Source organism: Halococcus agarilyticus (assembly GCF_000334895.1).
GTDB classification, from domain to species: domain Archaea; phylum Halobacteriota; class Halobacteria; order Halobacteriales; family Halococcaceae; genus Halococcus; species Halococcus agarilyticus.
In genome coordinates, this window is the sequence record NZ_BAFM01000021.1 from 1 (window position 1) to 47,230 (window position 47,230).

The 47,230-nt window shown below is 65.9% G+C and carries 45 protein-coding genes and 3 pseudogenes; 23 read left to right on the forward strand and 25 right to left on the reverse strand.

The window, feature by feature from the left end; translation table 11 throughout:
• Positions 1–588 precede the first annotated feature (588 nt).
• The 3 genes from TX76_RS14410 to pdhA all read right to left on the reverse strand — a co-directional run bounded on the left by TX76_RS14410 (position 589) and on the right by pdhA (position 3,107).
• Positions 589–825, reverse strand: coding sequence for a hypothetical protein (locus TX76_RS14410; protein WP_049903352.1), 237 nt, complete (start codon positions 823–825; stop codon positions 589–591).
• A gap of 120 nt (positions 826–945) precedes the next feature.
• Positions 946–1,962 (reverse strand): alpha-ketoacid dehydrogenase subunit beta, encoded by a 1,017-nt coding sequence (locus TX76_RS14415; RefSeq protein ID WP_049903354.1) that lies wholly within the window; start codon positions 1,960–1,962, stop codon positions 946–948.
• Positions 1,959–3,107 carry a pyruvate dehydrogenase (acetyl-transferring) E1 component subunit alpha gene (pdhA, locus tag TX76_RS14420; RefSeq protein ID WP_049903356.1) on the reverse strand — a complete coding sequence of 383 codons (1,149 nt, stop codon included), beginning with the start codon at positions 3,105–3,107 and terminating at the stop codon, positions 1,959–1,961. The genes TX76_RS14415 and pdhA overlap by 4 nt, the downstream gene beginning before the upstream one ends.
• 611 nt (positions 3,108–3,718) lie before the next feature.
• Between pdhA and TX76_RS17210 the strand changes: the two are divergent.
• Positions 3,719–4,399 (forward strand): annotated as a pseudogene (locus TX76_RS17210) (MBL fold metallo-hydrolase); the annotation flags it as partial.
• 171 nt (positions 4,400–4,570) lie between these two features.
• Here the strand turns inward: TX76_RS17210 and TX76_RS14430 are convergent.
• On the reverse strand, positions 4,571–5,932 hold the full coding sequence (locus TX76_RS14430; RefSeq protein WP_049903360.1) for an Nramp family divalent metal transporter: 1,362 nt from the start codon (positions 5,930–5,932) through the stop codon (positions 4,571–4,573).
• A 260-nt stretch (positions 5,933–6,192) separates the two neighbouring features.
• Between TX76_RS14430 and TX76_RS14435 the strand changes: the two genes are divergently transcribed.
• A complete protein-coding gene (locus tag TX76_RS14435; protein ID WP_049903362.1) occupies positions 6,193–7,893 on the forward strand; it encodes a thiamine pyrophosphate-binding protein in 1,701 nt (566 codons plus the stop codon).
• 71 nt (positions 7,894–7,964) lie between these two features.
• Positions 7,965–8,939 (forward strand): NAD-dependent epimerase/dehydratase family protein, encoded by a 975-nt coding sequence (locus tag TX76_RS14440; protein WP_049903364.1) that lies wholly within the window; start codon positions 7,965–7,967, stop codon positions 8,937–8,939.
• A 24-nt stretch (positions 8,940–8,963) separates the two neighbouring features.
• Here the strand turns inward: TX76_RS14440 and TX76_RS14445 are convergent, their stop codons facing one another.
• Complete coding sequence (locus tag TX76_RS14445; protein ID WP_049903366.1) at positions 8,964–9,563, reverse strand: HD domain-containing protein; 600 nt, start codon at positions 9,561–9,563, stop codon at positions 8,964–8,966.
• Between the two features lies 1 nt (position 9,564).
• Positions 9,565–10,299, reverse strand: a complete 735-nt coding sequence (locus TX76_RS14450) for an EthD domain-containing protein (RefSeq protein WP_049903367.1) — start codon at positions 10,297–10,299, stop codon at positions 9,565–9,567.
• A 152-nt stretch (positions 10,300–10,451) separates the two neighbouring features.
• Here TX76_RS14450 and TX76_RS14455 point away from each other — a divergent pair, with 152 nt between their 5' ends.
• Together TX76_RS14455 and TX76_RS14460 are read left to right on the forward strand one after the other, a co-directional pair.
• The gene (locus TX76_RS14455; protein WP_049903368.1) at positions 10,452–11,720 is read left to right on the forward strand and encodes a M24 family metallopeptidase; all 1,269 of its coding nucleotides are present in this window, start codon (positions 10,452–10,454) and stop codon (positions 11,718–11,720) included.
• Positions 11,721–12,004: 284 nt separating this feature from the next.
• Positions 12,005–13,009, forward strand: coding sequence for an LLM class flavin-dependent oxidoreductase (locus TX76_RS14460; RefSeq protein ID WP_049903369.1), 1,005 nt, complete (start codon positions 12,005–12,007; stop codon positions 13,007–13,009).
• Between the two features lie 27 nt (positions 13,010–13,036).
• Here the strand turns inward: TX76_RS14460 and TX76_RS14465 are convergent, their stop codons facing one another.
• The 5 genes and pseudogenes from TX76_RS14465 to TX76_RS14485 all read right to left on the reverse strand — a co-directional run bounded on the left by TX76_RS14465 (position 13,037) and on the right by TX76_RS14485 (position 18,377).
• A complete protein-coding gene (locus TX76_RS14465) occupies positions 13,037–13,834 on the reverse strand; it encodes an IclR family transcriptional regulator (protein ID WP_049903370.1) in 798 nt (265 codons plus the stop codon).
• 93 nt (positions 13,835–13,927) lie between these two features.
• Positions 13,928–15,354 (reverse strand): annotated as a pseudogene (locus TX76_RS18685) (sodium-dependent transporter).
• Positions 15,355–15,669: 315 nt separating this feature from the next.
• Positions 15,670–15,963 (reverse strand): annotated as a pseudogene (locus TX76_RS18690) (ABC transporter ATP-binding protein); the annotation flags it as partial.
• 226 nt (positions 15,964–16,189) lie between these two features.
• Entirely contained in the window at positions 16,190–16,573 is a 384-nt protein-coding gene (locus tag TX76_RS14480) for a PaaI family thioesterase (protein WP_049903372.1), read from the reverse strand.
• Between the two features lie 541 nt (positions 16,574–17,114).
• The gene (locus TX76_RS14485) at positions 17,115–18,377 is read right to left on the reverse strand and encodes an NUDIX domain-containing protein (protein ID WP_049903374.1); all 1,263 of its coding nucleotides are present in this window, start codon (positions 18,375–18,377) and stop codon (positions 17,115–17,117) included.
• A 70-nt stretch (positions 18,378–18,447) separates the two neighbouring features.
• On the opposite strand from TX76_RS14485, the gene TX76_RS14490 reads away from it, so the two are divergent.
• From TX76_RS14490 to TX76_RS14505, 4 genes are all read left to right on the forward strand, one after another.
• Positions 18,448–18,945, forward strand: coding sequence for a metallophosphoesterase family protein (locus tag TX76_RS14490; protein ID WP_049903375.1), 498 nt, complete (start codon positions 18,448–18,450; stop codon positions 18,943–18,945).
• 104 nt (positions 18,946–19,049) lie between these two features.
• The gene (locus TX76_RS14495) at positions 19,050–20,273 is read left to right on the forward strand and encodes a Tm-1-like ATP-binding domain-containing protein (RefSeq protein WP_049903376.1); all 1,224 of its coding nucleotides are present in this window, start codon (positions 19,050–19,052) and stop codon (positions 20,271–20,273) included.
• 85 nt (positions 20,274–20,358) lie between these two features.
• Positions 20,359–21,186, forward strand: coding sequence for a phosphoenolpyruvate hydrolase family protein (locus TX76_RS14500; RefSeq protein ID WP_049903423.1), 828 nt, complete (start codon positions 20,359–20,361; stop codon positions 21,184–21,186).
• Complete coding sequence (locus TX76_RS14505) at positions 21,183–21,584, forward strand: cupin domain-containing protein (protein ID WP_049903377.1); 402 nt, start codon at positions 21,183–21,185, stop codon at positions 21,582–21,584. The genes TX76_RS14500 and TX76_RS14505 overlap by 4 nt, the downstream gene beginning before the upstream one ends.
• Positions 21,585–21,757: 173 nt before the next feature.
• On the opposite strand, the gene TX76_RS14510 is transcribed toward TX76_RS14505, so the two are convergent.
• The 4 genes from TX76_RS14510 to TX76_RS14525 form a co-directional block, all read right to left on the reverse strand.
• Positions 21,758–22,093, reverse strand: coding sequence for a hypothetical protein (locus tag TX76_RS14510; RefSeq protein ID WP_049903379.1), 336 nt, complete (start codon positions 22,091–22,093; stop codon positions 21,758–21,760).
• Between the two features lie 53 nt (positions 22,094–22,146).
• The gene (locus tag TX76_RS14515; protein WP_049903381.1) at positions 22,147–23,889 is read right to left on the reverse strand and encodes an ABC transporter permease; all 1,743 of its coding nucleotides are present in this window, start codon (positions 23,887–23,889) and stop codon (positions 22,147–22,149) included.
• Between the two features lie 144 nt (positions 23,890–24,033).
• Positions 24,034–24,897 carry an ATP-binding cassette domain-containing protein gene (locus TX76_RS14520; RefSeq protein ID WP_049903383.1) on the reverse strand — a complete coding sequence of 288 codons (864 nt, stop codon included), beginning with the start codon at positions 24,895–24,897 and terminating at the stop codon, positions 24,034–24,036.
• 6 nt (positions 24,898–24,903) lie between these two features.
• A complete protein-coding gene (locus tag TX76_RS14525; protein WP_049903385.1) occupies positions 24,904–26,241 on the reverse strand; it encodes a substrate-binding domain-containing protein in 1,338 nt (445 codons plus the stop codon).
• 159 nt (positions 26,242–26,400) lie between these two features.
• Here TX76_RS14525 and TX76_RS14530 point away from each other — a divergent pair, with 159 nt between their 5' ends.
• From TX76_RS14530 to TX76_RS14545, 4 genes are all read left to right on the forward strand, one after another.
• On the forward strand, positions 26,401–27,249 hold the full coding sequence (locus TX76_RS14530; protein ID WP_049903424.1) for a sugar phosphate isomerase/epimerase family protein: 849 nt from the start codon (positions 26,401–26,403) through the stop codon (positions 27,247–27,249).
• 331 nt (positions 27,250–27,580) lie between these two features.
• Complete coding sequence (locus TX76_RS14535) at positions 27,581–28,345, forward strand: IclR family transcriptional regulator (protein ID WP_049903386.1); 765 nt, start codon at positions 27,581–27,583, stop codon at positions 28,343–28,345.
• Positions 28,346–29,210: 865 nt separating this feature from the next.
• The gene (locus TX76_RS14540; protein ID WP_049903388.1) at positions 29,211–29,966 is read left to right on the forward strand and encodes a coenzyme F420-0:L-glutamate ligase; all 756 of its coding nucleotides are present in this window, start codon (positions 29,211–29,213) and stop codon (positions 29,964–29,966) included.
• A complete protein-coding gene (locus TX76_RS14545) occupies positions 29,953–30,933 on the forward strand; it encodes a 5,10-methylenetetrahydromethanopterin reductase (protein WP_049903389.1) in 981 nt (326 codons plus the stop codon). Before TX76_RS14540 ends, TX76_RS14545 begins: the two co-directional genes overlap by 14 nt.
• Here TX76_RS14545 and TX76_RS14550 read toward each other — a convergent pair.
• Positions 30,887–31,108, reverse strand: a complete 222-nt coding sequence (locus TX76_RS14550) for a hypothetical protein (RefSeq protein WP_049903390.1) — start codon at positions 31,106–31,108, stop codon at positions 30,887–30,889. The genes TX76_RS14545 and TX76_RS14550 overlap by 47 nt on opposite strands.
• Positions 31,109–31,183: 75 nt before the next feature.
• Here TX76_RS14550 and TX76_RS18185 point away from each other — a divergent pair, with 75 nt between their 5' ends.
• Positions 31,184–31,339, forward strand: coding sequence for a DUF7573 domain-containing protein (locus tag TX76_RS18185; RefSeq protein ID WP_195156075.1), 156 nt, complete (start codon positions 31,184–31,186; stop codon positions 31,337–31,339).
• A gap of 69 nt (positions 31,340–31,408) precedes the next feature.
• On the opposite strand, the gene TX76_RS14560 is transcribed toward TX76_RS18185, so the two are convergent.
• Positions 31,409–31,804: a MaoC/PaaZ C-terminal domain-containing protein gene (locus TX76_RS14560; RefSeq protein WP_049903393.1), complete on the reverse strand. Its 396-nt coding sequence runs from the start codon at positions 31,802–31,804 to the stop codon at positions 31,409–31,411.
• Positions 31,805–31,896: 92 nt separating this feature from the next.
• On the opposite strand from TX76_RS14560, the gene TX76_RS14565 reads away from it, so the two are divergent.
• Positions 31,897–32,760, forward strand: a complete 864-nt coding sequence (locus TX76_RS14565; protein ID WP_049903395.1) for a hypothetical protein — start codon at positions 31,897–31,899, stop codon at positions 32,758–32,760.
• A gap of 60 nt (positions 32,761–32,820) precedes the next feature.
• On the opposite strand, the gene TX76_RS14570 is transcribed toward TX76_RS14565, so the two are convergent.
• Both TX76_RS14570 and TX76_RS14575 read right to left on the reverse strand, forming a co-directional pair.
• A complete protein-coding gene (locus TX76_RS14570; RefSeq protein ID WP_049903427.1) occupies positions 32,821–33,948 on the reverse strand; it encodes a methyltransferase in 1,128 nt (375 codons plus the stop codon).
• A gap of 480 nt (positions 33,949–34,428) precedes the next feature.
• A complete protein-coding gene (locus tag TX76_RS14575) occupies positions 34,429–34,710 on the reverse strand; it encodes a GYD domain-containing protein (RefSeq protein WP_049903429.1) in 282 nt (93 codons plus the stop codon).
• 146 nt (positions 34,711–34,856) lie between these two features.
• On the opposite strand from TX76_RS14575, the gene TX76_RS14580 reads away from it, so the two are divergent.
• Entirely contained in the window at positions 34,857–35,624 is a 768-nt protein-coding gene (locus TX76_RS14580; RefSeq protein ID WP_049903398.1) for an enoyl-CoA hydratase/isomerase family protein, read from the forward strand.
• A gap of 290 nt (positions 35,625–35,914) precedes the next feature.
• On the opposite strand, the gene TX76_RS14585 is transcribed toward TX76_RS14580, so the two are convergent.
• Positions 35,915–37,264 (reverse strand): MFS transporter, encoded by a 1,350-nt coding sequence (locus TX76_RS14585; protein ID WP_049903400.1) that lies wholly within the window; start codon positions 37,262–37,264, stop codon positions 35,915–35,917.
• Positions 37,265–37,380: 116 nt separating this feature from the next.
• On the opposite strand from TX76_RS14585, the gene TX76_RS14590 reads away from it, so the two are divergent.
• Together TX76_RS14590 and TX76_RS14595 are read left to right on the forward strand one after the other, a co-directional pair.
• The gene (locus TX76_RS14590) at positions 37,381–37,641 is read left to right on the forward strand and encodes an RPA12/RPB9/RPC11 RNA polymerase family protein (RefSeq protein ID WP_049903402.1); all 261 of its coding nucleotides are present in this window, start codon (positions 37,381–37,383) and stop codon (positions 37,639–37,641) included.
• A gap of 331 nt (positions 37,642–37,972) precedes the next feature.
• Positions 37,973–38,575: a hypothetical protein gene (locus TX76_RS14595; RefSeq protein ID WP_049903404.1), complete on the forward strand. Its 603-nt coding sequence runs from the start codon at positions 37,973–37,975 to the stop codon at positions 38,573–38,575.
• A gap of 29 nt (positions 38,576–38,604) precedes the next feature.
• Here the strand turns inward: TX76_RS14595 and TX76_RS14600 are convergent, their stop codons facing one another.
• The 4 genes from TX76_RS14600 to TX76_RS14615 all read right to left on the reverse strand — a co-directional run bounded on the left by TX76_RS14600 (position 38,605) and on the right by TX76_RS14615 (position 40,427).
• Complete coding sequence (locus tag TX76_RS14600) at positions 38,605–38,982, reverse strand: hypothetical protein (protein ID WP_049903406.1); 378 nt, start codon at positions 38,980–38,982, stop codon at positions 38,605–38,607.
• Positions 38,983–38,984: 2 nt separating this feature from the next.
• Positions 38,985–39,200, reverse strand: coding sequence for a hypothetical protein (locus TX76_RS14605; protein ID WP_049903408.1), 216 nt, complete (start codon positions 39,198–39,200; stop codon positions 38,985–38,987).
• 61 nt (positions 39,201–39,261) lie between these two features.
• Positions 39,262–40,023, reverse strand: a complete 762-nt coding sequence (locus TX76_RS14610) for a methyltransferase domain-containing protein (RefSeq protein WP_049903410.1) — start codon at positions 40,021–40,023, stop codon at positions 39,262–39,264.
• Positions 40,020–40,427, reverse strand: a complete 408-nt coding sequence (locus TX76_RS14615; protein WP_049903411.1) for a nascent polypeptide-associated complex protein — start codon at positions 40,425–40,427, stop codon at positions 40,020–40,022. The genes TX76_RS14610 and TX76_RS14615 overlap by 4 nt, the downstream gene beginning before the upstream one ends.
• Before the next feature lie 328 nt (positions 40,428–40,755).
• Between TX76_RS14615 and TX76_RS14620 the strand changes: the two genes are divergently transcribed.
• The 4 genes from TX76_RS14620 (at position 40,756) to TX76_RS14635 (ending at position 43,893) form a co-directional block, all read left to right on the forward strand.
• Positions 40,756–41,595 (forward strand): DUF2182 domain-containing protein, encoded by an 840-nt coding sequence (locus tag TX76_RS14620; protein ID WP_049903412.1) that lies wholly within the window; start codon positions 40,756–40,758, stop codon positions 41,593–41,595.
• Between the two features lie 317 nt (positions 41,596–41,912).
• Entirely contained in the window at positions 41,913–42,470 is a 558-nt protein-coding gene (locus TX76_RS14625) for a hypothetical protein (RefSeq protein ID WP_049903413.1), read from the forward strand.
• A gap of 120 nt (positions 42,471–42,590) precedes the next feature.
• The gene (locus TX76_RS14630) at positions 42,591–42,848 is read left to right on the forward strand and encodes a hypothetical protein (protein ID WP_049903414.1); all 258 of its coding nucleotides are present in this window, start codon (positions 42,591–42,593) and stop codon (positions 42,846–42,848) included.
• A 562-nt stretch (positions 42,849–43,410) separates the two neighbouring features.
• On the forward strand, positions 43,411–43,893 hold the full coding sequence (locus TX76_RS14635) for a hypothetical protein (RefSeq protein ID WP_228842394.1): 483 nt from the start codon (positions 43,411–43,413) through the stop codon (positions 43,891–43,893).
• 623 nt (positions 43,894–44,516) lie between these two features.
• Here the strand turns inward: TX76_RS14635 and TX76_RS14640 are convergent.
• Positions 44,517–45,092, reverse strand: a complete 576-nt coding sequence (locus TX76_RS14640; RefSeq protein WP_049903418.1) for a hypothetical protein — start codon at positions 45,090–45,092, stop codon at positions 44,517–44,519.
• A 540-nt stretch (positions 45,093–45,632) separates the two neighbouring features.
• Between TX76_RS14640 and TX76_RS14645 the strand changes: the two genes are divergently transcribed.
• Positions 45,633–46,049, forward strand: a complete 417-nt coding sequence (locus TX76_RS14645) for a hypothetical protein (RefSeq protein ID WP_049903421.1) — start codon at positions 45,633–45,635, stop codon at positions 46,047–46,049.
• The last annotated feature ends 1,181 nt before the right edge of the window (positions 46,050–47,230 follow it).

The following is a 47,230-nucleotide window of genomic DNA, read 5'->3' on the forward strand; positions in this document are numbered from 1 at the left end:
CTAAATTCCTCTTGCATAGTGCGCTATGATGGCACAAAGAAGGTGTGCAAATCATTCTAAATCAGACCTGCTCGAAGCTCGGTTCGTTCAGTCCTGTAACAATCGTAGTGCTGTTCTAGAAACGCCGCCGCCGAGATCGAACGGTCCGAGTTATTCGGATAGGAGGTTCCACTGAGAACCCTCAAACAACTGGAGCACCGATCCGGCGTTCTCCTCCACGGCCGCACCGTGATCTCGGTTGGCCGAAACACCGGCACTCACGCCTCACTCTTCACCGAAACATCCCGTGGGTTGTTCGAAAACATACACGACCCGAAGCGGGAGAGGAATCGAATACCTCTGATTTTAGCCGAAGTAACGGCCGAAAATCGAAATCGTTGCCGCAACACCGGCCGAAGTGGCTGTCCGAGATGCTTGGACGTGCTGGGTGACTCATCGGTCGGAGGGGACTCTCGACACGGAGTGGCGTCGCTCGCAATACGATCGCCACTCGATCTCGCCCCTTCTGATCGAACGACGTCCGAACCGGGCCGGTCGTCCGACGCTCTTCGCCTCGGATGGGGCGCTGTGGTGCTTCGCCGTGAACGTTCACCAGGCAGCCACGAACGAGTCGAGACAGGCTGCATCACACGCGGCGAACTCCTCGAAGGACGACGCTGTGTCGGTCCCCATCCGAAACAGCAGCCGCTTGTGACGGCTTCCGGTTTCGATCTCGTCGCCGCAGTTCGCGCACGTGGCCGGGCTCCCCACCAAGACGACCCGCGTCGAGACCTGTTCGATGCGTGGATGGTCCGTGGGGAGTCGGCGTTCCGACGCTACTGCCATCGATACGAACTCCGTTCCCTGGCCGCTTAAACCGTGCTGTTCGTCCCGTTCGCCATCGAACGGTGGAGAATTTCGAAAACCGTCTTCGTCGTGTGTCCGGCACGCTGCACCGCGATCGTTTCAGAACTCGACCGTCTCGAGGATGCCGTCCTGGATGCGCACCGCCTGCGGCAGGTAGTAGTCTTCGAGCGCGTGCAGCGGCATCGGCGCGTCGAAGCCTGCGATCCGCTTGATGGGTGCCTCTTGGTAGCACAGCGCCTCCTCCTGGATCGTCGTGGCGATCTCCGCGCCGACGCCCGCGGTCTTCGGCGCTTCGTGAACCACGGCCGCACGGCCGGTCTTTTCGAACGACGCCACTACGGTCCCGGCGTCGAGCGGCGAGAGCGTCCGGAGGTCGACAACCTCGCAGTCGACGCCGTGTTCGTCAGCGAGGTTGTCGGCGGCGATCAGCGTCGGGCGGGTCATCGCACCCCACGTGAACACCGAGATGTCCGATCCCTCGCGGCGGACGGCGGCCTCGCCGAGCGACACCTCGTAGGATTTCTGGGGAACCTCCTCGCGGAACGCGCGATAGATGAGCTTTGGTTCGAGGAACACGACGGGATCGGGGTCCCGGATCGCCGCGGTCAGCAGTCCCTTGGCGTCTGCTGGCGTGCTCGGCACGACCACCTTGAGGCCTGGTTCGTGGACGAAGAACGCCTCCTTCGACTCGGAGTGGTGTTCTGGCGCGCGAATCCCGCCACCGTAGGGCGCGCGGACCACCATCGGGCAGGTGTACTGGCCGTGGCTCCGGCTCCGGAGCCGGGCGGCGTGACTCACGAGCTGGTCGAACGCGGGGTACATGAATCCCATGAACTGCATCTCCGCGACCGGCCGCAGCCCCGAGAGCGCGAGCCCGATCGCCGACCCCACGATCCCCGACTCCGCGAGCGGCGTGTCGACGACGCGCTCCTCGCCGAACTCCTCGATGAGCCCCTCGGTCGCGCGGAACACGCCGCCGTTTTTGCCGACGTCCTCGCCGAGCACCATCACCCGGTCGTCGCACTCCATCTCGGTGTGGAGTCCCTCTCGAACGCCCTCGACCAGCGTCAGGCGCTCGGTCGCCGATTCCGCCTCCATGGCTGCCGCCGAACTCATCCGAGGACCTCCGCGAACGCGTCGTCGCCGTACTTCTCACGGAGCGCGTTCAGCTCGTCGAGCTGTTCTTGGAGTCGATCGGGGGTCTCCTCGTAGACGTGCTCGATCATCCGTTCGGGTGCGGTCTCGGCCGTCTCGGCAGTCTCGATCGCCGCGGCGACCTCTGCTTCGACCCGGGTCTCGATCTCCGCTTCGCGCTCCGCATCGAGGACGTCCGTCTGGTACAGGTAGGTTTCGAGGCGGTCGAGCGGGTCACGGTCGCGCCACGCCTCGCTCTCGGCTTCGTCGCGGTAGACCGACGGATCGTCGGAGGTCGTGTGGGCACCGTAGCGGTACTGGACCGACTCGATGAGCGTCGGTCGGCGCTCGTCGTCGGTCGGCGCTTTCGCCTTCTTGATCGCCGCACGGGTGACCGCATACACCGCGAGCGGGTCCATCCCGTCGACGCGGACGCCCTCGACACCGTATGCATGAGCCTTCTCCGCGATGGTCTCGCTCGCGGTCTGGCGCTCCCGGGGGACCGAGATCGCCCACTGGTTGTTGTTGCAGACGAACACCGCCGGGACGTCGAACACGCCGGCGAAGTTGAGTCCCTCGTGGAAGTCGCCCTCGCTGGTCGCACCGTCGCCGAGGTGACACAACACGGCCGTATCGTCGTTGCCCTGCAACATCTGTCCCCACGCCATCCCCATCGCCTGGGGGACCTGGGTCGCGATCGGGATGTACTCCGGCATGAGGTTGACGTCCGCCGGGACGGAGTACCCCTCTCGATAGCCCCGGAGCGTCTTCAACAGCGCCGCGAGATCGGCCCCGTGGACGTACTTCGCGGCGTGGTCCCGGTAGGTCGGAAACAGCCAGTCCTCGTCGTCGAGCGCGTGGCTGGTGGCGACCTGCGAGCCCTCCTGGCCGGTCATCGGTGCGTAGGTCGCGATCCGGCCCTGGCGCTGGAGGCTGATCGTTCGCTGATCGAAGTGGCGCGCGAGCTTGATGTCGGCGTACATCCCGAGGAGTTCCGCCTCGGACAGCGCCGGCGGCTCGGCGCTCGACAGGAGGGTGCCGTCGTCGTCGAGGACACGGATGGGCTCGTCGCCGGACTGGGCGGCTCCGGTGCTGTGCTGGTAGTCGGCGTCGTCTTGGGCGCTCATGGGTGGTGTGGGTCGGTCGGCTGGCTGCTGGCTGGCCGGTCGGTGCGATACTGTCTGGAACGGTCGAGCGATCGTGGCATCGTCATCGATGCCCGTCGACGACCGTCACGGTGAGCCCGATCCGCCCGGCCGCGACCGGCGGACCGACGCCGTGTCGTGGCCACGATTGACGGGGATGGCTCGCGTTCGGCAGTCCGCCAGCATAAATGTAAATGTGCCAATCGCGCGAAGAGCGGCGCTGGAGCGCCAGGATGGCTGAACAGCCGCGCGAGTCGATGGTTCGCTGGCGGAAACCATACACTCCAGTCAAAGGCGATAGAACATAATAGTTTCGTGACTCCGGTTCACACGCCGATACCACCGGCGAATCGCCGGTCGGGACACCTACGCCACCGCATGCAGCGTTCGTGACCCTGTTCACCACACTGATCGTTCGTCGCCCGCGAGGTGTTCCGCGGTCGCTGGGGAGACGACTCTCGACGCGACCTCCGTTCGAGAGTACCACGAGAACGGTTCTCCCCGCCTGCCGTGTCGGCCAAAGCACGCGCCGACGACCGCGGATCGACGGGTTCGCCGGAACGGTTTTGTGTGATTGCCGGAACAGTATCGACATGGAGATCACGGTTCTCGGCACCGGCAGCCCGGTCCCGACCCTCGAACGCGCGGGCACGAGCATCGCGCTCGCGGTCGGCGACGAGACGCTGTTGATCGACTGTGGGCCAGGCACCACCCACCGCTGTATCGAGTACGGCGTCCATCCAGGCGAGATCGAGACGCTGTTTTTCACCCACCAGCACATGGACCACAACGCCGATTTCTTCCACTTCGTCATCGCGAGCTGGTCGCTCGGCCGAGAATCGCTCACGGTGTACGGCCCACCGGGAACCGACCGGCTGCTCGCGGCGCTCACCGACGTCTATCGGGAGGACATCGCCTACCGAGAACGGTTCTACGACGGCGCGGGTATCGAGGACATCGAGTGGGTCGAGACCCACGGCGATCTCGCCGTCGAAGGCGAGGCCTGGCGCGCAAGCGCGCTCCGGGTCGACCATTCGATCGAGACCTACGCGTATCGGTTCGACACCGACGCGGGCTCGTTCGTGTTCTCCGCCGACACGACGCCGATCGAATCGCTCCCGGAGTTCGCGGCCGGTGCGGATGTCCTCTTGCAGGATGCCTGCGTCGCCCGCGAGACCACGCCGCCGGGGGATCGGTGTGGCCTGGTCTGGGATCGCCTGACCGAGCCAATGTCGGATACACAGGCCGACCGACTCTCGCGGACCCATTGCAGTCCCGCCGAGGCCGGCGAGATCGCGGCCGAAGCCGGCGTCGAAACGCTCGTCCTGACCCATCTGCTCCCCTATCGGAATACGGAGGCGATGGTCGAGGAAGCGAAATCGACGTTCGGGGCGAGGTCGTCGTCGCCGAGGACGGAACGACGTTTTCGATATGATCCGAGTTCCTCAGCCCACGAGCCCGAGCTGGGCACCCGCGCCGAGCAGCCCGAAGACGATCACGAGCAGCGTGGCGACGGCGTAGTACGCCTTCGCGCCCGTCCCGGGCTGGAACCGGGCGGGGAGATGCTCGCGAACGATGTAGTAGTTGGCGACGTAGTAGAAAAACTGAAAGACCGAGACCATGATCGCCGCCCCCACGACGAGCGTGACCGGCAGCGAGCCGATGACGAGCAGCGGAACGAAGCTGATCGCGGCCATCAGCACGACGAGTGTCTTGCGGACCCGCTCGGTGTCCATCTCGCGTTCGAGTACCAACGGAAGGATGTCGCTCGCAACCCGGGGTGCACCGTCGAGGAGGGTGATGACCGTCGAGTAGAGCGCGGCGAACGCGCCGACGATCATCGCCCAGTACGCCCACGGCCCGAACGACGCCTCCAGAATGGAGCCGAGCGCGATGGCGAGGTTCTGGTCGGTCGGCGGGTTGGGGTAGAGCACGTTCGCTCCGAGCAGGATCATCGCGACGATGAGGACGAACGTGAACGCGTACGCGAGGTTGAAGTCGCGCCGACCGGTCTTGATCCACGCCGCGATGTAGTCGTGAAACTGCTCGTCGTGGGGATCAAGCTCCCGCTCGCGGAGTGCGCGTGCGCCCTGCTCTTTCGCCATCGACCAGCTCGCGAGGTTGATCGTCGTGCCGAGGCCGGTCGGGGCGAACCCCGCCATCGAGGCGAACAGCCCGAGGAACACCGCCGACCGGAGCTCGGGCACGGCGAACGCGGTCTCGGCGATCACCTCGGCCGAGGGCGGCGCGACGAAGATGCCGAGCACCAATAGGACGCCGAGCGCGACGACGAACAGTTTGAGAACGGTTTCGAGCAGGCTGTACCGCGAGGCGATCACGAGAGCGGTCGCGACCACGATGAGGATGGCGTACGCGAGAAGCCGCCCGAGACCGGGGACGACCGCCGACAGGAAGCTGGCCGCCGCGACCCCGACCGAGCCGGCGATGATCGTCTGCGGAACGACGACGATGAGCAGCGTCACCCACTGCGCCCAGTGGTTCGGGCCTGGCAAGTCGCCGTACCCCTCGACGGGGTTGCGACCGACGCCGTAGTTGTACCTGACCCCCAGCTCCCAGCCGCCGTACTTCACGAGGAACACCGCGACCGCGATCCAGACAGCAAAAACGCCGTAGAGGCCGCTGAGCGTCGGCGCGAGCACGATGTGGCTCGACCCGATCGCGGTCAGCGCCCACAGCAACGAGGGCCCGAAATGGTTCCGGAGGAACCCGCCCCAGCTCTCGGCGGGGTAGTTCAGCTCCTCGCCGACCCGTTCTCCGTCCGTCGTGGTATCGGTGCTTGTTGCCATACGCCAGCCGAACGAGCGCCGCCACAAGTATCTACTGGTCACGACGGCGAACCCACGCCGCGAGGACCGTCCATCCCGCGAGAACGTCCGGTTTGTCGCCGTGTTCCCGAACCGACCGACAGAACGAAGTTCTCCGGATCGAAACGCAGGTGTATTGCCACACACGAATCCGATCTCGATCCCGATGCTGAGAACGCGATCCGCCACAGTCGGCCCTGTCTCCGCCCGTCGTGTGCGGCCAACCGGTTCACCACACAACCATGACGAAAGTTAGCACGGAAATCGTTCGGACCCTAGAGTGCCTCGACGTCGAGTACCTGTTCGGCTACCCCGGCGGGCGAGCCATCGAACTCCTCGAAGCACTCGCCGGATCGGACATCGAGGTCGTCAGGCCGCGCGACGAGCGCGAGGCGAGCGTGATGGCCGAGATGTACGGTCGCCTCCACCGGAAGCCTGGCGTACTCACCGGCCAAGGACCGTGGATCGGCTCCATCGGCGCGATCGGTCAGATGGAGGCGCGGCTCGGCTCGTCGCCGATGGTGGCCATCACCGAAGCCTCCGAACGCGGCGATTACTCGACGCTCGCGCCCTACCAGCAGGCCCGGGGCGACTATGGAGGGTTCGCGCTCCCGAAGATCCTCGACGGGATCACCAAGGAGTGGTGGTTCCCACGGACACCGAACGAGACTCTTCGTTCCACGCAGCTCGCGTTCAAACACGCCACCGCCGGCCGTCCCGGCCCGACGGCAGTCGTTCTCGACGGCGACGCCGTCACCGCCGAGATCCCCGAGACCGACGAGCCGCCCACACTCTGGTCGCCCGAGGAGCAGACGCAAAACTGGGAATCGAGCCCCACGGCGACCGACGTCGAGCGAGCAGCCGACCACCTCGCAAACGCGGAGCGCCCGGTGATCGTGGCGGGCAACGGTGTCCACGCTGCGGGGGCCTACGACGAACTCGAAGCGGTCGCCGAGACCTACGACGCCGTGGTGACGACCTCCTACCTCGGGAAGTCGACCATCGCCGAGACCCACGACCTCGCGGCGGGCGTCATCGGCTCTTTCGGTCACGAGGGCGCGAATCAGGCGGTGAGCGAGGCCGACGTCCTGTTGGTCGTGGGCTGCCGGCTGAACCCGATGGACACCAACTGGGGGGCCACGTCGTTCATCCGCCCCGACGAGCAGACCATCCTCCACGCCGACGTCGACACCCGGAACGCGGGCTGGGTCTACCCTGCCGATGTCGGGCTGATCGGCGACGCGAAACAGAGCCTCGCTTTGCTCGGGCAGGCTGCCGAGGCGTTCGCACCGGGCAACGATTGGGCGCGCGAGCGAGCCAGCGACGCGCGCGAGTCGTTCCGCGCTCCCGAATGTGACGCCGACGACGAGCCCATCCTCCCCCAGCGCGCGGTCGCAGCGATCGACGAGATCGTGGACGAGAACACCCTCGTCACCGCGGACTCCGGCAACAATCGGTTTTGGTTGCTGAACTACCTTCAGACGCCCGCTCGGCGCACCTACTTCGGCAGCGGCGGCGTCGGCGGGATGGGGTGGGCCGGCCCCGCGGCGGTCTCGGCGGCGATCACCACCGACAGGGACGTGGTCGCGGTCGCGGGCGACGGCGGGTTCACGATGACGATGACCTGCATCGAGACCGCGGTCGAGTACGGCGTCGCGCCGACGTTCGTGGTGCTCAACGACACCAGTCTCGGGATGGTGCGCCAGATGGACGACGAGATTCCGGGGGTGGATTTCCACGACACGGACTTCGTGCAGGTGGCCGAGGGGTTCGGGGCCGAGGGGATGCGGGTCCGCTCGCCCGAGAACCTCGCCGAGCGGCTCGAAAGCGCGAAAGCGGCCGACGTCCCCACCGTGGTCGACGTCCGGATCGACCGCGACGAGGAGATGGTCGACACGCTCCAGTCGTCCTTCTACGAAGAGGTCGGCGGGCTCCACGAATAGCAGTAGAACGCTTTGCCGGCTTCGACGGGACAGCACAACCTTTTTGCCGATTTCCGCCGATCCACGAACCGATGGCAACCAACGACACCGTGCTCGTGACGGGCGGCACCGGGTTCATCGGCTCCTACGTCGCGAAGGATCTCGTCGACGCCGGCCACGATGTGGTCGCGTACGACCTCTCGACCGACGACCGCATCCTCTCGAAGCTCGGCGTTGCAGAGGAGGTCGCGATCCGGCGCGGCGACGTGAGCGAGGCGACCGACGTCGTGAACGCGGTCGCCGAGACCGGGGCGACGCACATCGTCCACCTCGCCGCGCTGTTGACGAACTCGGCCGAGTCGAACCCCCGCGCTGCCCTCGACGTCAACGTTCAGGGGACGAGCAACGTCTTCGAGGCGGCGCGCACCCTCGACGATCAGGTCGAGCGGGTCGCGTGGGCGTCCTCGGCGGCGATCTACGCCCCGCCGCACAACTACGACGACGGCGGCGACTGGTGGGTCACCGAGGACGATCTCGTCTATCCCGATACGCTCTACGGCGCGACGAAGGGGTACAACGAGCACCAGGCGCGCGTCTACAACGAGGAGTACGGCGTCGACCACGTCGCCATTCGGCCGACCGTCGCGTACGGCCCCTACCGCGAGACCGGCGGGAGCGCGTTTCTCGCCAATATCATCGAGAAACCCGCACTCGGCGAGTCGTTCGCCGTGGAGTACGGCGACCAGGAGATCGACTGGCAGCACGTCGAGGACATCGCCCAGGCGTTCCGCCTCGTGGCGTTCACCCCCGAAGAGGACCTCTCCCAGCGGATCTACAACGTCCGGGGCGAACTCGCAACCATCCAGGAGGCCGCCGAAACAGTCCGCGGAATCGTGCCCGACGCCGACCTCGAAGTGAGCGACGAGGGCGAACTGCCGTGGACCCAGCGCCTCGACATGACCGCGTTTCAGGAGGACACGGGCTACGAAATCGAATACGACCTCGAAACCGGCTTCCGGAAGTACATCGACGTGCTCCGCGAGGAAGAAGGGCTCGACCCGCTCTGAGACGGTTTCATTGCGACGGTCCGGCTATCCGGTCGTCTGGCTGTACTCGTCGACCCACTCGTTCAGGGTGATCCCCATCGCGGACTGGGTGATGGCGTTCGACGACGCCGAGTTGGCGCTCTTGACGAGTTCCGCCTCCAGCGTGCGCTTCGGTACCTCGCCGAGGAAGTGGGGGATCGCACGCTGCACAGTAAGGGGAACGCCGACCTCGTGGGCGAGCGCGTAGCCCGAGAGCGAGTGGGGGATCTCCTCGGAAGCGTAGCGTTCGCGGTCGGTTCCCGCAAGCCGTTCGGCGTCGACGTGATCGACGTACTCGTAGCATTTCCCGACGTCGTGGAGCAGACAGGCCGCGACGAGAACGTCGATATCGGGGTCGGCGTCGTGGAACTCGCGCTGCACGCGGGCGGATTCGAGCGCGATCTTCGTCACGCCGCGGACGTGCTCGACGTTCGTGATCTCGTGGATGTTCCACGCGTACGGAATGTCCTCGATGTCCTGCCAGCCACCACGTTCGAGTCCTAGCACCCACGCCTCGACGACCGCCTCCCTCAGTGCGTCGCTCTCGATACGATCGAGTTCGGAGTAGACCTCCCGGACCTGACTCTCGTAGTCCGGTGTGCCCATCTCAGTACCCCTCGACGTCCTCGGCCTCGTTCTTCCAGACCTTCTCTTCGCCGATGAAGCGGGGTCGGCGTTCGACGTCGAGGAAGTTGTTCACGTCCTCGCGGGCCTCCGCAGCCACTTCCCGAGTCGGATCGTAATCCCGACTGCCCTCGCTGCCGAGGGCTTCGTGAAGATCGTCGAGCGTCTCGAAGTACAGTTCAGCGACGCCGTCGAACTCGGCGTTTTCGGGATCAGTGGGATAGACGGTCTGATAGCGAACGACGCCCTCGATGTCCTTCGCGAGCGGGGAGTGGTTTCCCTCCCAGTACTCGCGGAACTCCTCGTGGCTCATTCCCTCCTGCCGAACGAGGAACGCCGAGTGCTTGTAGAGGCCGTCGGTGTCGCCGTCGACTTCGTCCTTCCAGATCTTCTCCTCACCGATGAAGCGGGGCCGGCGTTCGACGTCGAGGAAGTTGTTCACGTCCTCGCGGGCTTTTGCAGCGACCTCGCGTGTGGGATCGTAATCCCGACTACCCTCGCTGCCGAGAGCCTCGTGGAGATCGTCGAGCGTCTCGAAATACAGCTCCGCGAGCCCATCGAACTCGGCGTTGTCGGGGTCGTTCGGATAGACGGTTTGATAGCGAACGACGCCCTCGATGTCCTTCGCGAGCGGGGAGTGGTTTCCCTCCCAGTACTCGCGGAACTCCTCGTAGCTCATTCCCTCCTGGCGGACGAGCAGCGCGACGTGCTTGTACATACTCGCTCGGGCGTTCGGCGGCTCGTGTGATAAAATCACCGGGGTTCACCGAACACGAGGGCGACCGACCGTCCGGCCGTCCGAATCGATCCATCCCGGTTTGCCGAGGCAGTGGGATTTATGTGCGATCTGGCGGACTTTCCGAACGAACCATGTACGAGCGAAGCTTCATGGAGGGAACGCGGGGGACCCAGGCCGTCGACTGGGAGGAGCGCATCGACGTCAAGCGCCTCCGCGAGGAACGCTACGAAAAGACCCTGGAGCGGCTCCAGGACTCCGAGCTCGGCTCGATGCTCCTCGTATCGGATCCCAACATCCGGTACGTCACCGGGCTCGCCATGACCGGCGGGAGCGGGGCGGACCACTACACGCTGCTCACCGAGAACGGCGACGTGGTCCACTGGGACACCGCGGATCACGCCTCGAATCAGCGGTTCAACTGCCCGTGGCTCGACGATATTCGCTATGCGTGCCCCGGCCTCGGGAACGTCCCGCGCGCGTCGGGCCGCGACTCCGCGCGTGACTTCCTGACCGGGAAGATGGCCGAACTCGTCGAGGAGGCGATGGCGGAGTACGGCGTCGCCAAGGAGCCGATGGGACTCGACGTCGGGAGCACGGGATTGATCGACGCCTTCGAGTCGGATGGCGTCGAGGTCCGCACGAAGGAGTGCGTCGACCTGATGCACGACGCCCGGAAGGTGAAGACCACAGACGAGATCGAATGTCTCCGAATGGTCGCGGCGATCTGTGAGGCAGGATTCCAGAAAATCACCGAATCCGCCAGGCCAGGCAAACGTGAATCGGAGGTCTGGGGCGACGCGGTGGGCGAGCTCTGGCGACACGGGGCGATGGCCCAGGGTGGGTACGTCACCAGCGGGCCGAACACGTGGCCCAAGCATCAAGCGAACACCACCGACCGGATGATGCGGCCTGGCGACATCGTCTACGCCGACTTCTACAACATCGGCTATCTGGGCTACCGGTCGTGTTACTATCGGACGTTCTCGATGGGCGAACCCACGCAAGCTCAAAAGGACGCCTACGAGACTGCGCGCGACAACCTCTACGACGTGCTCGAACGTATCGAGCCGGGCGCGACCACCGACGAGATCGCGCAGGGATTCCCGGACATGGAGGGCGAGCACGCCGACTGGTACGACGCCGACGAACACTGGCAGATGACCACCAATCACTGGGCGCACGGCCTCGGACTCCAGCTCTACGAAGTCCCGCTGATCTGGCGCGGACTCTCGCCGGAGCACCCGATCGAGATCGAGGAGGGGATGACGATGGCGGTCGAGACGATGGAGCCGGCGGAGCGCCAGGGCGTCCGGGTCGAGGAGATGGTCGTCGTCCGCGAGAACGGCGTCGAGATCCTCTCGCAGTGGCCGGTCGAGGAGATCACTCAAATCGACTACTGAGAACGGCTTTAGGGTTTAAGACAGGGCACATTTTTGACGGCATTGTTGTGAGATCCAACGTCGATAACCGATGTGTTCGAACTAATCCCGACGCAAATGAGAGACCGCAGGCCACGCCCTCCCCAACCGATTCGCTTCGCTCCCGCTGGTCGCTCGCTCATCCCTCGCGCGAGTCGCGCCTTCGGCGCTCCCGCGCGCCACCGCTTTTAGTGTGTTCGGCACGAGCGGATTTCTCCTCGACGGCATAGAAACGTTTAGCAGGCTGCGCCCGACACCTATGGCAAATGCAACTCGGTACTGGACTGTTCACCGGCCAGCGCCGCCCCGACGACGACCGATCGATGAGCGAGCTCTACGACGAGATCCTCACGCTCGGGCGCGCGATCGACGACGCCGGACTCGACAGCGCGTGGATCTCCGAGCACCACTTCGCCGAGGACGGCTATCTCTCGGGCACGATGCCAACCCTCGGTGCGCTCGCGGCCGCCACCTCGGACATCGAGATCGGGACGTGTATCGCGCTCGCACCGCTGTACGACGGCGTCCGTCTCGCCGAGGACGCCGCGACGGTCGATCTCCTCTCGGATGGTCGGCTCACCCTCGGGCTCGCCATCGGCTCGAACCCCGACGAGTTCGAGCAGTTCGGCGTGCCGATCGAGGAGCGCGCCGAGCGGCTCGCGGACCAAGTCGACCTCCTCCGGGCGGCGTGGTCCGAGGGCCCGCTCGACTACGATGCCGAGTTCCACGATGTCGCGCCCGACGTCACCGTGACTCCGAAACCCGATCGCGATGTCCCGCTAATGCTCGGCGGCGCGGCGAAACCCGCAGTGCGGCGGGCCGCCCGGACCGCCGACGCGTGGTGTGCGCCCTCGAAGCTCTCGCTCACCGGGATCGAAAAGCGCGTGGAGGACATCCGGCAGGTTCGCGCCGAGGAGGACATCGACGGCGAGTTCACAGTCTATGCGCTCCAGCACGGCTGGGTCGGCGACTCGCGCGAGGAGGCGTGGGAGACGATGAAACCCGGATATTTCTACATCCAGCGCCGCTACGCCGAAATCTTCTCGGGCGAGCCGGTCGACGAACTCCCCAAGGAGCGCAAACAGGAGCTGAAGGACCAGGCGATTTTCGGCACGCCGGAGCAGGTCGCCGACGAGCTCGACCGCTACCGCGAGGCTGCCGGTGATGACGTTCACTGCGTGTTCCGTACTTACCATCCTGGTGTCGGCACCGACGCGATGGCCGAGTGTATCGAACGGCTCGGCACCGAGGTCGCGCCGAAGCTTCGCTGAAACGAGGCCAGCGGCCGTCACACAGAGCTACTCGGGCCGACCGCCCTCCCCGTTCGAGGCGTACCGGAGGTGGATGTGGATCTCGTCGATCGCGGCGAGCAGTTTGTCCGGCAGTTCTTCTCGAAGGAGGTCGCCTTTCACCCGGTTCGCGGGGCCGGAGATGCTGATCGCACCGACCGGATAGCCGTCGGCGTCGCGGATCGGCGCGCCGACCGCGTTCAGGCCAGTGATCGACTCGCCACGGTTGAAGGCGTAGCCACGGTCCCTGATCCCGTCGAGTTCGTCGAGCAGCTCGTCGCGCTCGGTGATCGTGTGCTCTGTCTGCTCGGGGAGGCCACAGTGATCGAGCACGTCCCGAACCTCCTCGTCGGGGAGCTGTGAGAGGATCGCCTTCCCGGCGGCGAGCTGGTGGAGATACCGTCGCTGGCCGACCCGTGCGGAGGTTTCGAGCGGGTTGTCGCCGTAGGCCTTGTAGAGGTGGACGCTGAAGCGACCGTCCTTCGCCACGAGCCAGACCTTCTCGTCGGTCTCGGCCGCGAGGCGGTCGACGAGCGGGCGGGCGGCATGGTAGAAATCGATCCGGTCGCGGGCGCGCATCCCGAAATCGAGCAGCCGGAGCCCGAGGTGGTACTCGCCGTCCGCACGGCCGATGAGGTCGTTGTTTTCGAGGGTCAGGAGGTGGCGGTGGATGGTGCTCCGGGCCATGTCGAGTTCGTCGGCGAGCTCGGCAAGGCTCATCCCTCCGTTGGACTTCAGAAGTTCGAGGATCCGGATAGAGGTCTCGGTGGTGGTTACCGGACGATTCGACCGTTCGTTGCCGGACATGTCCGGCGATATGTCGGTCCCTGTATTGGGTTTTGTGGACCACGACGGGACGATACGCCCGAACCGCAGTCGCGGAACGAGATGGTGATGATGTCAGTCGGCCGCTTCAGCCGTCCCGGTTCGACCGCTTCCCTCGATCCAGCGCACCACGCCGACGAACGGGATCCCGGTGAGGAGCGCGAGCCCCGCGATCACCGCCGTCGAAAGTGAGAGACCGGCGAAGTCGACGATCGACGAGTAGAACGTGAAGAGGAGGAAGAGCGGGAACACCGTGCCGATCGCGTAGCGCCACGGGGTGGCGAGGACGCGTGCGATCGACCCCGCACCCTTCGTGAACTCCGCCACGGCCTCGTCGCCGAGCGCCCACGCGGCGTAGATCATGAACCCGATCAGGCCGAGCGTCATGAGCTGGCTCACGAGCGGGCCGGCGACGAACGCGAACACGCCTCCGTCGAACGCGTTGATCGCGCCGGTCCCGAGGACGAGCACGAACAGACCGAGGGTGACCGGAGCACGGTCGTACCCGAACTCGTCGACGACGTACGACACCGGGATCTCGAGCATGCTGATCGAACTCGACAGCGCCGCGAACAGGACGACGAGGAAGAACGTCGCGCCGATGAACCGTCCCGCCGGGAGATCGGCGAACGCCCCGGCGATACTCACGAACAGCGCGCCCGTGCCGCCGCCGGTCGGGCCGCCGACGACCGAGAACAGCAGCGGGAACACCACGAGCCCGGCGAGCACGCCGATCCCGAGGTTCAAGATCGCGATGATCGAGCCGTCCGCCGGGAGCGAGCGGTCCTCGCCGAGATACGACGCGTACGTCAGCATCGTCCCGCCGCCGATCGAGAGGGTAAAGAGCGCCTGGCCCGCCGCCGCGCCGAGCACCGCCACGAAGTTGTCGGCGAGATACCCGCCGTCGAAGGAGAGATAGAACTCGTAGCCTGCAGCCGCGTTCGGCTGCTGGGACGCCCACACCGCAAGCCCAGCCAACAACACCACGACCGCGGGCATCATGACCTCGTGGTTGCCTCGATCCCCCCGCGGATGCCGGCGACGACGATCAGTGCAGTCAGGACGAGGAACGCGGCCTGAAAGAGAAACGCCCCGAGACCGAAGTCGACGCTGCCGAAGTGGGCCTCCGGCTGGACGAAGTACGCGCCCGTGAAGCTCTCGAGGAAGTACCGGAGCACCCACCCGCCGACGACGCTGTAAAAGGAGATCAGCACGAGCGAGGTGAGGACACAGAGGCCGCCGAGTGCGGTCCAGCCGCGACCGCCCGTGAGCGATTCGAACGCACCGACCGGGTTGCGGTTCGCACGACGACCGATGACGAACGCCGCGAGCAGCCCGGGAACGCCGACTCCGAGAACGATGAATAGATACGTGACCAGAAACGCGCTTCCGCCGTTTTCGGCCGTCAGCCACGGGAATCGCCAGATGTTACCGAGCCCCACGGCGCTGCCGACCGCCGCGAGAATGAAGCCGGCCCGTGTCGCCCAGGTGTCGCGTGTCATGTTGCCTCAAGCGAGAGGTACTGTCAGCAAAAGCCTTCTCGTTCCCCGATCCGGTGGTGGATCGGAGCCCACCGCGACGGCGCGATGTGGCAGCGTGGGCCGGTGCACTGATCACGGAGTGGAGTCGGCCGGAGCCGTTGCCCCGACCGCTCGACTCACTCGTTCGACTCGAACGCCGGCCACGCCGCCTCGACCCGACGACCCGCCGACGAACGATCGATCGGGGTCGTAGCGCTCCTCGTAGGTGTCGTGGTACTCCATCAGCTGGAACAGAGTACCGGTGGGGTTGCGCGGCGAGACGAACAGCTCGGTGTAGATCTCGTGTTCCACCGCGAGCACGATCCCGATCCCCAGTCGGCGCTGGTCGCCGTACGCGGGCGTCTCGACGCGCTCGTCGGCGTGACTCGCGAGGCCGATCCGATCGAGCACCTCGTCGGTGTGCGCCGAAACGTCCCCGAACGAGTTCTTGTCGCGGAACATCGCATCGCGTCCGGAGATGTCGTCGTCGAAGATCGACTGGGCAGCGAGCCGGACGTTCTCTCTGACTGCGAGACCGCCGAAGACGTTCGTGATCTGGAACGACCGGCCGAGGCCGCGGGACTGATTCTCACTACGCAATAAACCCTTCGACCATGAGGAAGTCACACGGGAACCGACAGCGACGACGAGTCGGCGACTGAGAGTGTTGTCGCGGTGTCCCGCAACTCCGTCTACGTCCTCGAAGGCCGTGTTCGTCAGCCGACGGCGGCGGTAGCTCTCACACCGTGAATCCGGGACCGATCGAGACGAAGGCGAAGGGTCGGTCGTCCCGGTTTCGAGAGGGACGCGAGAACGGCTATCCCGTCTTGTACACACCCCGAACGTCGGCCACGGGCGTTTCGTCCGCCGCCGTCACGGCCACGTCGACCACGCCGACGTCGCCACCCTCGCGAACCACGTCCGCCTCGGCGTGGAGATCGCCGGTGCCGGCTTCGAGGTAGTCGATCCGCATGTCGATCGTCGGCACGGGTTGATCGACGAGCGAGACCAGCGCCGCACCGCCGACCGTGTCGGCGAGCGTGAACGTGACGCCGCCGTGGGCCATCATTCGGTCCTGGTTCCACGACAGCTCCTCGCGCATCGGGATGTGGCCTTCGGCGTGACCGTCCGCCGCCGCGGTCACCTCGACGCCGAGCAGATCGGCGAACGGCATCCCCTCGAAGAACGCTTCGATGTCCATCTCTGATCGCCGGTTCGGCGGTCGGCTATTAAAGAATACCGGAGACCACGCCGCCCGATTCGAATCGGCGCGTCGGTCGCGTGCGGTCGTCTCGGCGCTCGGGCGAACTCCGAGCCGGTTCCGGTCGAAGAACGATCACAAGATCAAAATAATCTGCCGATCTTACGCATCGACCGCTCCCGAACGGCGAGGTTCAGGAGTCACGACCGAAACGGACCCGCGGCTCCTGGAGAGGCTTCGATTTGGGGCCTGATTCGGCTCTCGACGACCGATTGAACCCGAACGACATCAGCGGCTGCCGTCGGTCGGGTCGAGATACCGTCGACCGAGCGGGGATCGCGATCGTCAATCGAACGGATCGACGCGAAAGGTGGCTGAAAGGCAGTTTCACCGACGTTCTCGGGTGAAATTGGCGATCGGCCGATCGGGCGACGTTCAGTAACGATTCCCTGACATGACTGGCGAAGGTTTGGGCAATCACTTCTCAATCAAATCGGGGTGGCTGCTGTCGTCGATCTCGTCCCGCTCGGTGGCTCGTGGTTCACGACCACGCCGCGAACTCGCGCAACTCCGCCGCCATCTCGGCGACGTCGTTCCGTCCGAGATGCCCGTTCTCGGTGACGACGGTCACGTGCTCGGCCGGCGTTCGGTCGAACGTCGGGTTCGTTACGGTGAGATCGGCGTCGCCGTCGTAGACCTGATCCCGATCGCCATCCGCGAACTCGGGCTCTGGCTCTGGATCGGTGCTGATCTTGTCGCTCGCGGCGACGACGTACACCGGCACGTTCTCGTGGGCGGCGGCGACAGCGACGGCCCGCGTTCCGACCTTGTTCAGCACGCTGCCGTCGGCGAACACGGTGTCAGCACCGGCGACCACGGCGTCGACTGCGCGCTCCGCGAGGAGGTGGGCGGCCGCCGCGTCGATCGCGAGCGTCACAGGACGGTCGTCCGCGAGTTCCTCCGCGACGCCGACTCCCTCGCATGCGGGTCGCGACTCACAGACGAGCACTTCGTCGATCGTCGCCCGGTGGAGCGCGTCGAGTGCCGTCCCCGAGCGTGAGAGCGTCAGTACCGTGCCGTCGAGTCGCGCGGCCGCCTCGCGTGCGGCCGCCTCGTCAGCCTCGAACGCGCGGTCGATCCCCGCAGTTGCGGTGCGCTCGACTGCTTCAGGGTTCCGGTCGTCGTTCGCCACGGCCATCGTGCGGTTGATCCGGTTCGCGACGACCGTCATGCTCGCTCGCGCCGTGCGAAGGGTCTCGGCGAGAGTCACCAGATCGCTCCAGTCACCGTCCTCATCCTCGCCGGCGGCCGATGCCGCGAGCACGCCGGCACGATCCCGGAGCACCTCCAGCGCGCGCACCGAGAGCCACGCCGAGCCGTGGTCGGTGTCTGCCTCGATCGTTTCGACCGTCGGCGCGACGCGCTCGTAGGCCGTCCAGAGGTCGGGAACCGTCTCGCGCCGACCGATTTCCGTCGGCGGGACCCACTCGAAGGCAGCCGTCTCGTAGTTCGGTTCGACTGCGCGCGACTCGCAGTCGAACAGGTACGGGTGAATCTTCCACCGTGTATCGAGGTCGTCGTCCGTCACCGTGAACGACTTGCCCGCGCGGACGAACGAGATAGCATCGTCGAGCCCCGTCTCCTCCGCGATCTCCTCGCGCGCGGCCCCGTCGGGATCACCCTCGGCGTGACCCGCGACCGCGCCCCACCGACCGGCGTACGAGCCGACCTCGTCGCTGCGGTGGAGCAGGAGAACTTCGCCACGATTCCGGAGAAAACAGGTAACGACGTGGGTTTCGTTCATGGGTCTCCTACTCGTCGGCGGCGTTTGAACCTGGTGTAGGATTCTTGGGGCCAGGCAACGAAGCGGTGGCATGGTTCGAATCGCGATCATCGCCGACACCCATATCCCCTCGCGCGCCGAGGCGATCCCCGAGTGGATTCGGGAGGAAGTCGAACGGGCGGATCACACCATCCACGCCGGCGACTTCGATGCGGCCGAGACGCTCGACGAGGTGCGTGCCCTCGCCGGCGGGGAACTGACTGCCGTCACCGGGAACATGGACCCGCAGTTCGATCTGCCGTCGGTGACGACGGTCGAGCGCGGCGGATGGGAGTTCGTCGTGACCCACGGCACCGGCGACATCGACGGCTACGAGGAGCGCGTGGCCGGCGTCGTCCGCGAGACGGCTGGCGACGGACCGGCCGTCGGCGTAGCTGGCCACACCCACCAGGTGCTCGATACCGAGGTCGACGGCGTCCGCCTGCTGAACCCTGGCAGCGCGACGGGGGCCGAACCGGCCGGGACGGCGACGATGATGGTTGCCGAGGTCGACGATGGTGACATCGACGTGGCGGTACACGACGAGTAGCGTCGAGCCCTGCCGAGAACACCGGTGCCATACGGCGCGATCGACGAGTAGGGTGGGAAGTACACCAACGATTAAGAGGGTGCCACACGATAGCACCCTCAGCCATGGGCGTCGTCGTCATCGGAACCCTCGATACGAAGGCCGAAGAGATCGATTTCGCGCGCAGCGTCGTCGAGGCACAGGGCGTGGACGTTCACGTCGTGGACGCGGGCGTGCTGGGTGAGCCGGGGTTCGAGCCGGATACGTCCGCGGCGGCGGTGGCCGAGGCCGCCGACACGAGCCTCGACGCGCTCCGCGAGGCGGGCGATCGCGGCGAGGCCATGACCGCGATGGGCGAGGGGGCCGCCGCAGTCGCGACCCGACTGCACGAGGAGAGCGTCCTCGACGGCGTGCTCGGGCTCGGCGGATCGGGCAACACGTCGGTGGCGACGGCGGCGATGCGAGCACTCCCGTACGGCGTCCCGAAGCTCATGGTCTCGACGATGGCCTCCGGCGACGTCCGGCCGTACGTCGAGTCGAAGGACGTGATGATGCTGTACTCCGTCGCCGACGTCGAGGGGCTGAACCAGGTCTCTAGGACTGTGATCGCCAACGCGGCGCTGGCGATGGTGGGGATGGTCGCAAACGAGCCCGACGTCGGAGTCGAGGACCGTCCGACCATCGGGATCACGATGTTCGGCGTCACGACGCCCTGCGTCCAGACCGCTCGCGAGTGGCTGGAGGGCGAGGGCTACGAGACGATCGTGTTCCACGCCACCGGCACGGGGGGAGAGGCGATGGAGGGCCTCGTCGAACAGGGAGTGATCGACGGCGTGCTCGACGTCACGACGACCGAACTCGCCGACGAGCTGGTGGGGGGCGTGCTCTCGGCCGGCCCCGACCGCCTGGAGGCGGCCGGGCGCGTCGGGGTTCCACAGGTGGTCTCGACCGGGGCGCTCGACATGGTGAACTTCGGGCCGAAAGACGACGTCCCCACCGAATTCGAGGATCGCCACCTCCACGTCCACAACCCCCAGGTGACACTGATGCGAACCACACCCGAGGAGAACGCCGAACTCGGCCGGATCCTCGCCGAGAAGTTGAACGACGCGACCGGGCCGACAGAGCTCGTGCTGCCGCTCGGCGGGGTGTCGATGCTCGATGTCGAGGGCGAGGACTTCCACGACCCGGAGGCCGATGCAGCGCTGTTCGACGCCCTCCGCGAGACGCTTGACGACGACACTGTCGAACTCACCGAAGCCGAGACCGACATCAACGACGAGGAGTTCGCGCTGACGCTGGCGCGCCACCTCGACGAACGGCTGCGCGACGCGGGACACGACCCGTAGCCTCGGAGGGCTCGTAGTCCGGGCGGCGGCAGCGACTCACCCGAACGTTCATGATGGCTGTCGACGAACCACACAGGTGAATCCGATGAAACACACCAGATCGGAATCCATCGACGATCTCCGTGCGAGCGTCGACGCGGGTGAGGCGATCATCGGTGCCGGCGCGGGCACGGGCATCTCGGCGAAGTTCGCCGAGCGCGGCGGCGTCGACCTCGTCATCATCTACAACTCCGGGCGCTACCGGATGAACGGTCGGGGATCGCTCGCGGGCCTGCTGCCGTACGGCGACGCGAACGAGATCGTCGTCGAGATGGCCCGGGAGGTCATCCCCATCGTGGAAGACACTCCTGTGCTCGCCGGCGTCAACGGCACCGACCCGTTCCGCGAGATGGACACGTTCCTCGATCGACTCGCCGGCATGGGGTTCTCGGGCGTCCAGAACTTTCCGACCGTTGGTCTCATCGACGGAACCTTCCGCCAGCATCTGGAGGAGACGGGGATGGGCTACGAGAAGGAAGTGGAGATGATCGCGACCGCCGCCGAGAAGGACATGCTGACGTGCCCGTACGTGTTCGACGAGGATCAGGCGCGCGCGATGACCGAGGCGGGCGCGGATGTCGTGGTCGCGCACATGGGCCTCACCACGTCGGGCGACATCGGCGCGGAGACCGTCCTCGATCTCGACGGGGCGGCAAAGCGCGTTCAAGCCATTCACGACGCCGCGACCGGGGTCGACGACGACGTCATGGTGATCTGCCACGGCGGGCCGATCGCGTGGCCCGACGACGCGAGGTACGTCCTCGACAACACCGAGGGCGTGGTGGGGTTCTTCGGCGCGTCGAGCATCGAACGCCTGCCGACCGAGGAGGCGATCGAACAGCAGACCCGCGAGTTCACGGAGATCACGCTATGAGCGACCACCACATCGAACCGGACGAGGTAGAGACGCTCGAATTCGACTGGGGCACGCTGAAGTGGCCCTGTACGCCCGACGAAACCGACAGCGAGGCGTTCAGCATGGGCGTCGTCCAGCTGAACCCGGGCAAGGGCCACGAGCGCCACGACCACCCCGACAGCGAGGAGATCCTCTACGTCGTGAGCGGCGAGGGGATTCAAACTGTTGGCGACGAGGAGTTCGCCATCACCCCCGACGACACGGTGTACATCCCGGCTGGCGTCGAACACAGCACGGAGAACACCGGTTGGGAACAGCTCAGACTCGTCGCCGTCTACGGCCCACCGGGTCCCGAGGACGTGCTCCGGGACGCACCCGACAGCACGATCCTGCCGCCCGGCGACCTCCCGGAGTGAGAGCCACACCGCTCGCGTTCACCGGACGACTCTCGCCGGCATACGAGCGGAGTCCACGAACCCGGGGTGCGATCGTCGCGCGAGATCGCCCGTCGCCCTCCGTTCTCGACTCCCGCCGCGACGGGCGGACTCCAGTGATACGCCCCGACTACGACACGATATCGGTCGCGGGCTCACTCGTGGATCGCGCGGATGCGGAGCCGTCGGTAGTCCGCGTACCACGTCCCGTCGTCGCGTAGCGCGGGTTCGACACGGCGCTCGATTCCCGAGAGGACGGCGTCGAGGTCGTCGTCGGGAACGCCCGAGAGGAGGCTGTCGCCGAACATGGCGAGCCAGTCGCGGAGCCCGTCGTCGCCGTCGAGCCGGGTCGGCCGATCGAACAGCACGGCGTACCGCACCGCGAAGCCGTGAGCTTCGAGACGCGTCGCGTACTCGCCGAGGCTCGGGAAGTACCACGGGTTCGTTCCTTCATATCCCCACTCGTCGAGTTCGGCCTCGACGGCGGCCACGATCGTCCCGACGTTTCCCCGGCCGAGGAGCCGAGAGCCCGGAGCGGGCCCGGCTAGACGAGATTGCTCCCGAAGTAGAGCGCGACGACGAGCCACGTGACGTACGTGGCCGCGACCGTCAGCACGGCGTCACGCCGGGAGAGATGCTGGAAGTTCACGAGCCCCTGTGTCAGCATCCACCCGACGACGAGCAGGACGACGGCGAGCGCACCGAAGACGAGGACCGTGATGAACCCGAACCCGAGCAACAACAGCGGCACGGCGAGGAGCGGCAGGGGAGCCAGCCCGTAGCTGACGACGACGATGGTGTCGTCGAGGTTGCTCAGCCGGCCGAGCCGCGAGCCGGCGACCTGGATCGCCACGAGCGCGAGCACGCCGAGCAGGAGCACGACGAGATACAGCTGGAGGAGCAGCATGACGACGCCCTCGATGTTGGCCTCCGCGATGTAGATCGAGAAGCGATCGGTGAACGTCGTCCCGAGCTCCTGGAGGGAGGGGTTGTTCAGGAACTCGCCCACGGCCCCGACGATCGCCGGCAGGAACATCCCGATCGCGACGATCGCCGTCGTGACCAGCACGGACACGAAGAGGAAGGCGAGCGCCTGGTCCGCGCTCTTGTCGCTCGCCCGATCGGCGAAGAACGCGCGCGGCCCACGGAGGATCCCCCCGAGCGGCTTCGTGTACCACTCGGCGAGGAGCTGTCGGCTGAACCCGGTGAAGACGGTGTCGAGACCGATGGCGACGATGATGAACAGCCCGGTGATGAGCCGCGAAAATCGTGGGCCGAACCCGCCGAGCGTGAGGACGTTCTGTGCGAGGCCGAGCACGAGCGCGCCCATCAGTACGCCGGTCATCGAGCCGTCGCCGCCGGTGAGCCTCGTCCCGCCCAAAACGACGGCCGCGATGACGATCAGCGCCTGGCCGTCGCCCGTCCCCGGCGAGACGCTCCCGATGTACGCGAGCTGGGAGAGGCCGGCGAAGGCGGTGACGGCGGCGACGATGCCGAAGCACGCGATCTTGACCCGGTCGGGGTCGATGCCGGTCGTCTCCACCGAGTTGATGTTGTCACCCGTCGCGCGGACGTGCTGGCCGAACGTCGTCCGGAAGAGGAGGTGGTGGAAGATCACGAGGAAGACGAACACCCATACGATCTGGGCCGGGAAGGACTGGAACACCTGAGTACTCTCGTGGACGCCCGGAATGCTGTACCGTATCGCGGGGATCGAAAACAGTTCGATGTCGGTGAAGGGGATCGTGACCAGGAACGGCAGGCCGTAGGTGCCGCCCATCGCTCTGAGTATCGGCCCGACCTCCGCCGAGGAGACCGTGACGGCCTGGCCGCCGAGCAGGAGGAAGTGAGCGCCCCGCAGGAGCGTCAGCGTCCCGATCGTGACGATGAGCGAGGGCAGCCCGAACTTCGTGACGAGAAAGCCCTGGGTGATACCGTAGAGGACCGCCAGCGTGAGGGTGAGCAGGATGGTGAACACCGGGCTGGCACCACCGGAGATCAACACCGCACCGAGGCCCGCGGTGATCCCGAGGACCGACCCCACCGAGAGGTCGAACTCCCCCGCGATCATCAGCAGCGAGACGCCGTAGCCGATCATGGCGACGACGGCAGCCCCGCGAAGCACGCGAATCAGGTTGTTGAGCGTCAGGAAGTTCTCGGCGTTCACCACGATCCCGAGCACCAACATCGCGACGAGCGCGACGAACACGCTCGATTCGCGGCGTTCGAGGATCGAGGCCGTCGCGTCCGTGATGCGGCGGGAGGTCGGAGCCGACTCGGTTGACAACGTGTAACACCCATGCGTCACCACTTGGAGGAGACACAAATATCTTGCCTCCGTCGGGGCGGTTCACCGCCGCCGGCCGACACTACCGAGCCACGCGCTGGACAGACACGAGCACGCATCGAGTCGACAGCATCGATCGACGGATCAGATCTCGCGTTCCTTGTGCATCCGCGAGACGATGTCCATCCGATCGATGTCGCCGGACACGTCGAGCGTGTCGACCAGTTCGCCGTCGCGCATGACGGCGATCCGGTCGGCGACGTCGACGAGCACGTCGATCTTGTGCGAGATGAGGACGACGGCCTTGTCGTCTTCCGGGATCTGTTTCACGAGCTCGATGATCTTGTCCGTCCCGGTGGTCGACACCTCCGAGGTCGGCTCGTCGAGGATGATGATCGGCGGGTCCCTGATCAGCGCCCGGGCGACGGCGACCGCCTGTTTCTGCCCGCCGGAGAGCTCCTCGATCGGCGATCGCGGATCGAAGTCGAACCCGATCTCGTTGAGTAGTCGGGAGCTCTCCTCGACCATGCGCTCCTTGTCGACGTTGCGGAGGAGCGTGCCCCTGAGTCCCTCCTGTCGGGGCTCGAACCCGAGGAAGATGTTGCTCGCGGCGTCGTTCGTCGGCGTCAGGTGCTGTTCCTGATAGACCGTCGCGACGCCGGCCTCCTCGGCGTCCCGCGAGGAGGTGAAGTGGCGCTGTCTGAACGTCCCGTTCTCGCGGACGAGGATCTCGCCGGCGGTCGGCCGGAGCACCCCCGAGAGCATCTTCACGTACGTCGACTTCCCGGCCCCGTTGTCGCCCGCGATGGCGAGGATCTCGCCGCGCCGGACGTCGAGGCTGACGTCCTTGACGGCCTCGATGGCACCGAAGTGCTTGGTGAGCCCGCGCGTCTTCAGCACCGTTCGGCGCTCGGCGTCCTCGACATCCTCGGCGTCCGCCACGTCCTCGACGGCGCTCGCTTCGGGGCCGGCGTCCTCGGTCGGGACCTCCGATTCGGTATCACTCATGCGGCATCAGAGGTTCTGTTCCTGCCAATCACGGAGTTCGCTCCACGTGTTCCGCTGGAGCGCGTAGTCGACGTTCTCCTCGTCGACGTACGTGACGCCGAACTCGAGGTGTTTCATCTCGATCCCACGGTCCAGATACATCCACGCGAGCGGGACGTTCAGGAACCCCTGGCCGTAGGGGTCCTGTCCCATCGTGAAGTCGATGCTGCCGTCCCGGATGCTCGTCAGGACGGCTTCGGTGAAGTCGAACCCGCAGATGACCATGTCGCGGCTGATGTTGCCGCTCTCGACGGCCTGTGACGCACCGACGGGCGTCCAGAACCCGGCACCCATGACGACGTTGATGTCCTGGTTGGTCGATAGTCGGCTCTCGACGCGGCTCTGGGCCTCGGCGAACTCGGTGGTGACGTCGAGCGTCTCGTCGATCACGGTCACGTCGTCTTTCGTCTGGAAGAACGATCGTGCACCGGGATCGACGCGCCGGGTGACGGCGGGATTACCCGGAAGACCGTTGCCGATCAGGACCGTGTACTGATCGGCGTCGAGCTGGTTCTGCATGCGATCGTAGGCTTCGGCGGCCATCGCGATCCCGCCCCGTCGATCCCTGATCCCGACGTGGGGGATGATGATGGGCGAGTCCTTGTAGCTGAACGTCTCCCGCATCAGCTCGTTGTTCCAGTCCTCCTCGGACGGCGTCGAGTGGCCGTTGATGACCGCGATGTCGTTGTCGAGAGCGCGCTGGATCGGATCGATGTAGGCCTGGTTGTCGAGGATCGTGGTCACGAGGACGTCCCGCCCACCCTGAAGCTGGTCGATCGTCGTGTTGATGATCTCGATCTGCTGACTCTGGCTCTGGGTTCCCCCCGACGGACCGTTGACGCCACCGTTCCAGCCGAACTGGTTGAGCGCGTCGTTGAACCCGGCGATCAGCGGCGTGAAAAAGGGGTTCGCCACGTTCTGGATCACGAACTCGGCCCGTCGCTCCGGGCCGGTCTCCGGGTTGGCGTTGTCGATCGGTGCCGTCGGCGGGGGCACCATCGGGATCCGCGAGTACTCGAAGTCGGTCGCGAACTCGGCCTGGCCCCCACCGCCTTGGCCACCCCCGCTCTGGTTCCCACCGCTTTGGTTCCCGCTGCTCTGATTGCCGCTGCTCTGGTTCCCGCTGCCGTCGGTTCCGTCGCCGCTGTCGGTTCCGTTGCCGGTGTCCTGAAGCACCGACGAGCAGCCGGCCAGCGCGCCCGCCGTCCCGAGCGCTCCCAGCTGTTTGAGTAGCTCTCGCCGTGGTATTCCCAGCTCTATCGAGAACGCACCCTTCTCTCTGATCTTCTCCCGATCGATCGCCATGTGTTACTCCGTGTCTTTCACCCACATAATTGTTTCCCTGTCACATACCCACGCGAGACGACGATCGCCGTGGCTCGGGATCTCTCCGACGTCCTCCCGAGCGACCGCTCCATCACACCGCGAACGTTTATGTCGGTCGTCGTCGAACCGCGTGATGTCATGCGAGTCGGTGTCAACCTGTGGGTGTGGGGTGCGCCCATGACGGACGAGCGCGTCGATCGACTGCTCCCTCGCGCCGCCGAGATGGGGTTCGATGTCGTCGAGTTCCCGATCGAGGAGCGCGGCGGATTCGACTACGAGCGGGCAGGGACGGCGCTCGCCGACCACGATCTGGCGGGGAGCGTCGTGGTGGCGATGAACGAGGAGCGCGATCTGCTCCACGACGACGGGGCCGTCCGCGAGAACGGCCGGGAGTACGTCCGCCACTGCGTCGACGCGGCCGCGACGCTCGGGGCGGATCGCGTCGTGGGACCGCTCTACTCCGCGGTCGGGCGGACGTGGCGGATGAGCGACGCGGAGCGGGCCGCTGCCGTCGAGGACGTCGTCGCCCAGCTCCACGACCTCTCGTCGTACGCGGCCGACCACGGGGTAACGCTGTGTGTCGAGCCGCTGAATCGGTTCGAGACCAGCGTCCTCAACACCGTCGAGCAGGGCGTCGAGGTGATCGATCGCGTCGACCACCCGAACTGCGATCTCCTGCTCGACACGTTCCACATGAACATCGAGGAGTCGTCGCTGTCGGCCGCGATCGAGGCCGCCGGCGACCGGATCGGGCACTTCCACGCCTGTGGCAACGATCGGGGGCCACCGGGGAGCGGCCACATCGACTGGCCGGCGGTCGACGCCGCGCTGGCTGACGCCGGGTACGACGATCAGGTCGTCATCGAGTCGTTCACCCCCGAGGTCGAGTCGATCGCGCGCGCGGCCGCCATCTGGCGGCCGCTGGCCGAGAGCCAGAACGCCCTCGCGCGCGACGGCCTGGCGTTCCTCCGGAACCGCTTCGACTGAGTCGCCATCGCTTCGCCGGTCGCCGGTCTCCCACCGCCGGTGGCACACCGCGTTCCCCCTATCGAGACAGTCGGTTCGGCCCCGACGGGAGATCCGAAGCCACGCTCCGAGGGGACGCCGCATCGACTCGCCCAACACCGTTCCCGCATGGGAAACCGGGAGTCGAACCCTGCCGGAGGTCGCATCCCGCTCCCGGAACTGTCGTCGAAGGCGAGCACGCGCGAGCCACCCGTATGGGTCGTCGTCAAGCAACCTCCCGACCGATCCGTTCGGTGTGTGGCATTCCCTATTTCAGAACAAGCTTTTAGTGAGGGCGATGACAACTGTCACCATGGCAAAAAAGGCGAAACACCCGGTCCGGACGACCGAGAAGACCCTCGCCATCGTCGAGGAGCTCAAGGAGCGGGACAGCGGGCGTCTCACCGAGCTGGCGGACGCACTCGACATGGGGAAGAGCGCCGTTCACAACCATCTCAGTACGCTCGAAGAGCACGGGTACGTGACCAAACACGGGACGGAGTATCGACTCGGGCTGAAGTTCCTCGAGATCGGTGGCCACGCGAGGAACCGGAACGCCCTGTACGAGATCGCCGAGCCCGAAATCGACCAGATCGCCGAGGAGACGGGCGAGCGCGCCAATTTGATGACCGACGAACACGGGATGGGGATCTACCTGTACCGATCGAACGGGAACCAGGCGATCGATCTCGACACCCACACGGGGCTGCGCGCGCACCTCCACAGCACCGCGCTCGGCAAGGCGATCCTCGCCCACCGCCCGCCCGAGCGCGTCGACGAGATCATCGATCGGCACGGGCTCCCACCGGTGAACGAGAACACCGTGACGGATCGGGAGGAACTCTTCGATCAACTCGATCGGATCCGCGAGCGCGGGTTCGCACTCGACGACGAGGAACGCCTCCAGGGGCTGCGCTGCGTCGCGGCACCGATCAAACCGGCGAACGGGGAGGTGCTCGGCTCGATCAGCGTCTCCGCACCCACGAGCCGGATGAGCGACGATCGATTCACCGAGGAGATCCCGGACGTCGTCCGCAGCGCCGCGAACGTGATGGAGCTCCGGATCAGGTACGCGTAGGTGCGGCTCTCGTGTATGTTCTGCGATTCGTGGCGAACCGAATACCGGTTCGGATCGCTACTGGAACACTCTGTCGGTGTATTCGATCGAACTATCTGCTTGCGACCGGTTCTGACATATGGAACGCCGTGTTCCGATCGGTCGTCCGGTTCACCCGATCGCTCTCGGAGCCTCTGGATGCGGACCTCCATCACCGACACCTTGGCATCACCTGGCACAGCAGTCCGATGCAGAGGGTGTCACATACGTAGTTTCGTTACGGAGGTGGGACGAGTCGGCGCACTCGTACCGGGAACCCCTCCAACGAGCCAGCACCCCTCCGGTGCAGGGCCGACTCCACCCGACAGTTCCTTCACGGTACTGGAATCGAGGAGTGTGATCTGCTGTACGACTGTACGAGGTTTGGACATTAATAGCTAAATTTCCGAGCGTACTCGACTCTTCGTCGAGCGTGTCGCCCCACGTCGTCTCTCGCCCGTGGACTCTCCGCGGCCGTTTCGTGGGTTCTGACTGCCGGGCGACGGTCGGTTGCGCTCGAACGGATTTCCGATCTTCAGAACCGAGATCCACGAGCATGGACGTGCTCGTTCGATCGACCCACTGCTCTCTCGACGTTCGGGCCCGTACCGCCTGCCAGCACGACACTACGACCGCTCCATCGCCACGGCAGAGTCTCGGTTCCTTCCGATGGTTTGTTTAGATATTTCTGTCTCCCGTTTCCGACGGCGACAGGCACGAGCCGCTTTCGTTCGACCGCTGAATCGCCTCCCAGTCGCCCGACCGCACCGCCGCACGGGGCTGAAACGAGCAGTCGATCGGGGCGGCGACCCGAAGTACGGAAGTGTCCCCCCACCGGAGGCCGGTCATGAACGTCACTCCCGTCCCCGATCTCCCCGAGATACACGAGGGCGACGACCTCGGCGCGCTGATCGCCGAGCGCGCGGACCTCGCTGCCGCCGACGTGGTCTGCGTGGCGAGCACGGTGGTCTCGAAGGCCGAGGGCCGGGCGCACGACCTCGACGAGTTCCCGGCGGGCCCGCGTGCGACCGAGATCGCCGACCGGCTCGCCGACATCGCTGGCGAGGAGAAGGATCCCCGATTCGCCCAGGCGGTCCTGGAGGAGAGCACCGATCTCGTGATGGAGGCTCCGTTCTTGCTGACCGAGACGCGGTTCGGTCACGTCGGCGTCAACGCGGGGATCGACCGTTCGAACGTGCCGGGCAGCGACATCCTGCTCCTGCCGAAACGCCCGGACGAGAGCGCGCGCCGGCTCCACGACGCGCTCTCCGTGCCGGTGGTCGTGACCGACACCTGCGGGCGGCCGTTCCGCCACGGCCAGCGCGGGGTCGCGATCGGCCGGGCGGGGCTGCCGGCGAGTCACGACTGGCGCGGCGAGCACGACCGCGACGGCCGCGAGCTCGGCGTCACGGTCGAGTCGATCGTCGACGAGCTCGCGGCGGCGGCGAACCTCGTGCTCGGCGAGGGCGGCGGCGGCGAGCCGGTCGCCGTCGTTCGGGGGTTCGACCTCGACGGGTTCGCGGGGAGCGACGAGCTGTTCCGCAGCGTGGACACCGACTTCGTCCGCCAGGCGCTCCGGGAGTGGTCGTATGCGCGCGATTGAGCTCACGCCCGAACACCCGACCGAGCACCTCGTCGAGTTGGGTCTCGAAGCCGATCGGGCGGGGTTCGACACGGTGTTCGCGAGCCACCACTACAACAACCGCGACCCGTTCGCCGCATTAGCGGTGCTCGCCGAGCGTACGGACGAACTCCGGCTCGGACCAGGCGTCACGAACCCCTACGAGACTCATCCGGTGACGCTCGCCTCGCGGGTGGCGACCCTCGACGAACTCGCGGACGGCCGCGCGGTGTTCGGCGTCGGGCCTGGCGATCCCTCGACCCTCAGAAATCTCGGTCTCGACGACGAGCGTGGGCTCCGATCGGTGCTCGAATCCTTTCAGATCGCCCGCCGACTCTGGGACGGCGAGCGGGTCGACCACGACGGCACGTTCGTCGCGCGGGACGCCGGCCTGAACTACGCGGTCGGCGATATTCCGGTGTACGTCGGCGGCGAGGGTCCTGAAATGTGCCGAATGGCCGCGAAACACGCCGACGGACTCCTCTACAATGGCTCGCATCCGGACGATCTCGAATGGGCTGCCGAACGGGTCGCCGAAGGGCTCGACGACCGCCCGGTCGAACGTGGAGAGTTCGATCTCACGGCGTACGCGAGCGTCAGCATCGCCGAGGACGCCGCAGCGGCCCGCGAGGCTGCCCGCCCGCCGGTGGCGTTCATCGCTGCGGGCGCGCCACCGCCCGTCGTCGAGCGCCACGGACTCGATCCCGACCGTGCGGACGCGATCGGCGACGCGATCGCGGCGGGCGAGTTCGACGCGGCGTTCGACCGCGTGAGCGACGCGATGATCGACGCGTTTTCGATGGCCGGCACGCCCGACACGGTCGAATCACAGCTCGGCGCGGTGTTGGAACACGCCGACAGCATCGTCATCGGTGCGCCGCTCGGTCCCGATCCCGAGACGGCTATTCGCCTTGCTGGGGCGGTGTGCGACCGATGCTTTCGGGCATGATCCCCGAGACGAGCGCGCCGGCGGCGAGATAGCCGAGCACGGCAACCGCGAACAGCACGAACACCGCACCGAACAGCAACAGGATCGCCGAAAGCGGGTCGGTGGTCGCGACCTCGAAGAAATCGTTTGCGAGTGCGAAGACGTTGTTGAACAGCCGAACGGCGATGTTCGCCATACCGACCGTCCGATCGGGAGGTACTTGTGTGTATCCGTCCGCCACGGTCAAGTGACGGTGCTGCGAAACGAGTGTATGACCGACGATATCGAGGCAGGCGACGACCGAACAGCGGTGGTGACGACGTATGCGTGGACGCCGATCGGGGAGTGCGAGGCGTGCGGCGGGACGGCCGCGACACGGTGGCGCGACGGCGAGGCCCTCGTCTGTGGGTCGTGCAAGTCGTGGTGATCGAACGCCGCCGTGGAGGCACGGGATCGCTCTCGGGCCGTCCGCGAGGCCGAGGCGCGCCGGACGGAGCTACCGCTCGTCCTTCCAGATCAGCCCCTCGAACCCCGATCGCATCACGGTGGTGCCGTCCTCGTCGCGGCAGTCGACCGAGCACGCGATCTCGTAGCGGTCGTCGCGCTCGGTGACCCCCGTGACCGTCACCTCGCAGGTGATCGTCTCGCCGGTGTACACCGGCTTGCGGAACTCGTACTCCATCGTGCGCGCGAGCACGCCGAGATCGCCCCCGATCTTGGTCGGGAGGGTCGCGGTGAGCAGTCCCTGGACCACCAGCCGCCCCTCGTCGTCGGGCTCGGTGTGGATCGCCTGGCGGTCGCCGGAGACCTCGCCGAAGCGCTCGACGTCCTCGTGGGTGAACGTCCGCTCGAAGGTGTGGACGTCGCCCTCCTCGGGTTCGGTCGCTGGCATGGCCGAAAGATGGCGATGCACCGGGATAGTTCTACGGGGGTCCGCGACCGCAGCACAGTTGTCCGTGCCCCGCGAAGCGGCGTTTCGAGAGCATGGGTTCCCGCGAGCCGATCGATGTCGCCGACCGAACGCATACCGTCGTCACGCGCACGTCGAGCAGTTCGGACGACGTGGTGACGAACTGGATCGAGGTCGAAAACTCGGTCGTCGAACTCGTGATGCAGTACGGCACGGCGGTACATCTGTCTATCGACGGGCCGATGCTCGAAGAGCACAGCCCCGAGACGCTCGCTACCGTTCGTCGACTCGCTCGCCTTCGAAAGGACGAACAACTCCTGACACACGGGAATCTCGCCGAGTATCGCGCCTCGTTGCCGGACGAATCACAGCTCGTCCGCGAGTGTCTGACTGTCGATCACGAAACGGACGCCGGACCCGGTTCGTGGCGAGTGTTCGGCATCCACGAACTCGCCGTCGTTCGCGAGGACGCCTGGCTTTATCACTCCGTTCCACATCACAGGCGCAACCGAGACGTCAACGCGGTGGTCGACGGGCTCGTCGACGAACTGAACGAAATGCTCGATACGATGTTCGGTTCCGGATCGTTCCCCGTCGGTCCACTCCTCTCGTGGGAAACAGACGGCCGACGGTACGAGATCGAATCGGACCATCTGCGCGTCGACACCCCGACGTGGCAGGAGTGGGCCGCGTTTACGCTGAGTGGACTCACCGACGTCTATCCCGAACCGGAACGACTCGAACTCGTCTGTCGATGGGGTGGGACGCCCAAAACAGACTCGGTGGTGCTCCGTGGGCTTGGACACGTGTTCGACCGACTCACCGCCGATCCGCCGACGCGCATCGGCGTTCCCGACCGCGAGACGCTCGACGAGGTCGTCGCGGCGCTCGGGACAGTCGCCGAAAAGCTCGACTACGACCTCACGATTCACGACTGAGAACCGTGACGGAATCTCCAACTGCAATCGCCAGGCGCGCTGGCGTTGCCCTGGCTCCCGCTACTTGATCGCGGACAGCACGACGTGCTCGGCCCCCGTCCGGCGTGTCTCGATCCGATCGAACTCCGAGAGGTGGTTCCGGAGATCGAGGTCGCGATGGTGGACCGTCGTGAGTTCGCCGCCCCGCGCGAGAACGTCGGCGATGCCGGCGAACAGCTCGGCAAGCACGCCGTCGCTGGCGTGGGTCGGCGGGTTACAGAGAACTCGATCGAACGTCCGGTCGGCGACGCCCGCGGTGCAGTCGGCCGTCACCACGATGGCGTCCACACCCGACGCCCGCAAACTCCGCTCCGCACACGCCGTCGCGACGCGATCGTCGTCGGTGAGCCAGACCTCACAGTCCGCGGCCAGGCCCGCGTACGCGCCGATCGCGCCGTAGCCACAGCAGGGGTCGAGGACGCGCTCGCCGTCCTCGACGGTCGCGGTTTCGAGGAGCAGGCGCGTCCCGTCGTCGAGTGCGGTCGGCGAGAACAGTCCCGGCACGGTGACGAGTTCGAGCGTCGCGCCATCGATCTCCGGCCGGATCGTTCGCGGGGAGACGTACGTCGGCGGGTCGAACGAGTCGGGACGGGTCGCCACGAGGAGCCGCCAGTCCCCGCGCGTGGCGCGTCGCTCGACCCCGGCCGCCATCTCGTCGAGGTGGGTCTCGTAGCGCGCGAGCCCGGTCCGCGGCGCGGCCGCGAGGAAGAGTTCGTCGCCAGGCCCCAGCACGGAGAGTGCGTCCGCGATGCGCTGGGTGCCGACCGCGAGCGGCGTGTAGGGTTTCGGCGCGTAGGCGACCGTCTCGAACGTCCCGCCGAGAGTGGTGAGGTCCGCGACGGTCGAGATTTCGACGTCGGCGTCGTTCCGCCGCGCGTTTCGCTCACAGAGCCGCGCCGCACGGGCGCTCGATTCGGTCAGGTGAGCACTCGAAGCGCGCGCGGCGAGAACGGTGCCGACGACGCCGTAGTTCGCTTCCGGAACGAGGAGTCGACCGGGGTCGGCGTCCCAGAGCGACTCCACGAGCAGGAGTTCGGCGGTTCGGAACGAGCGCTCCGAGCAGACGCCGTCCGCGGTGGCGAAGCGATACTCCGGACGAGCCCCCGATACTCGTGATTCGAGGGCTAGCTCGTCGGTTGAGCGGTTCATCGGCAGCGTCCCTCGATCGGTACCGGCGCGTGACGGCGACGGTCTTCGGCGGGGCGTTCGGAGGATCGGCGGTGCTGTGGGTCGTGACGCGGTCGCGTCGACGGTGATGGCATTGACGTGGGGTGGGGTCGTGACGATCGGCGAGCGGGACAGCCCACGCCCTGCGCTCTCGGCGAGAGTCCGTGGAAAACGGTTCGCGCGTGGCTCCACGCAGGACGCGAACCAGGTGCCGATCAGCGTGACCGCCCGACAGGGACTCCGACCGATCGCGTTCCGGTCGGTCCGTCGGGCCGCCCACAGCCGGCGAGCCGGTCGATCCGTCCGCACGCGCGGCGACCGCGCGATCTCAGCGGAACGGCGTCGACCGAGAGCGCTTTTTCACTACACGCGGTCTTCCGTCACCAGCGCGCAAAAACGTTGTCCCGCGTCGGCGGGGTCCGTCGTCGGCGAGACCACCGACGCCGCCGAGCCCGATTCCGCCTACTCGTCGACGATCGACGCGAGCTCGTCGATCGGGATGATCTCCATGGTCTGCATGTCGAGCCCGTAGTTCTCGACGACGAACGCGGCCTTGAACAGCTCGTCCCGACTGGGGGCGTCGAACAGGAGCAGGAAGTCGTACTCGCCGAGAACCGCGTAGCTGTCCGTGAGCTCGATGTCGTACTCCCGGAGATCGTGGTCGACGTCGCCCCAGACCGAGGCGAGTTTCTGGGCGTTCTGGGGCGGGTTGCGGATCTTCACCATGGAAACGTAGTTTGCCATATATCTCTGGAAGCGACGCGAGAAGATGAACATATCGTCGCCAGATACCCGCTATGCGGCGAGAACGGACAGAGTTACGCGAGCTGTGGCGTTTCGAGACGAGCCACCGAAAGACATCCGGTAGTGCGGCGACGAGTGGGGGTCGTATGTCGTGGGACACGATCGACCTCGACCGCGAAGACGGCGTGACGACCATCACCGTCGACCGACCCGACCGACTGAACGCACTCAACACGGAGACGCTCGAAGCGCTCGAAGACGCGCTGGCGGAGGCCGAAGACGCCCGCGCGCTCGTCCTCACGGGAGCGGGCGACGATGCGTTCGTCGCCGGCGCGGACATCGCGTACATGGCGGAGCTCTCGGTCGCGGAGGCGCAGGCCTACGCCGAGCTCGGCCACCGGGTGACCGACGCGATCGAGGCGTTCCCGGCCCCGGTGATCGCCGCCGTCAACGGGTACGCCTTCGGCGGCGGCTGTGAGCTCGCCCTCGCCTGTGACCTCCGGGTGGCTTCCGAGCGTGCCGTCCTCGGCCAGACCGAGATCGACCTCGGGATCGTCCCCGGCTGGGGCGGCACGCAGCGCCTCTCGCGACTGGTCGGCGACGAGCTCGCGCGCCGGCTGGTCTTCTTCGGCGAGCGCGTCGACGCCCAGGACGCCCACCAGCACGGGCTCGTCGGCGAGGTCGTGGCGCACGACGAACTCGACGATCACGTCGGGGAGATGGCCGCCGAACTCGCCGCGAAGCCGAAGCACGCGCTCCAGGCCGCGAAGGAGGCCCTGAATCAGGTCCACGAGTCGCCGCAGTCCGTCGGCCTGACCTACGAGCGCCGGGCGTGGAGCGGGCTCTTTGGAACCGACGACCAGCGCGAGGGGATGCGCGCGTTCGTCGAGGACCGCGAGCCGGAGTTCGAGTAACGGCGGCCGAACGGCGTTTCGACTTCATTCGAGCGCTTTTGACGCTGGCGGTAGCGGGGCGGGCCTGGCGGATGAAGGGCGAGACGCGCGAGCGAAGTGAGCGCGCGTCGAGGGCTTCGGCAGTGTTTGGCGGTCGCGGGAAGCGTAGCATCCGCGCGAGCACAGCGAGCGTGGTTCGCCGCGAACGAGCGCAGCGAGTGAGCGGGTGTTTTTAGTCCAGGTTTTTGCGAGGAGAGGTGCCCGCAGCGCGCCGGAGGCGCGCGAGGACACCCGACGAAGTAAAAAAGTGGCTAGTCGTCCTGGGGAACGATGTCGGCACCTGGTGCGACGGTATCGGCAACCGTCTCCTCGACCTGCGTGTAGACGAACACGAGGCCGATCGCCGCGAGCGCGGCCCCGAACGCGAAGGGGTAGACGAACCCGAACCCGACGAGGAAGCCGGAGGCGAGCGGGCCGATGGCGACCCCGAGCCCGAACGCCATCGTGAGGATCGAGAGCTGTGTGCCGGACTGGCCCTTGCCGGCGAGGTCGCCTGCGAGCGCGAGCGCCGGCGCGAACACCATCGCCACCGCCACGCCCTGGCCGAGCCGGACGGCGATCATCAGGAGGGGTTCGGTCACGAGACCCTGGACGAACGTGGTAGGGACGAGCAGGACGAACCCGGCGACGAGGAAGGGACGGCGGCCGTAGCGGTCGCTCGCCTGACCGATCGGGACCTGGAGGACGACGTTCGCGATGACCACGGCGGCGAACTCGACCGAAAAGAGGAACGGTCCCTGATCGAGTCGGCTGTTGATGAGTTCTTGCAGGGTCGCGAAGAGGCCGATGCCGATGGCCATGAACAGCGTAGCGAGGCCGAGGGTGAACACCGGATCGAGGAGATGTTCGCCGGTCGGATCACGGATCGCCACCGAGAGATCTTCGCCAGCGGCGGCCTCGGTCTCCGGCGGGTCCGAAACCAGCAGCGTCACCAGCGCGAAACTCACCGCCGCACCGAGAACGGCGACGGCGAACGCGGCCTCGAAGCCGGAGACCGTCGTGCCGAACAGCTGGTAGCTGACGACGCTCGTCCCGGACAGTCCGCCCGTGATGAGGACGCCGGCGACGATCGGCCCGAGGCCGAAGCCGAGCAGCCGGAAGGTGTTGAACACGCCGAAGTTCTCGCCCCGGTCGACCGAGGTCGCGAGCTCGTTCACCAGCGCGACCGTCGCCGGGATGGTGAGCGCCGCGCCGAGTCCCTGGAGCATTCGGAAGGCGACGACCGCGTAGTAGTTGTCGACGAACGCGTAGGCGGCGCTCGCGACCCCAAGCAGCGCGAGCCCGCCGAGGATGAACGGCCGGCGTCGACCGGTTCGATCCGACAGCCGACCTGTAAAGGGCTGGCCGAGACTGTTGAGGAAGCCGAACAGCGAGAGCACGATCCCGATGAGGAGCTCCTCCGACACCGCGATGCCGCCCACCTCGACCCCGATCAGGCCCTCGATCGGGATCTGTCCGCTGGCGATGTACAGCGGCAGCACGACGATGAGAAAGGAGTTGGCGATCGAGTCGGCCATCCGAGCGAGCGCGAGCACGAGCACCCGGCGGTCGGTGCCGAGGAACGTGGCACGAAACCACTCCCGCAGCCGTCGAAAAACCATCTACCCGCTTCACGCCTTGCGCACCTATCACGGTTTCCTTCGCGGCACGGAACCCGCGCGACTTAAACCGCTGAGGCACCAACCGCGAGCGACCGCGCTCAGCGCGTGATTCCATCATGGCAGACGACGACTACGCCGATCTCTTCGAGGAGATCACCGGCGAGACGGGCACCACCGAGTCCCAGGAACAGTCAGAGGTCATCGACGTCACCGACGCCGAGGACCGGGGCCTCCCGACGACCGACGTCGAGTGTCCCGAGTGTGACAACGACCAGGCGTACTGGTACATGCAGCAGATCCGGTCGGCCGACGAGTCCGAAACCCGCTTTTTCGTCTGTACCGACTGTGAGCACAGCTGGCGCGAGGACGATCACTAGAAGCACCCACCTTTTTACTTCGAGGCATCGCGCTCGCTGCGCTCGCACTCAACCCCTCGCAAAAGTCTGGACCAAAAACCTCCGCTCGCTCGGCCTTCGGCCCCGCTCGCGATAGAACTGTTGGCGCTCTCCGCACAGCACCACCGAAGCCCTCAGCGCGCGCTCCCTGCGGTCGCTCGCGCGCTTCGCCCTTCATCCGCCAGGAGAGCAACGCTCTCCTGAGCCTCGGCTCACTTCGTTCGCCGAGACGCCAGGCCCGCGCCGCCACCACACCGCTACCGCACCAGTACCGCGGGCCTTCAAGAGCGCTCGGCGCGTACAGCCACCACCGATGCCGTCGGTCCCCGACGAACGCCTCGCGGAGGGCGGGTGGGAACTCGCCGAGGAGACCACCGAGACGCTGTTCCAACTCGCCGCCGTCCGGGTCGAGGGCCACACGCTCGTCTACGAGGACGGCGACCGGCGCGCAGCGATCGAGGCGGCGAGCGACGGTGATCTCGGCGGACCGTGGCGATTTTTCTTCGCTACCCGACTCGCCTTCCATCCGCCGCTCGCGCCAGGCGTCGGGCCCGCGATGATCCGCTCGACGGTGACCGCCGAGGCGCGCCGCGCGTTCGTCGCCGACCTCGAAGCCCGCGGCTTCCACTCCATCGACCGCCGCCGCACCGAACGGATGCGCACCGACGGCGGCAAGCGCGCCCGACTCACGAACTACACCGCCCGCTACGCCGTCACATCGAGCGCTCACGACAGCGAAATCGCGATCGAGGCGTGGCTGGCCGTCTGGATTCGCGATGGAACCTTCCGGATCGCCGGCGGAGCCTACCCCACGAGAGGGTTCGACGAACTGCTCGCGGCGCTCGGCGTCGAGCACGAGATCGACCCGACCACCGACCGCGAGGAGCTGCTCGAACTGCTGCGGGCCGTCGAATAGCCCGCCAACCTGTGCATCTCCGTGCGCCGTCAGAACGTCGACAGCGCCTCGCGGACCGCCGCCGTGAGCGCACCGTCGGCACTGATCTGAACGGGGGCGTCGAGCCGCCGACCGAGGCGGCCAGGCTGCGCTTCCGCGCCGAGAACGGCCACGACCCGCCCGCGCACCCGCACCACGAGGGTGAGGTCGGCCGCCGCGAGCACCCGCGCCGCGCCCGGCAGCACGCCGCGCACGCGCCGAATCAGCGTCGCTCCGACCGCGACCGCGGGCACCGTGACGTGGATCCGGTTGGCCGCGGCCTCGACCGTGACCTCGTGGCCGTCGATCGACGCCGCGAGGTCGGCCTGTACGTCGAGCGGCGCGAGGTCCTCGTCGGCGATCGCCGCGAGCGCGCGCGAAGCGTCCACGGCTACGGCTCGCGCGTCGTGATCCGGAGCGTCCCGTCGACGTGCCAGTGGGCGTGTTCCGCGTCCTCGCCGGCCTTCGAGGGGACCGCGACCTCCATCTCCTCGAACTCGTAGGTGATCTCCGCGCCGCGGCCGGTCAGCCGGTCGTACAGCCCGATCGCAAGTTCGGGCCACGTCGTCGTCTCGTCGAGCCGCTCCTCGGGTTCGGATTCGCTCATGTTTCGTTCTCACATGGAACGTAGTGGGCTTATACCCCGAGGTCACCGAAGAACTGGCCGGTTAGTGCCGCCCGAAAACGAGATATCCCGTATGACCCACGCCGGCGGTCGAGGGACGGGTGCCGCGCTCGTCGAAGTCCATCTCGCGCTGGATCGTCTCGTAGGTCTCGACCGCCAGCCCGGCCTCGCGGGCACTCTCGACGACCGCGCGGGAATCCTCGACGAACGGCGAGTAGACCGCGAGATAGCCCCCCTGTACCAGGAGGTCGGGCGCGTGCTCGACCACCGCCGGCGCGTCCTCGGTGTCGAGGGTCACGAGATCGAACCCCGAGAGGTCGTCAAGCGCGTCGCACACGTCGCCGGTGCGGACCGTGGCGCTGCCGGGCCCGGGAGCCGCCGTGACGCTGCCTTCCGTCTCCGCCCCGCCGACGCCCGCGAGCGCCATGTTCTCGCGCGCCACGTCGGCGAACTCGGAATCCTGCTCGTAGGTCACGACCGACGCGCCGGCCCGCGCGAGATACGCCGCGAGCACACCGGTTCCGGTGCCGGCGTCGAGCACTCGATCGCCGGCCGCGACGCCGGTGTGACCCATGATGAGGCCGATGTCCCGCGGCATCATCGGCGCGCCGGTGCGCTCGAAGTGGTGAAAGAGGTCGGGACCCCTGAGTTCGCGGACCCGGAACTCGGTCCCGAGGTGGGTTTCGAGGGTCTCGCCGGGTGCGACGTCCTCCGGCACGTCGAGCACGCCGAGATCGGTTTCGAGCCGGTCGCCAGGCCGGCGGAGATACTCGCGATCGTCGGTGACCAACAGAACGGCGGTCACTCCAGCCGCGAGACGGCATCCGCGAGGTCGCCGTCGGTCTCCTCCAAGGCCTCGCGCGCGTCGTCCTCGCTCGCGTCCGTCCGCTGGGCGACGATCTCGACGTCCGCTTCGGGGATGCCGTCCCCACCGCTCTCGCTGCCAGTCCCGGCGTCGCTCGCACCGTCGCCGGCCCCGAGCGGCGTCGCCTCCTCGCCGGCCGCACGCGTCTCGGGCTCGCCCGTGATGGTGTAGGTCGCCTGGCCCTGGGCGTCCATCCGCTGGACGTCCGGCTGGTCGAAGACGAGCTCCTCGTCGCCGGTGCGGATCACGATCTCCTCGGCATCGAGCTCCTCGATGTCGATGCCCATCTGTTCCATCATCTGGTTCAGCTTCCGGGGGTTCATCCCGCCGCCTCCTCCGAACATGAGGGACGGAACGGCCGCCAGCGTCTTGTCCCTTCGGGTTCGCCGTCACGGGAATCGATCTTCCGATCCGGGCGAATCGTCCGTGCGAGTCGCCCGAGTACCGCCGATTCTACGAGAGCGCTCTTTTCGAACCCATCGTTCGGCTGTATCGTCGTTGACACTCAAATGCTGCAACGGTCTCGTGGCGGACGCATATGGTAGGATGCCGGCTCCGGATGGGAAACGGACGTTCCAGCGCTCGCAGTCGCGTCGACGGACGGCAGTTCGCTCGGCCGTCGAACGAGGGCTGTCGATTCGATCGTGAACGGTGGAGCGTGGAGGACCACGAATGAGCGTCGGCCACCGCGTCGCGGGACGGTTCGCGGCCGCGTTCCGGCTGCCGCTCGATCGCGCGACCACCGCCGTCGTGGCGATGCTCGGGATCGACGTGCTGTGGTGGGTACTGACGATCGGCGGAGCTGTGCCGATGCCGGGCATGGCGTGGCTGATGGAGCAGGGCATCCCGATGACCGCGCCGGGCGCGATGGAACGCGGCGTCGCCCACGCCGGCACGGTCGACGCCGTCCTCGGCTACCTCGTGATGTGGGGCGTGATGATGTGGGCGATGATGCATCCGGCGATGCTCCGCTTCGTCCGATCGTACGCCGACGCCCACGAGGGCACCGCGTTCGCCGCAACGGCAGCGGTGACGACGTTTCTGGGGGGATACCTCGGGGTGTGGGCGCTCTCTGGCATGATCCCGCTCGCGGTCGACGCCGTGCTCCCCGGGGGAATCTACGGGTTCACGCGGGCACACACCCATCTCGCGATCGGCGGGGCGCTCGTGCTCGCCGGCGGCTACCAGCTCTCGGCGTTCAAGCAGTCGCTGTTGGATTCGTGCTGTGCGAACGTCTGCTCGCACGCGACCGGGGCCGTGGCGGCGCTCGCCGAGGGCGTGCGCCACGGCGCGCGGTGCGTGTTGATCTCCTTCGGCGTGTTCTTCCTCGTCATGCCGGTTTTCGGCGAGATGAACCCCTTCTGGATGGTCGCGTTGACGGGCGTCGTCGCGCTCGAACGCCTTCCCGAGTGGGGGCGGGAGGTCGCGGTCGGGTCGGGCGTCGTGGCGGTTCTCGCTGGACTCGTGGTCTGGCTGACTCGTCCGTCCCTCCCCGTCGCCTTCGGAATGTGACAGCTGGACCACGCCGAGCGACGACACTCCACCGGGCGACACCGTCGAAACGTTTTTTGCTCGGTGAAATCTACGGATTTATCGCAGCACCCGGACGACGCGCCGACCCGCGGCGCGGATGACGTCCCGCCGACCAGCATGGCGTTCGTGCCGATTCCGGACGGGCGTGGTCCGGGGTCTCGTGGGGGAACGGGGTTCGTCGGTTCGGCGACGGACTATCGTGGGTCCGACGCCGCGTCGACTGTGACTTCTCGCTGCGTGGCTGCTGCGCTCCATCGCTCTACAGCCGTTGCTGTCGGTCGATAGCGAACACAACCATGATTGGGGAAGACGCGTTCTGTCCGAAGACGGGTGCACCGCTCACCGAGGAACAACAGTACGACGACGCGGGCCGACCACGCCGGGTCGTCACCGCCGACGAGGAGTCGCTGGCGGCCGACGCGGCCGGCGAGCTCACCACGGGCGCGGTTCGCTCCTCGAAAGCCGCGCTGTTCAACCGGTTTCGCCGGTGCCACGAGCGTCACCACGAGACCGACGACGCACTCTATCGGAAGGCAGCGCTCGCGCTCGCGCGGCTCAAGCGCACCGCCGAGGACACCGAATCGTGGGACGTTCACGTCTGGTACGCGCTCCGAAAGCGCCTCGCTGCGGCGGGTCACGACGTCGAGTGGATGCACGCCCACGTCGAGCCACGCTGTCCGCACTGTCACAGCCGACTCCGGTACGAGGCGTACGCCGACACCGTGACCGCCCGCTGTGTGGCCGGCTGTGGCGGTCGGCCGGATCAGCTCACGGCGATCCGGGAGACGATCGCCGCGCTCTACACCCGCGCGTTCGACACCTCGATCGATCCCGACGAGTTCGTCCAGTTCTAGCGATCCATCCTCCCGGCCGACACGGCCGCCGAGGGGGACGGCGAGCCGTCGATCGGTTCGTTCTGGTGGCTTCGGGACTAGAAAAAACAAAGTTCCCGGCGGACGCGGTGGCAGTCGTCGATGGGACTCACCGAAACACCGCCGGAGGATCTCGCCGAACGCGAACTGTTCACGGAGTTCGTGGATCTGCTCGACGAGTCGGAGGGATCGCAGGAGGGGTACAGCGAGGCCCGCATTCGGGCCCGGCGCGCGGACCTGCTCGCGGAGATCGGCGAGCGACTCGAAGCGCTCGAAGCCGCGAAGGCACTCATCTGTGACGCTGGAGCCGACCCCGAGCCCCAACCAGCGCCGCGACGCGAGCCCAATCAGGAGCTGTAGTCCACACGATCGCCGTCGTAGCGGGAACGCGCCGCGGATGCCGAGCGACGACCGTCCGATCGTTCCACTGTCTCTGATTACCCTGCTGTACGATCTGGCGTCCTTTTCCCTTCGGTGGCCTATCGTTGAGCACGGAACGACGCCGGACGACGCGCCCCGCGGCGCGGATGATCCCCGGCCGGACAGCTGCCGGTCTCGATCCCCGTGGTCCGACGACGGGCCGTAGATGCACGTTCGGGATCGGCGTCGTCGAGGGAGGGGTCCGGCGTCCCGTTTCATCGCCGATGATCACGACTCTGCTTCTGGTCGCGTGGTGGTATCGACGACGAACCGCTCATGAACGCAACGGGGACGACGACGGTACGTCGTCCGTCCGATAGGACGCGTTCGTTCCGCCGTTTTCGATCGGTTCGGTGCATCTCTCAGCTACTCGAAATGGAAACGACCCACCGATACAGTCGAACGGCCGTCGATCGTCGACCCCGATCGATACCCCTTGTCGATCGGATCGATGGCGGAATCGTGCCGGAACACCGCCCGCGCCGTCGGGGGGTGGACTGAGATGGCGCGCAAGGACATGCGCCTGGTCGAGGTGATCACGCTGTCCGAGCACACCCGCGAGACGGTGCTCGACGTGCTCGACGCCAACGATCTCGACTACTCGATCTCGGATCACACGAACGACCCCGACACGTCGGCGACGATCTCGTTCCCGCTGCCGTCACACACCGTCGAACCGATCCAGAACGAACTCGCGGCGCTCGATCTCGGCGAGGACATGTACACGGTCGTGGTCGAGCCCGAGACGATCACCTCGGATCGACTGGGCGAGTCCGACGACCGTTTCGAGCAGGTCGAGGGGCTCGGCCACCAGGGGATCTCCCGGAGCGAGCTCCACTCGAAAGCGGCGGATCTCATCCCCGATCTCGTGATCTACTCGCTGATGACCGCGATCACAAAGTCTCGGTCTACCTGTTGTCTACCCACTTTGTTCGGCCAAAATCCACTCCCGTACCGCGATTTCACATACGGTCTACAAGAATAAAACCCCTACGGTCGAACCCGTCTTGTCAACCTTCAATCGTTGAACGACAGTACAGTATAATCGTTCGCTCCACACTCCGGACACGAGGAGTTACCCATTATGTGAGTGCCTGACACGGTACGACCGACCGTTAAAGTGTACCCACACTCGTCACACTCCGCTGGTCGGACAGATACCGCTCGGGTCGGGGCCATGGTACAAGGTACGGTTGTATATTATATTATACTGTCGAACTCTCTCCTCTACCGGCCGAAACCATTAGTGTCCGACCGCAGTCATGCGGTTTCGGGGGTATCTGAAAAGTTAGTGCGAATACGCGGAGCAATGTTCGACCCGTAGGGGGTGGGGGGTTCCGGTCGACAAAGTGCCCTGCGCGGGGATACTCGGTTTTCCTTCGGCTGAAACCCCTGTTATCGTATGGTAGGGAGTCTGAGCTATCGGCTCAAACACTCTCTAAGTAAACCGAGAACGGAAGGGTGCCCTCATACCCTCCGATCCGGTCCGTTGCTCTGGCATCGTGAGGGGGAGGTTTGGTTCCTGTCCCATGCCTCCCCCACCACGTGCCATATGCGCGGTTAACAAAGTTGTTGTGGCCGGAACAAGATGAAGCCGGTCGGTACTGGTTACGTTCGGCGGAACACAACCCCCGTCTCGTTGTCGGGGCCGAGTCCCGAGTATAGTTCTTCGATCCGGTAGCCGGCGTCCCGTGCGACCGACAGGGTACGGTCGAGCACAACGGTGGACAAGCGCAGGCTGATTTCATCCTCGCGGACCACAACCCTCGCGTCCGGGGCCTTCGATTGTAGTTCGTCCGCCACGTCGTTGATGTCGGTCTCGACTGGGGACGGGTCGGCCACGACCGTACCACCGTCGGCCGCGACCGGCTCGGGTGCGGTCGAAGCCGTCGGGGTCGTCTCGACCTGTTCGATATGGTCCTCCACCGCGAGCATGTGTTTGCACGACTCGCCCGCGTCGGCCCGTCGGTATCGGTAATCAGGACACCGGCAGGCTTCGGCTCCACCGGTCGACGGGTCCACGTCGACAGTATAGGTGTGGTCGGACTCGGTACCAGTACCGTGCGACCGGTTGCATACGTTGTAGTGTTCATCGTCCGCGCGGACGATATCGATATCTTCGTACTCGGCGCGACGTTCGACCTTTTCCGAACTACTAAGTTCGGACGTGTTCGATTTGGTCATGCTGGTTGGACTGCCAGCAAAACGATCCCGGCATCCTACTGCCGGGGTCGTCGGTTTTGACCCCCGAGGGGACCGTTTTGCCTTACTATAGCCTTGTATCGCCATCCACTTATAGGTATCTTATATATTCAAATAAGTAACAATGTAACTAAACCTAATACTGATATCAACAGAAAAGACGCCGACGGCGACCGGACCGCCGTGCTCGAATGGCAATAGGGAGGGGACCGCACGATCATACCGCAGGGGAGTTGCGGGCGTGCGGGCGGGGCCGACGCCCGCCATACCATACAGCCCGTTCCCTCCGTCGTTCGCGGTGCTCACTCCCACCCACCCACCTCCACGGTCGCGGGCGCTTCGCGCCGGGCTTTCGCAAGAGCGAGTGTAGGAGCGCGTAGCGGGCGCGCGACCGTTGCGGTCATACCTCGCTATGTCGAGTGGGACCCGATCACATCGGGGCTGATCGGGACCCGTCGACCCGGACGAAACCGATTCGGGGAGGACCCGGACTTATATGTCACTGAGTATTGCACTTGGGATATGGGCGAACGCGGAACGAACTACCAGATTGAATGGATGGTTGATCCGGAAGCCGAAGAGGAGTCTACAGAGGAGTTGTTAACCGAGATCCGTGAAGAGGTTAGCGAAGACATACAAGACCGGGGTCGAGTACGAAGAAACAGTATTGATCCGATGACTTTCGCATCAATCGCTATGCTTAGTATAAATAGTACTTCACTTTTGATTCAAATTTACCAATACTTGGACGGACGTGACGGTTCTACAGTGGGTATAATGAAGGTGGAGGATGGTGATAGTATCTACGCCGATAATGTGGAGAAGACAGAAATAGAAGAGATTGGTGGAACATATATCGGGAATGTGGAAGGCGATCTTAATTTATTTGAAATTTCTCCAGAACAGGCGATCGAACTTAGTGAAGAACGTGAAGAGTAGAGAAAACCAGATCGTTCGGACAGTCCGACACTGCTCGGGCCACACAAGTACAGGTCTCACCGCACCGGATCGGTGCCGGTGGGGTGACACGGTGTACCATGCGGCCACACGGGATATAGATACTACTGTATCTATGCTCGGTGCGTGGCGAACGCGAAAGGGTCGGCCGTATAGGAGTCGAGACCGTGCGACCGACGGACGCCCCACTACGGGCGTATGAATAGCAACGTCCGGACGAAACCAGCCATGCTGGTTGCGGACTGATGGGGCATCGATCCGTGAGAACCACGGAAAGGCCGACGTTCGTCCGCAACCGAACATTGGTGTGTCCGGAGGTTGCGACGTGTGCCCGCAACCAGCTAAGCTGATTGCGAACACACAAAGGGGGAGTAGGATCGTACCAGTACGTAACAGATCCGTATATTTAAACCTTTCGGTAGTTGTTTAACTTACTCGGTAGAATCTTGTAGACTGGTACGTTCCGACCGGAACGGTTACGCTCCGGCTCCGGTGTAGCGAGACCGTCCGAACTGGTTCCGTTCGATCACGACCTCACTACACCACCAGACCCTCCCACCTCAGGGGACCCAAACCGAATACGCAGAGACGCCCTTAGTGGGGCGTCTCATCGGTAGCCAAGCTCACACGGACCATTCTGATGTTTCACTAACTTAACTAATAAGGGACGATCCTACTCCCCCCCGTTCGACCATCCGTATGGATAGACGGAGCGATTTCACGCGAGACGTGACGACTCCGCCCATACCCTGCTAAGGGTCGAGGCGACCCCCGAACCCGCTTTGGAGTAGGGGGATAACTACGTCAGTTGAAGACGGGCTTACTTCTTAATTTACCTTATATCCCCAGCTATTTAAAGCTTTCGGGAGAGAGATGCTAACGCCCCTCTTGAACGTACATTCAGGATCGATCCGGCCACACTCGTAGATGTCGGCCGGTAATCGATCGGTGTCGTGGCCGACCTGTTGCGGACCGAACATATCAGTTTGCTTTGAGAGCCGTCAGATTGCTCACAGATCGTTTGTGTCAAATTGCAATGGCTACCCCTTGGGACACAACAGACTTGATTACAGGCTAATCTGGGGAGATAAAAAGAAACCCATCGCCAACTGATCTGTTTGTGGGGCGACTTGTCAACGTCGGGCGGGACGTGTTGTTTTGAT

Excerpts from the sequence above, each read along its gene's own strand:
- TX76_RS14535 (WP_049903386.1), top strand. The coding sequence starts at position 27,581 with ATGGCAAAAAAGGCGAAACACCCGGTCCGGACGACCGAGAAGACCCTC.
- TX76_RS14410 (WP_049903352.1), bottom strand. The coding sequence starts at position 825 with ATGGCAGTAGCGTCGGAACGCCGACTCCCCACGGACCATCCACGCATC.
- TX76_RS14590 (WP_049903402.1), top strand. The coding sequence starts at position 37,381 with ATGGCAGACGACGACTACGCCGATCTCTTCGAGGAGATCACCGGCGAG.
- TX76_RS14575 (WP_049903429.1), bottom strand. The coding sequence starts at position 34,710 with ATGGCAAACTACGTTTCCATGGTGAAGATCCGCAACCCGCCCCAGAAC.
- TX76_RS14565 (WP_049903395.1), top strand. The coding sequence starts at position 31,897 with ATGGGTTCCCGCGAGCCGATCGATGTCGCCGACCGAACGCATACCGTC.
- TX76_RS14490 (WP_049903375.1), top strand. The coding sequence starts at position 18,448 with ATGGTTCGAATCGCGATCATCGCCGACACCCATATCCCCTCGCGCGCC.
- TX76_RS14550 (WP_049903390.1), bottom strand. The coding sequence starts at position 31,108 with ATGGCGAACATCGCCGTTCGGCTGTTCAACAACGTCTTCGCACTCGCA.
- TX76_RS18185 (WP_195156075.1), top strand. The coding sequence starts at position 31,184 with ATGACCGACGATATCGAGGCAGGCGACGACCGAACAGCGGTGGTGACG.
- TX76_RS14640 (WP_049903418.1), bottom strand. The coding sequence starts at position 45,092 with ATGACCAAATCGAACACGTCCGAACTTAGTAGTTCGGAAAAGGTCGAA.
- TX76_RS14615 (WP_049903411.1), bottom strand. The coding sequence starts at position 40,427 with ATGTTCGGAGGAGGCGGCGGGATGAACCCCCGGAAGCTGAACCAGATG.
- TX76_RS14645 (WP_049903421.1), top strand. The coding sequence starts at position 45,633 with ATGGGCGAACGCGGAACGAACTACCAGATTGAATGGATGGTTGATCCG.
- TX76_RS14595 (WP_049903404.1), top strand. The coding sequence starts at position 37,973 with ATGCCGTCGGTCCCCGACGAACGCCTCGCGGAGGGCGGGTGGGAACTC.
- TX76_RS14455 (WP_049903368.1), top strand. The coding sequence starts at position 10,452 with ATGTACGAGCGAAGCTTCATGGAGGGAACGCGGGGGACCCAGGCCGTC.
- TX76_RS14560 (WP_049903393.1), bottom strand. The coding sequence starts at position 31,804 with ATGCCAGCGACCGAACCCGAGGAGGGCGACGTCCACACCTTCGAGCGG.
- TX76_RS14480 (WP_049903372.1), bottom strand. The coding sequence starts at position 16,573 with ATGGACATCGAAGCGTTCTTCGAGGGGATGCCGTTCGCCGATCTGCTC.
- TX76_RS14635 (WP_228842394.1), top strand. The coding sequence starts at position 43,411 with ATGGCGCGCAAGGACATGCGCCTGGTCGAGGTGATCACGCTGTCCGAG.
- TX76_RS14530 (WP_049903424.1), top strand. The coding sequence starts at position 26,401 with ATGCGAGTCGGTGTCAACCTGTGGGTGTGGGGTGCGCCCATGACGGAC.
- TX76_RS14630 (WP_049903414.1), top strand. The coding sequence starts at position 42,591 with ATGGGACTCACCGAAACACCGCCGGAGGATCTCGCCGAACGCGAACTG.
- TX76_RS14625 (WP_049903413.1), top strand. The coding sequence starts at position 41,913 with ATGATTGGGGAAGACGCGTTCTGTCCGAAGACGGGTGCACCGCTCACC.
- TX76_RS14440 (WP_049903364.1), top strand. The coding sequence starts at position 7,965 with ATGGCAACCAACGACACCGTGCTCGTGACGGGCGGCACCGGGTTCATC.
- TX76_RS14580 (WP_049903398.1), top strand. The coding sequence starts at position 34,857 with ATGTCGTGGGACACGATCGACCTCGACCGCGAAGACGGCGTGACGACC.
- TX76_RS14570 (WP_049903427.1), bottom strand. The coding sequence starts at position 33,948 with ATGAACCGCTCAACCGACGAGCTAGCCCTCGAATCACGAGTATCGGGG.
- TX76_RS14485 (WP_049903374.1), bottom strand. The coding sequence starts at position 18,377 with ATGAACGAAACCCACGTCGTTACCTGTTTTCTCCGGAATCGTGGCGAA.
- TX76_RS14585 (WP_049903400.1), bottom strand. The coding sequence starts at position 37,264 with ATGGTTTTTCGACGGCTGCGGGAGTGGTTTCGTGCCACGTTCCTCGGC.
- TX76_RS14520 (WP_049903383.1), bottom strand. The coding sequence starts at position 24,897 with ATGAGTGATACCGAATCGGAGGTCCCGACCGAGGACGCCGGCCCCGAA.
- TX76_RS14445 (WP_049903366.1), bottom strand. The coding sequence starts at position 9,563 with ATGGGCACACCGGACTACGAGAGTCAGGTCCGGGAGGTCTACTCCGAA.
- TX76_RS14460 (WP_049903369.1), top strand. The coding sequence starts at position 12,005 with ATGCAACTCGGTACTGGACTGTTCACCGGCCAGCGCCGCCCCGACGAC.
- TX76_RS14605 (WP_049903408.1), bottom strand. The coding sequence starts at position 39,200 with ATGAGCGAATCCGAACCCGAGGAGCGGCTCGACGAGACGACGACGTGG.
- TX76_RS14465 (WP_049903370.1), bottom strand. The coding sequence starts at position 13,834 with ATGTCCGGCAACGAACGGTCGAATCGTCCGGTAACCACCACCGAGACC.
- TX76_RS14540 (WP_049903388.1), top strand. The coding sequence starts at position 29,211 with ATGAACGTCACTCCCGTCCCCGATCTCCCCGAGATACACGAGGGCGAC.
- TX76_RS14525 (WP_049903385.1), bottom strand. The coding sequence starts at position 26,241 with ATGGCGATCGATCGGGAGAAGATCAGAGAGAAGGGTGCGTTCTCGATA.
- TX76_RS14435 (WP_049903362.1), top strand. The coding sequence starts at position 6,193 with ATGACGAAAGTTAGCACGGAAATCGTTCGGACCCTAGAGTGCCTCGAC.
- pdhA (WP_049903356.1), bottom strand. The coding sequence starts at position 3,107 with ATGAGCGCCCAAGACGACGCCGACTACCAGCACAGCACCGGAGCCGCC.
- TX76_RS14495 (WP_049903376.1), top strand. The coding sequence starts at position 19,050 with ATGGGCGTCGTCGTCATCGGAACCCTCGATACGAAGGCCGAAGAGATC.
- TX76_RS14430 (WP_049903360.1), bottom strand. The coding sequence starts at position 5,932 with ATGGCAACAAGCACCGATACCACGACGGACGGAGAACGGGTCGGCGAG.
- TX76_RS14500 (WP_049903423.1), top strand. The coding sequence starts at position 20,359 with ATGAAACACACCAGATCGGAATCCATCGACGATCTCCGTGCGAGCGTC.
- TX76_RS14505 (WP_049903377.1), top strand. The coding sequence starts at position 21,183 with ATGAGCGACCACCACATCGAACCGGACGAGGTAGAGACGCTCGAATTC.
- TX76_RS14450 (WP_049903367.1), bottom strand. The coding sequence starts at position 10,299 with ATGTACAAGCACGTCGCGCTGCTCGTCCGCCAGGAGGGAATGAGCTAC.
- TX76_RS14545 (WP_049903389.1), top strand. The coding sequence starts at position 29,953 with ATGCGCGCGATTGAGCTCACGCCCGAACACCCGACCGAGCACCTCGTC.
- TX76_RS14620 (WP_049903412.1), top strand. The coding sequence starts at position 40,756 with ATGAGCGTCGGCCACCGCGTCGCGGGACGGTTCGCGGCCGCGTTCCGG.
- TX76_RS14415 (WP_049903354.1), bottom strand. The coding sequence starts at position 1,962 with ATGAGTTCGGCGGCAGCCATGGAGGCGGAATCGGCGACCGAGCGCCTG.